We start from the raw sequence: 57,671 nt of genomic DNA on the forward strand, positions 1-57,671 counted from the left end.
AGATGCAATATAAACAGAGAATAATAAAAAACATGAAAAACCGAGCTAAACAATTTGGCCTGAAATTGGTGGAAGCAGCTGATGTGGCTGGGACTGATATTGCTGTGCCATCAACAATTTAATTTAAAGTTTATTGGGAGCATATCATTATTTTACTTTTTGTAAGCCCGGCATTAAACAAGCCCATAACTTTATAAATACAGTTACGGTTGATCCTAATTCCTTACCACCTGCTATTGACTTTGAATTTGTTGGTAACTGCAAATAAAAGACCTGCTAAGGCAGTACTGTTAAAAAAATTATTTATCTTCATCATAGAGATAGAAGAAAAATATGGAAAAGCTCCTATATTTTATATATTTAATAAAAACCACTTGCAAATATAGTGTAACATATTAAATTAACAATAATATCGCAAATAATCACTAAGGAGAAAAAATGTAAAAACATTTTACCCGAAATCGCTCACTTTCTTTTAAAAATATAATAACCTTCTTTGCAAACCTTAATAAAGGGTCCTAATAGAAATCGAACTGAAAGGGTTTTTCAAAACAAAAAACAATCAGCTTACAAAATTGATGCAATCTGATCTGGTATTACTGGATCGAGGATATCCGGCTGCGTGGCTTTTCAATTTAATCTTATCCATCAATGCTCATTTTTGTGCACGTGTTAAAGTATCCCAATGGAAAATCATCAAGAAGTTTTTCAATTCCGGCAAGAAGGAAAAAATTGTTAAACTGCCGCAGACATATCCTTCCATCAGAGTGTGCAAAGAAATGGGGCTTGATACAACAGATATCAGAGTTCTGCTAATTCGTATTGAATTGCCTTCCGGTAAAACTGAAATTCTTGTCACGTCTTTGCTCGATAAAGATCAATTCGATATACAGGCAACCCGCTTAATTCAACGGCATTGTCCCGTGCTTGCAGAGAATAGGCGGCAATCATGTCGATCCCCAAGCGTTGCATGGCCCTCCTAAACTGGGTAGGCTGCGTCTTGCTTACTTCGGCCTCCTGTCTCAGGAGTAAACCAGTAATGGCTTCCCCTATCGCTATAACGAGCACTGAATGAACCCCGCTTTACTGATTACATCCCATAGCCCCTTGCAAACTACTGAAAGTCCCCTCCTCATGGACAAAAAACATGGAATAGTGTTCACTTGTCGCATCTCTGTCCGTCTCATTCGTCACCTCCATTGGTGACCATTGTAAACCGGACAGATTACGTGCTACAATACAGGACAGTTTATGTGTTTCTGACACAAAATCTAATTTTCTTGCCTGATTTCCAAAAGTATGTTATATATATTTGTAGATTATAAATGGATAAATAAGAATTAGGTAAAATTTAGATTAATAATAAATAAAAATGGGCGATATGCAGAATATTTTTACTGGTATCAATTTCTTATATATTATCCTTTTTCTGAGTTTTCTGCATTTAATTTTTGACAATATTAAAATAGGACAACAGAGGTTAGTTATCATGCGAAGGTCTTGTAACGCGGTATCGGCAGCAACCGATACTAACGCAAAAATAAACGGTGGACGAGCTGGAGTACGCTTCATAAGAAAAGAAGTACGTGAATTTCATGTGGGTGACCTTGCTGTATATCCTGCACATGGAGTCGGGCGGATAGAAGCTATTGAAAATAAAATTATAAATGGCGAAAAGCACGATTTTTATATCATAAAAGTTCTTGAAAACGGAATGGTTATTATGATTCCGACATGGAACGTTGATTCGGTTGGGTTAAGGGACGTAATAAGTGAAGGAGAAGTTACTAAAATTTATGATTTTATGAAAAGCAAGAAAGAAACTCCTATCGATACCCAAACATGGAACCGAAGATACAGAGATTATATGGACAAAATCAAAACAGGTTCATTATATGATGTTGCAGAGGTTTTCAGGGATCTTTACCTTTTGAAATTAACAAAAGATCTTTCTTTCGGAGAGCGAAAACTTTTTGATACGGCTCAAACTCTTCTGGTAAAAGAGCTCTCAACCGCAAGACAAACCAGCGAGGACAAAATATTTTCTGAAATTGAATCTTTATTTACTGCTAAAGATAAGCCAAAGGATTAATTTCCGAAGAATAAAAGCGGAACAATAAGTATGTTCCCGAAAAAAGAGATTCATTTGATCCAAAATATGATCCAAGATGCCGCTGGCTCCTGTCGGCGGCATCCAAAATCTAATCAAAATAATAGTATTCAATCTTTATCTACAACCTGCATCACCCGTATATCTTCGGATGAGTTTACATTCCATGCAGACGAATCCGTTTCCGGAAAACGGCTTGATATTGTTGTATCATCTTCTGTTCCTTCCTGTTCACGATCAATTGCCGCTTCTCTTATAACCAAAGGGAAAATAACAGTTGAGGATCGTATAAAAAAACCAAGTTATAAAGTAAAATGCGGCGATAAAATCACAGGAACAATTCCTGACCCGGAACCGGTCTTATTTCTTCCCGAACCCATAGAATTAAATATTCTTTATGAAGATTCAGATATAATAGTTATAAACAAGCAACCAGGAATAGTGGTACATCCTGCACCGGGTCATTATTCGGGAACTCTGGTTAATGCTCTTTTATTTCATTGTCCCGATTTAACCGGGATAGGAGGTGAAATAAGACCAGGTATTGTTCACAGGCTTGATAAAGATACCTCAGGAGCTCTTGTAGTTGCAAAAAATGATATTTCCCATGCTAATATTAGTTTGCAGTTTAAGGAAAGAATGGTTAAAAAGAAATATATCGCTCTTGTTTACGGTAACATGGAGCCGGATTCCGGATCAATAAAACTTCCCATAGGAAGGCATCCTTCAGATAGAAAAAAAATGTCCGTTTTAACCCGCAAGCCTAAAATGGCAGAAACTTTATGGAAAGTTATTGAGCGTTTTAAAGTTGTAACACTCATTGAAATAGATCTTAAAACCGGACGCACCCACCAGATAAGGGTTCACTGTGCGGCAAAAAGACATCCAGTTGTAGGGGATCAGGTTTATGGCAATAAATCAAACCTATCTGTCAACTCAAATAACTCAAAAAAAAACCAAGAATTTTCTATACAGGTAAAAAGGCATATGCTTCATGCCTGGAAAATAAGATTTGTTCATCCTGTTACAAATAAAACAATGGAATTTGAAGCACCAATGCCTGAAGACATGAAAGAATTTATCAGTTCATTAAAAGAACTGTCATAAAAACTTGGTTTTGGTTTTCATAAAATATTTCTTTTATCATTAAACCTGTTCATTGCTTCTTCTATGCCGCTATAAAGAATCGTTACCGCAGCATCACAGGCCGTTTTAATTATGAGGTTTAACGTATCTTTTTCTTTGGCACTAAATTTATCGAGAACATAGTTTGAAACACTTGTACCGGATTCAGAACGTCCTATACCTATGCGAATCCTGGAAATATTATCGTTTCCAAAGGAATTTATTAAAGATATAATGCCCTTATGACCTCCAGATCCTCCCCTCGGATTTATTTTGATTCTTCCGAAAGCAAGATCTATATCATCATATATGATCAATATATCTTTTTGTAATATTTTATAAAAATTTGAAAGAGAATAAACCGGAAGTCCGCTTTTGTTCATAAAGGCAACAGGTTTTGTCAGTATAACATTTATGCCTTCTATAATCCCGCGTCCATATATTGTTTCAAACTTTTTTTTCTCAACCGGAATTGAAAAAATATCAGCTAATGCATCAATTACCATAAATCCGGCATTATGACGGGTTTTTGCATATGTATTGCCGGGATTACCTAAACCGGCAATAAGGCAAACTCTTTTTTCTGGCATAACCTATGTGCTTGTTAGTTTATTATTCTTTCTCTTCTGATTTCGTTTCCTGCTTGCCTGCTGTATCTTCTGCTACAACCTCATCCACTTCTTCTTCAACTTCTTTTTCTTCGGACTTGGTAGAAAGAACCGTAACTACCGTATAATTTACATCATCCGGAAATTCAACTCCTTCTGGCATAACTATATCTTTAACATGTATGGAATCGCCAATGTCAAGCTCGGTAATGTCAACTTCAATTGATTCCGGAATTCCAACGGGTAAACATAATACTTCTAGTTCCCTCTTGATTACCTGAAGCATTCCGCCCGAATCTATCCCTTTTGCAATACCCTTGGTAACAACAGGAATCTTTACCTTGATTTTCCTATCCATTGCAATTTCATAAAAATCAACATGCAGTAGCTTTCTGGATAACGGATGAGTTTGCAATTCCTTAATCATTGCTGTTCTGGCATGTGAGGAGCCGTTTTGTATCTCAATGTTTAAAAGCGCCTGTTTAATATTTCCTTTTTTTAGTATATCTTCAAGGTCTTTATTTGAAATAGATAATAAAACCGTATCTTTCCCCGGGCCGTATATTACAGCCGGAACTTCACCCATACGCCTTAATGCTCTTGCCGGACTGTTGCCGGTAGATTCTCTTAATTTTGCTTTAATTTTTAATAACTCCAATAGATTTTCCTCCTTATTGTTCATGGATTCATATTGAAAAAATCAACCATTTTCCAAAATAAAAAATCCATATGCTTAATCAACATTGCATCTGGAGCTTTTGGTTTTACAATTTTAATATGATTTTTCAGGTTAATTAGCCATAGAGTACACAGATAAAACGTGAGAGAATCATTATAATACTAAATTCTTAATAGAAATACAATACCCGTATGTTTTATGTTTCTGGAACTCATATTATTTAAATAAACAGCGATGTTACCGAATCTCCGTTATAACTTCGGATTATGGCCTCACCAACAAGCTTATATGATGATAATACCTTTATTTTATTGCATGCTAAAGCTTCTTTATTCAGAGGTATCGTATCCGTAACGACAAGGCTTTTAAGAGGCGAATCAGTAATACGCGAAATTGCCAGACCTGATAAAACCGGATGCGAGCAACAGGCATGAATTTCTTTTGCTCCGTTTTTAATAATTGCTACTGCAGCCTCCGTGAGAGTACCGGCTGTATCGACCATATCGTCTATAATTATCGCAATCTTTTCTCTGACGTCGCCTATTACCGACATACCTTTTACTTTGTTTGGCACCTCTCTGCGTTTATCTATCACAGCCAGATCGCAATTAAGGCGCTTCGCATATGCTCTTGCCCTTTCAGCACCACCGGCATCCGGAGATACAATAACAAGGTTGTTTTCAAAATTAGATTTAATATAATCTATAATTACAGGAGCCGCAAACAAATTATCCACAGGAATATTAAAAAAACCCTGAATCTGACCTGCATGTAAATCCATGGTAATAAGCCTGTTTGTTCCTGCTACAGTAAGCAGATCTGCAACCAGCTTAGCGCTTATAGGAACACGAGGAGCTACTTTTTTGTCCTGCCTTGCATAACCGTAATAAGGTATAACAGCGGTTATTCTCCTTGCTGAAGAACGTTTTAGCGCATCTACCATCAAAAGCAACTCAATAAGATTATCATTAACCGGTGCACATGTTGATTGAACAACAAAAACATCTTTTGATCTTACATTTTCATTTATTTCAATCTGTATCTCACCGTCACTAAAGGTTTTAACTTTGGCATCGCCAAGATCAACTTTAAGATAATCACATATTTTATTAGACAAATCAATGCTTGAGTTGCCGGAAAAGATTACATAATCACTCATTACTTATTCCAATATTTCATTAATGATACTTTTGTAATAATTAAAAAAATTCAACTACTTACTATTCTTCTTTCATCTGTTTCGATATAAAAAATAATGGTTGGGGTGGGAGGATTCGAACCTCCGAATGCAGGAACCAAAGTCCTGTGTCTTACCGCTTGACGACACCCCAGAGACAAGATAAAAAACACATTAAGGCCGTAATACCAACTATCCAAAGGTACCGTTTCAATTTATTGAATCCACAACAAATATACGCCACCCTCTATTTTGCGAAAGAACAGTAACCGCGTTTGCTGCACTGTTGCTATCGGGAAAAAGACCGAATACTGAAGATCCGCTTCCAGACATAAGAACACCCGAAGCTTTTTGCTTTAATAAAGCCTCTTTTATTGTATTTATTTCAGGATACATTGAAGCAGTAACATACTCAAGATCATTACAAAGAAGCTGCGCATCAAATTCCTGTTTAAGGGATAAGCTCTTAAATTTTTTTTTACAATTTGTCAATCCTAAATTAAGATTTTTATAAACATCTGCAGTTGAAACGCTAAACCCGGGGTAAACAATCAAGATCTTATAGGCCAATTTCAAAGCATATTCTTCAAGCTTTTCACCTATACCGGTTGCCAAAGCAGGTTTATTAAATAAAAAAAAGGGGACATCCGCACCAATTTCAAGTCCCATTGACATTATTTCTTCTATTGAAAACGGATGGCCGAAGTGAATGTTTAATGCTGATAATACAGATGCGGCATTGCTGCTTCCTCCCCCAAGCCCTGCACCTGAAGGAATTTTTTTTTCTATATGTATCTTAACCGCTATATTTTTTTTTAATTTCCCCGAAAAAAGATTAACAGCTTTTATGGCATGATTTTTTTCATCACATGGAATTTCCTGATCGGTACATGTAAGGGAAGTAGCGCCATTAGTAAAATTAATATGCATTATATCATATAAACTCACACAACACATTAATGTTTCAATTTCATGATAGCCATCGGGTCTTTTTCCTAATACATGCAAAAACAGATTGACTTTCGCTGGAGAAAAGATTTTCAATTAATGCCACCTGTTATATTGTAAAACTCTTGAAAAAAAATGCTCGGTGGGGAAATATTTCCTTTCCCCACCAGCAATCATTGTAACTTCTTTTGGTAACTTATTTTGAAATTTTTACTAAAATATAGCCGACTTTATTTCTTCGCAAAAGAATATTTAAAGATTTATCCTTTTTGATTTTGTTTAGTTCTTCAGCATATTCTCTTACAGATTTTATAGGCTGATGATTTATTTCTTTGATAATATCGCCGGGTACTATACCGGCTTCGGCAGCTAAGCCATCGGGATCAATTGCAACCACAACAGCACCCTCATTATCAGAAATATTAAAATTTCTTGCTATATCAGGAGTAAGATCGGCAACACGAATACCTATATCATCATCTGACTGCCCTCTTGAGGAATCCCTGGCTGAAGCTATTTTCTCATCCAATCTTTTGGCAATTTCAACATTAACTATCTTTTCCTTGCCATTTCGCAACACCTTGATTTTAGCACTTTTGCCTACACTCATTGCAGCTACTATTTTAAGAAGAGTTCTGCTTGAGTCAATTTTTTGATCGTTAATCTCAGTAATAATGTCCTTTGACCTTATTCCCGCCTTATCGGCAGGATCTCCGGGAATAACATCTGAAACAAGAACACCTTTTCCATCTTCAATACCTAAATATTCAGATATATCGGCAGGCAAATCCTGGATAGTGACACCAAGCCATCCTCTGGTTACGTCACCATATTTTTTCAACTGATCAACGATTCCCCCAGCAAGATTTATAGGTATCGCAAACCCGATGCCCTGTCCGCCTGCAATGATAATCGTATTTATACCTATAACCTCACCGTTCATATTCAACAAAGGCCCGCCGCTGTTGCCGGGATTGATTGAAGCATCAGTCTGGATATAATCATCATAAGGGCCGGAACCTATTACCCGACCTTTTGCGCTGACTATTCCGGCCGTCACTGTGTGCTCCAAACCAAACGGACTACCTATTGCTACAACCCACTGGCCGACTTTCAATGCATCGGAATTGCCAAGTTTCAAAACCGGAAGATTGTTTTTATCTTTTATTTTAATAAGCGCAAGATCAGTATTTGGATCACGACCAATGATTTCGGCATTATATTCTTTCTCATTTTTTAATATAACTTTTATTTTATCAGAGTCTTGCACTACATGATTATTTGTAACTATATATCCTTCTTTATCAATTATAAACCCTGAGCCAAGGCTGCGCTGTTTAAATTCTCTTTGCTGGTTAGGGCCGAAGAATTTGTTGAAAAAATCTTCCATAGGGTCATCATCTCCGGATGGCCCTCTGCGAAACTGGCGGAACATATTTTTTGTTTTCGCAGTTCTTACTGTCTGGATATTTACTACTGCCGGACTGGCCATTTCTGCAAGATCACTAAAACTTTCCGGAATCATCCTTGTTTCAGGCGGATTTATTTCTTTATCGAAACCCGACGCATCCGTAATTGCTTTTTGGCCTACAGCAGGTTGTGCGTTACTGTCTGACAAAGAGTTAAAACATGAAAACACCAAAACAATTGTTGCTATAGCCAAAACAATAAAAACTGCCTTTTGCCCCTTAATTGCTGCAAATTTATCAAGCCACATTAGCGCCTCCTTTGATATCGGAACTTTATTTTTTTTCTTTCACATAAATAATTCTTAAATCATAAAGTATGCTTTTTAGCATTCCTTCTTCATCTTTTGATAAATTACCTCTGGTTTTTTCTTCCAGCATACTTAAAATATCTATTGTCTGTTTGGCAATGGTAAGATTGGTTTCTTTATTTCCGGTTGCCGGATTTTCAACAATCCCAAGGTTTACAAGTGCAGATGCATTTAGAGACATAATAAAGGTTGGAAAATTAATTTCAGGCAAACATGCTTGAGCATCATTATTATCCGGTCTTTTATCTGAAGGCTCATTTTTGCTTTTCTTTTGTTTTGTTGAGTCCTCAACTTTTGTTTCATCTGCTTTTTCTTTTTCATCAATACTTTCATCTTCCTGGGAAAAAATTCTTCGGTCTTTTACTGTAAAATTTGGTTTATTTTCTTCAGGCATAGCTATTCTCCTTATATTTCCAAAAACTCGGATTGCAAGCAAAGAATATATTTGAACCGCTTGAGCCACTTTCAAAACGTTTCAGTTTGGTCAAGCTCAAGGCGGGAGAAAATTTCAACCACAGGAATACCTTTAGTATTTCGAGGATTGAAATTTGAGCCCAACGCAGAGATCGGCCAAAATGGGGCGTTTTGAAACTGGCTTGCTTGTACAGTTTTTCTGAGATACTACTATCCCATTTATATTAAAGCTCAAGAAGCGTAATAGTCTTAACCAGCGGCAATGCTCTTAATTCTTCAAGCACGGATTCGGGAATCGGCAAATCGGTTTTAAGCAATATGATATTTCTCTCTCCTTCCTCCTCCTGCCCCACTTGCATTCTTCCTATATTAATACTGTTCTTGCCAAGAACGGTTCCAATACTTCCGATTGCGCCGGGTTTGTCAAGATTTTGGACTAAGGCAAGATGTCCGCTTGGATGCATCTCAAGTCTGAAATTATTTATTCTTACAATTCTCGGATCTTTTTTACCGAAAATGGTACCCGCAACAACGTAAGTTTTATCTGAAGTAATACCTTTTATTGTAATAAGATTAATAAAATCTTCGGAATCGGCTGCTACGGTTTCAGTAACTTTTATACCTCTTTCCTTTGCAATAAAATTGGCATTAACAAAATTAACATCATCTTTTACAATAGGTACGAGCAAACCTCTTAAAACGGCTGTTGAAACAGGAGACATGTCAAGATCATCGAAATGGCCTGTATATTCGATGACAATTTCCTTAAAAGGGCCTTTCGAAAGTTGGGTAAGCAAGCTTCCCATTTTATCAGCAAGCAATAAAAACGGTCCGATTTTTTTCAACAGTTCTCCGGTAACAGAAGGAACATTAACCGCATTTGCAATTGTGCCGTTTTTTAAATAGTCAATTATCTGGCCTGCAACAGCTGTAGCAACATTCACCTGGGCTTCCTGTGTGGAAGCTCCAAGATGCGGTGTGCATATAACCCTATCCAGCTCAAAGAGAGGAGATGCGCCGGGAGGCTCTTTTTCAAAAACATCCAATGCTGTTCCAGCAACCTTGCCTGATTTTATTGCATTATACAGATCATCTTCATTAATTATTCCGCCCCTGGCACAGTTAATTATCATCACGCCGTTTTTCATCTTATCAAAAGCATCTTTGTTAAGCAGATTCAGCGTATCTTTCAGTTTAGGAACATGAACTGTAATATAATCTGCTTTGGCATATAAATCATCGAGAGTAACATATGTGTATCCGGCTTTTTCAATTTGTTCCGGAGTAACAAAAGGATCATAAACAACAACCTGCATTTTAAGGCCACGCGCACGGTCGGCAACAATGGACCCGATCTTTCCAAAGCCGATTATACCCAGGATTTTATTGTATAGTTCGCGGCCTTCAAGATTTTTCTTTTCCCATTTTCCAGCTTTAAGAGAAGCAGTTCCCCATGGAATGTTTCTTGTCATGGCCATCATCATTGCAATTGCATGTTCTGCGGTTGTAATAACATTTCCACCCGGAGTGTTCATTACAATCACACCATGTTTGGTAGCAGCAGGGATATCAACATTATCAAGACCGATTCCGGCTCTGCCGACAACCTTAAGTTGCTTTGCTGCGCTTAAAAGATCGGCCGTAACTTTTGTGGCGCTTCTTATGGCAAGACCATCATAATCACCTATAATTTCCTTGAGATCTTCGGGAGACAAACCGGGTTTGAAATCAACTTCTATTCCATCTTCATCCTGAAACATCCGGATTCCTATAGGATCCAGATTATCGCTTACAAGTACTTTCATTATTTTTCCTCTCAATATTCTTTATAGAATAATAAACACGTAGTAGCCAAATATCTAAATGACCAGTTTTTTTATCCTTTACTATGACACATAACCCATTTTTAATTTTAAAATATAAGATAAGCGTGGGCTATTGTCAAATTATCATAATTGAGCTGTAGCAATTCTCGGTGAATGTAATGCTTGATAATCAGATGTTTCATGTCAAAACAGATAATGATGCATGTTACTATCTGATAATAATCGGTTTTTTATCTTTTGATTCAAAAGCTTTCTATATCTTTTTTGTCCGGATAAAATTTTCCCTGCCGTGAATTTCTGTTTTCAAGTATGTCTTTAATTAGAAAGAGCGTTTCCGGCTTTTCCAGAGACCAAAGCGGTGCTAAAAGTTCTTTAGGGTGAGGATCTCCTGTCAGGCGATGGATAACCACATTTTCAGGGAGAAGCTCTATAAAATCACATACAAGCTGTGCATATTCATCCTGTTCAAGGCATCTGTAGTTGCCACTTAAATAAAGATCCTCCATTTTTGTGCCTTTAACAACATATAAAAGATGAAGCTTAATCCCGTCTATTTTAAGCTTTGCCAAAGCTTTTGCCGTTTTTAGCATATGTGTTTTTTCTTCTCCGGGAAGACCTAAAATAACATGAGCACAGATTTTTATGCCCCTGCCTTTGGTCATATTTACAGCGTTTACAAAACAATTAAAATCATGCCCTCTGTTGATCAGCAAAAGTGTTTCATCGTGGATGGATTGTAATCCATATTCAACCCATATATGATAATTTTTTGCATAATTTTCAAGAAGCTTAAGCACAGAATCATTAATGCAATCCGGCCTTGTTCCAATTGCAAGGCCTGCAATATTTTCAACAGACAATGCTTCATCATAAAAGCTTTTTAGCTTTTCGTAAGAAGCATAGGTATTAGAAAATGCCTGGAAGTAGGCTATGAAATTTTTTGTTTTAAACCTTTTTGAAACAGCGGCTTTTCCCGCTATAAGCTGTTGGGTTATAGAAAGCCCTTTAGCGTGAGCGCCTGTACCGGAACCCCGTGCATTGCAGTAAATACAGCCTCCGTTTGAGATTGTACCGTCCCTGTTAGGGCAATCAAATCCTGCATCAACTGTGATTTTATGTGTCCTGCACCCAAATATATTTCTAAAATAAGAATTTAAATCATAATATCTGTTTTTCAAAATATATATCCTGTCTTGATTTGATTTGAATACGATTATATATAGTACTTATAAATAAAATAAAAGGATTAAAGGTTAAGATACAAGTGCGGTTAGCTCAATTCCTTGAATCCTAACACTATCGGTTTTGAACAATAGCAATATAATTCAACTAAACATGAAATAAAATGAGCTTTTATCAAAAAAAATATGACATTATCGTAGTTGGTGCAGGACATGCCGGATGTGAAGCAGCACTTGCCGCAGCAAGAATGGGTTGCAGTGTTCTTCTTGTTGCAATAGATATTGACAAGCTCGCGGCTATGCCGTGCAGCCCTTCTATCGGAGGAATGGCTAAAGGGCAGCTTGTAAAAGAAATAGATGCTCTTGGCGGGGAAATGGCACGAGTTGCTGATAAGAGCGCAATACAGTACAGAACACTAAACACCAGAAAAGGACCTGCTGTTCATTCATCAAGAACCCAGAATGATAAATTGCGATATCACATAGCCATGAAAGCTGTTGTTGAAAAACAAGCAAATCTGGATCTAAAGCAGGTGTTTGTAGAACGTCTTATTGTTGAAAACGGAAAGATAGCGGGTATTATGGATTATACAGGTTTTTGTTATATGGCAAAAACCGTAGTTCTTGCTACCGGAACTTTTTTAAGCGGGCTTATTCATATTGGTTCTAAATCCATGAAAGCAGGAAGAGCCGGAGAATTTGCCTCTTACAGCCTTGCACAAAATCTGAAAGAGCTTGGGTTTAACCTTGGGCGAATGAAAACCGGAACTCCTCCGAGATTAAAGAAATCAAGCATTGATTTTACCGCTTTTACAAGACAGGATTCGGAGTGTAATCCAACTCCTTTTTCGGTTTTCACAAAAGACATTTTACTGCCTCAGACACCAAGCTACATGGGCCATACAAGCACAAGAAGCCGTGAAATAGTATTGAATAACCTTAAGTATTCTGCACTATATGGCGGCATAATCAAAGGTGTTTCGGCAAGATATTGCCCTTCTTTTGAAGACAAGATTGTAAAATTTCCGGAAAGAGAAACTCATCATGTAATACTTGAGCCGGAAGGGCTTGATACTGAAGAAATATATGCAAGCGGTCTTGGCAACAGTCTTCCTGTCGAAGTGCAAATTCAGCTTGTAAGATCTGTTAAAGGACTCGAAGAGGCACAAATAATAAGGCCTGCTTATGCCATTGAATATGATTATATAAACCCTGTTCAGCTCAAACAAACGCTTGAAACAAAGCTGATCTCGGGACTTTTTCTGGCCGGTCAGATTAACGGTACTTCAGGTTATGAAGAAGCAGCAGCCCAGGGTTTATGGTCAGGAATAAATGCCGCCTGCATTGTTCAAAAAAGGCCTCCTTTTATTCCGGACAGATCCCAGGCTTATATGGCTGTAATGGTTGATGACCTTGTTACAAAAGGTACCTGTGAGCCTTACCGGATGTTTACGTCAAGAGCTGAATACAGGCTGATGTTGCGTGAGGATAATGCCGATCTAAGGCTTATGGAGTCAGGATATGAGCTGGGATTAATTGATGATGATACCATTATGAAATTGCATGAACACAAAAAGCAAATTGAAGCTGAATTAAAAAGAATTAAGAGCATAGTCATAAAGCCATCTAAAGAAGTAAATGATTATTTAGAAGGCAAGGGTACCAATCCTATAACTAATGGCATATATCTGGAGCAGCTTTTAAAAAGAACACAGCTTGATTATAGTGCTGTTTGTATTCTTGCGGGTGATTGCCAAAATTTAGACGCAAGAGTAACTAAGCAGGTTGAAATAGGAATCAAATATGAAGGCTATATTGAAAGACAGCGAAAAGAAATTGAAAAGTTTAAAAATCTGGAAAAAATAAAAATTCCTGCCGGGTTTGATTTTTCAAATGTTCATGGATTATCAAATGAACTTAAAGAAAAACTTACTGAAATAAAACCCGCTTCCCTTGGCCAGGCTTCACGTATTGACGGTATGACTCCGGCTGCTGTTTCAGTGCTTATGATAGCAATAAAAGCTTTCGAACGCAGACAGCAAGTACCTGATAAAAAACTTAATTTTTGATAGATTATTGCATGATTCTTGACAGGTTTTGGCTTTAACCTTATTATAATTATTTAAAATTGTTATTTGATTATTTAAACAAAATAATTATATTAAGAATAATAGTAATTATTTAAAGTTCATCGAACAATAATAAAAGGGAATTTATATGGCCGAGACCACTTATTATAAAGAGCTTGGTGTCGAAAAAACTGCTACTGATGATGAGATTAAAAAGGCATACAGAAAACTTGCTATGAAATATCACCCTGACCATGCAAAGGATGATAAAAGTTCCGAAGAAAAATTTAAAAAAATCAGTGAAGCTTATGCAGTTTTAAGCGATAAAGAAAAACGAAAGCAATATGACGAATTCGGATCAACAGCTTTTAATCAAAAATATTCACAGGAAGATATTTTCAGAGGCTTTGATTTCAGTGATATTTTAAGAGAGTTTGGTATTGGTGGTGGTGCTTTTTCCGGCAGAGGCGGCGGTAGGCGGCCTACATGCGGAACAGGTTCACCTTTTGGAAATTTTTCCGCTTACCAGCAACAGGCTCATGGACAGGATCTTGTTTACGAGCTTCCTTTGACATTGGAAGAGGTTGCAAATGGTACTACAAAAGTTATCAGTTTCAGGCATGACAAACGTTCGGAGAAACTTACCGTTAAAATACCAAAAGGAATGCTATCGGGCAAGAAACTACGTCTTGCGGGCAAGGGAGAACCCGGCCCATATGGCACAGAACCCGGCGACCTTTATATCCAGGCAAAGGTTTTGGATAATCCTTTATACACTGTAAAGGAACATAACCTTTATATTGAAAAAAGCATTAAGCTTACCGAAGCTGTTATTGGAACAAAAATATCTATTCCCACAATTGAGGGCAAGGAACTAAACCTTAAAATACCTCCTGCTACAAAACATGGAACCAAAATGCGTCTTGCCGGTCATGGACTTCCTCAAATGAATGTTAAAAATAAAGGCGATCTATATGTTTCCATCAATATCACTATACCAAAAAGCCTGACTTCGGAACAGAAGGAATTGATAGAAAAACTTGCTGCAACAGGCATATAACGAATTAAATTAATTGACAGGAAGCATAGTTAAATGTATTAAAAAGTTTAAAAAGATAATTAAATAATACTTTGTTATTCGCATCAATTTTTTGTGTTTTCGCTAAAAGTCGTTTTGGACTTACATATGCATGAACTTATTCCTCTTTTAAAAAAAGATGTTATATATATGAGAGTTGCTGAGGTTGCCCGCAAAATTTCAGCCGATTATAAAGATTCAGAACTTGTTCTTGTGGGGATTTTAAAAGGTGCTTTTGTTTTCATGTCCGATCTTATGAGATGCCTTACAATTCCTGTTGAGGTTGATTTTATAGGTACTTCAAGTTATGGTTCCGATACCAACAGTTCCGGTAAGATAAATTTAACCAAACAACTTGATATTAATATAAAAAATAAAAATGTCCTGATTATTGAAGATATAGTTGATACGGGCAGTACTTTAGTTTATCTTATTAACTATTTAAAATCTTTTGCTCCAAAAAGTATAAAAATTTGTGCTTTGCTGGATAAGCATGAACGCCGAAAAGCAGATATTAAAGTAGACTATTCATGCTATGTAATTGAAAGTGGATTTCTTGTTGGGTATGGTCTTGATTACGCCGAAAAGTACAGAAATCTGCCGGAAATTTACCAGCTCAAACTTTAAGCAGGGGGTATGCCATGATAGTTACCTGTAAGGGTTGCAGTACCAGTTTTAATTTGGAAGATGAACGAGTAAAAAAACCGGGATCAAAAGTTAGGTGTTCAATATGCAAAATTATTTTTATGGTATATCCGCCTGTTGCCACAGAAGAACAGGATCTCCCGGAAAGTATTGAAAAACAAGAGTTAGGAGTACCTCCGGTAAAGGCAGAAAATTACTCTTTTTCTGATTCGGAAGCTAGTGAAGCTATAGAAGAAGAAGTAAAACCAGAGGCTGAAGAAGTTGCGCAAGATGAAGAAGAACATGACTTTGCAGATTTAAGCGAAAGCCTTGAGAAACAAGAAGTTGTTACAACTGATGTTTCAGCTGACAGCAGCGATGAAAAACTTGAACTTTCCGATCCCGAAGACCTTAATATCTCAGAGTTTGAAGAAGCCTTAGGAAAAGAAGAAGCAAAGCCGGAGGCCGAAGAAGCTGTACAAGAGGAGGAAGAACTTGATTTTGCAGACTTAAGCGAAAGCCTTGAAATGGGGGACGTTGCTTCAACTGCTGACAGCAGGGAAAAGCCCGAAACTTCAGATTCCGAAGAAATAGATTTTTCTGAACTTGAAAAAATGCTTGAAAACGGTGAAATCAGTTTTGATAATCTTCTGTCTGAAGATAATGCTAATAAAGATGAATTAAAATTTAGTGACACAGAGGAGATTGATCTTTCTGAGATAGATGCAGCAATTGATAATTTCGAAGATTCGGATATAGAGGAAATAGATGAGATAGAGGATGATACAAAAGAATTAAAATTAGAATTTGAAAACGACCTGGACTCTCAGATTATAAAAAGCAACGGTGTGGAAGAACTGGATTTTTCCGATTTGGAAAGTATGCCTGATGTTGAAGAAATTTCAGATTCCACAGAAGATGACAATAAAACAGCCAACGACCTTACCCTCAGCTTAGATATAGAACCAGAGTCTTTTGCACAAACGACTGAGGCAGAGCCTGATGAGCTTGATTTTTCCGATTTGGAAAAAATGCTCGATAATGAAACAGGCACAGAGGAATCGGTTGTCAATCCTGCCGAAGAAACTGCCGAATTAATTTTAGAAATGGATATTCCTTCAGATAGCAATCAAGATCTTAATTTTGACGATACAGTCGCTTTGGATGAGGATACCCTTGATTTTTTAGATCTGGAAAAAATGCTCGATAATGAAACAATTGCAGATGAGCCAGTCAAAGAACTTTCAGATGAAACACTTGAAGTATCTATAGAGACTGATGTATCATCAGATAAGCAAGCTGATTATCTGGCAACAACTGTCGCTATAGATGATATGAAGCACTATTCCCGGCCAGACAGATCTGAGCCTGGAGATATGCATAAGCATGCGGCAGAGGATACAGTTATCGTAGGAGCGAAAAAACCATCCGGAACAGTGGTACCCCCTCCAATAAAAAAGAAGTCTTCAGGTAAGCTTTTATTGATTTTAGCCCTTATTGTGGTTTTGCTTCTGGGAGCTGCTGCATTCATTTTTTTCAAGCCTTTTGGTATTGAGGTCCCTTATGTCAGTGAATATATTGAATCCAAAATTGATAAAAACGGTAATTTAAAAATAACACCTATACGTCCTTCAATTAAGGGAGATTTTGTTGATACAAAATCCGGGACTCTTTTTGTAATTACTGGCAAAGTAAAAAATGATTACAGGCATCCGAGAAGTAACATTAAAGTTATTGGGGAAGTTTTTATTAAGGGAAAGCTTTACAAAGCCGAATCGGTTTATTGTGGCAATATTATATCCGAAGAAGATTTGTTGCAGATTGATCCTGCTATAATCCAAAAAAAATTACAAAACAGGTTTGGGGATAAGAAATCAAATATAAGCGTTAAGCCTGGAAGCATAATTCCTTTTATGGTTATATTTAAAAATCCTTCATCCGATCTGGATGAATTTAACATAAATGTTGAAAGCTCCATTAAAGGATAAAAAAAAAGAAAGCGATTTCAGCTTGACTTAGGCAATGTGAGCTGGTAGAAGGCCATTTCAAATTATGGCGATGTAGCTCAGTTGGTCAGAGCATGCGGCTCATATCCGCAGGGTCCGGGGTTCAAATCCCTGCATCGCCACCATTTCATAATCCATCTATATCCAATATAGTGCCAAACCCGTTAGAAATAGCGGGTTTTTTTATTTTCCAGTATAAAGTTCAAAATGACATTTTTTTCTAATTGTGACAAAGTCTCCGGATCCGGTTACCCTGAAAGTTAAAGTTATCTTTATTGACTGCAATCCGGGCGATATGCTATGAAAACCTGCTTGATAAGGAAAAAATGAAAATATTTCTCATTATATTAATTGAGTTACATTTACGGATTAATTTAGAAAACTTTCAGGAAATTAATTAAATATTACAAAGAGCAGATTAAATCATGTTGGATGGTTTCTATAAAATTGTTGAAGAAAGAATATTAAATGCCCAGCGCAAGGGAGAATTTGATAATCTTCCAGGCGCAGGAAAGCCTCTTATTCTTGAGGAAACCTGTATGGTTCCTGAAGATCTTCGTATTGCGTATAAAATATTAAAAAATGCAGATTATATTCCACCTGAAATTGAGCTTAAAAAAGAGATTGTCAAAACTGAAGAATTGCTTGCCGACATGGAAGAAACAGCTGAAAAATATCAGACGATAAAGAAGCTGAACTTTATGAAAATGAAACTAAATCTAATGAGAAACACTACTGTATTGTTTGAAGAAACCGAAATCTACGCTGAAAAATTAGTCAACCGGTTTGCTAAAAAATAATTGCTGTAAAAAGGATTTTATAATTGTGCAAAAGCTTACAATAGCACTTATCTCGGGAGGGATATCCGTTGAGCGGGAGGTATCCATAAATAGTGGGAATCAGGTTTATGAAGCCCTGGATAAAACAAAATATGATGTTATTCGTTATGATCCCAAATCAGACCTCTTGCGTCTCGTATCGGACTCATCAAATATAGATTTTGCACTTATTATACTTCACGGATATTATGGTGAAGACGGTACAATTCAGGGTCTGCTGGATCTTCTTGACATTCCTTACCAGGGGTCAGGTGTTCTGGGAAGTGCAGTGGCCATGAACAAGTTTGCTTCAAAACAGCTTTACGAACAATCGGGCATTCCGACTCCTCCTTATATAATAATCAAAAAAGGCGACCAGGTTGAATATAAAACCTGTGTAAAACGGCTTGGTACACCACTTATTGTAAAGCCTGTTTCAGGCGGTTCCAGCATTGGCATTTCAATTGTAAAATCGGATGAAGCGTATAAAAATGCTGTTCAAGCGGCTTTTTCCTGCGATGATACTGTGTTGGTAGAAACAGTTATAGAAGGTATCGAAATTACCGGCGGAGTTATAGGAAATAATGACCTTAAAACTTTGCCAATTGTTGAAATAATACCTGATAAAAGTTTTAATTTTTTTGATTACACCGCAAAATACACAAAAGGGGCAACCAAAGAGATTTGTCCTGCAAGGATTGATGATGATATGGCGCAAAAAGCACAAACCTATGCGAAGATGGCCCACAAAGCGCTTTTTTGCAGAGGCTACAGCAGGACGGATATGATGCTTGCCGGAAAAGAAATTTATGTTTTGGAAACAAACACTATTCCCGGTATGACTGCAACCAGTCTTTTGCCTTTAGCAGCAAAGGCCGCCGGTATATCTTTTGCTAAACTTCTCGATAAGCTTATTGAGTTTGGTATAGAAGAGCATAGAAAAATAAAAGATAGAAAAGGTGGCAAGTGATAATATCAAGTATTAAAGAATTAATGAATAATTATGAAGATGTCGGATCTGGAGATGTATTTAACGGAATAATCGGCTCCGACAGGATTAAGCAGGTTTTGATGATCGATCTTATTGAAAGAGGTGTGCTTTGTGTTCCTTCTCCTCTTTCGCAGACCATAAGCGGTTCTAAAGTTGTACAGGCTCTTTTTTTGAATAAGTGGATGGTCCCTCATACTCGTGCCATTTTAAGAAGAAGGGATCTTATAGACGCTGTCAGCTGTTACAACAGGCATAAAATAGACGTTGTTGTTACGAAAGAAGACCGCATGCACTGCGGATTTGGCATAAGGAAATGGGATTCGGTTGAGACTCTTTACAGCTTTATGTCAATGTCGGACTCATCTTATCCTTTTATATTGCAGCCATTGATAGAAGATTTTACGGATATTCGAGTGATAATTGCCGAAGATTATATTGAATCGTATACAAGATATAATCCGGATAATTTCAGGATGAATATGGCCGCAGGCGGATCAAGCACCCCCTTTACCCTTGACGAAGAAAAGAGGATTTTCTGTAAAACCGTTATGCAGCGGGGCAAGTTTCCTTTTGCACACATAGACATTATGGTAACTGCCGACAACAAATGTTATCTTTCCGAAATATCATTAGGCGGTGGTTTAAAAGGAGCTATTATCAACAGAGAAGAGCTTGATGCAAAAAAAAAGGCGATTGCAGATAAGATAATAAAAGAAAAGAGCATCGTTTAGATCAGGTGTTACTTGAAAAAATCTTTAGCGGAGGTTTTATGAAAATACTGGTAATCGGAAGCGGAGGAAGAGAACATGCGCTTGCATGGAAAATAGCACAAAGCCCAAAAGTAAAAAAAATCTTTTGCGCGCCGGGAAATGCGGGTATTGCAAATATTGCCGAATGTATTCCTATTAGTTCCGATGATATAACCAGTCTTTTGGAATTTGCTAAAAAGGAAAAAATCGCACTTACAATTGTCGGACCGGAGGCTCCTCTATCAAATGGAATAACAGACTTGTTTGAAAAAGCCGGGTTGAAAATTTTCGGATCTTCCATGAGAGCTTCCGAACTGGAATATAGCAAATGTTTTTCCAAAGAGCTGATGATAAAATATAAGATACCAACAGCTGCCGGTCAAATATTTTCAAATTATAAAAAAGCTGTAAGCTATATCCGCAAAACCAAAACTCCATGTGTTGTCAAGGCAGACGGACTTGCCGCCGGAAAGGGAGTCATCATATGCTCAACTGAAAAGCAGGCGATAGAAGCACTTGACGATATAATGATAAAACGCTCTTTCGGCAATGCTGGCAAAAGAGTTGTTATAGAAGAACTGCTTGCAGGAGAAGAAGCCTCGTTTCTTGCATTTACGGATGGGAAAACCGTTCTTCCTCTGCCGTCTTCACAGGATCACAAACCGATTTTTGATAAAGATAAAGGCCCGAATACTGGCGGTATGGGGGCTTATTCGCCTGCCCCGGTTGTTGATAAATATATTCATAAAAAAATCATGGAAGAGGTAATGATCCCCACTGTCCGGGCTATGGCTGCCGAGGGCAGACCCTACAAAGGTATTTTATATGCCGGACTTATGATTGATAAAGACAAAATCAGGGTTCTAGAGTTTAATTGCAGGTTTGGTGATCCCGAAGCCCAGGCTCTTTTAATTCGTATAAAAAGCGACTTAATTGAGATAATGGAGGCTGTAATAGAAGAAAGGCTTAATAATTGTACTATAGAAATTGATGATAGGGTATCAGTTTGTGTTGTGATGGCCTCAGGCGGTTATCCGGGCGCTTACAAAAAGGGGATCACTATAAATGGGCTTGAAGATGCAGCACGGATAAAAGATTCTATTGTATTTCATGCAGGCACTGCTATAAAAGCCGGTTCTGTGGTTGCAAATGGCGGGCGGGTTTTAGGCGTTACAGCGCTTGGCGATACCGTATCTGCTGCAATTGATAAAGCATACCGGGCTGTACTGAAAATCAACTGGAATGGTGTTCAGTTTAGAACAGATATAGGGCAAAAGGCTGTAAAACGGCTTAAAGCACATCCTTTGGTTTCGGTTATAATGGGAAGTGATTCAGATTATTCAGTGATGGAAGAAACAGTTGCCATATTGAAAAAATTCGATATCACCTTTGAAATCACTGTAGCATCAGCCCACAGAACTCCGGAAAAAGCAGCCAGGCTTGCTTTGAGCGCAAGAGAGCGTGGAGTAAAAGTAATAATTGCCGGTGCCGGCCATGCGGCACATCTTGCAGGAGTACTTGCAGCACATACTTCTCTTCCGGTGATTGGGGTTCCTATAGATTCGTCGTGTCTTTCAGGACTTGATTCCTTGTTGTCTACCGTTCAGATGCCACCAGGTGTGCCTGTGGCTACTGTTGCTATAGGTAAATCAGGGGCAAGAAATGCAGGAATACTGGCTGCCCAGATTCTTGCGCTTTCAGATCCGGCGCTTTGTACCATGCTTGATGAATTTAAAAAAGATATGGCAGCTCAGGTTGAAAAGAAAGCAAAAAAACTTGAATTATTTTGATAAAATTATAAAAATAGACCCGGATAAACCTGATCCGGAATTAATTAAAAAATCGGCATCGGTTATAAGAAGCGGTGGAGTAGTAGTATTTCCTGCCAGATGTCTTTACGGTCTTGCTGTTGATGCTTATAATGAAACAGCGGTTGAGAGGGTTTTTGAAATAAAGGGCCGTACGGAGAAAAAACCATTATTGGTCCTTGCGGACAGCCATCTGATGATATCCTGCGTTGTAAAAAATATTACTCCAATGGCTCAAAAGATCATGAAAAGCTTCTGGCCCGGATTAATTACTGTCATACTCGAGGCCAATACCAGTCTTCCGGCAAACCTTACTGCAGGAAGCGGTAAAATAGGTATCAGAAAACCGGGTCATCCTGTTGCTATGGCTCTGGTAAAAGCTGTAGGAGCACCGATAACCGGAACAAGCGCAAATATGTCGGGAGCCTCCGGCTGTTTTAGTATCCGGGATTTAGATCCTGAAATAGCTGAAAAAGCTGATCTTATAATTGACGCCGGAACGCTTAAGGGTGGTATAGGCTCAACAGTAGTTGATGTAACGGGAGAGCTTCCGGTTATTGTAAGAGAAGGCGAAGTATCCCGGGATGAAATATTGACGGCTATAGGAGTTTCATACCCCGCCACTTGTGCTATAAATAAAGTTGGAGTAAAAGTGTCGGCAATATTTAACGACAGTAAACTGATTTACAAAGGCAGGGTATTTAGCTTTTATTCAGACAATGTTACCCTGCCAAACGGACTTACGACAAACATTGATATAATCCGCCATCCCGGTGCATCTGCTATAGTACCCTTAACGGCTGAAAACGAGATAATATTGATCAAACAATACCGCTATGCAGCCGGAGACTTTATATGGGAAATCCCGGCCGGTGTTTTGGAACCTGATGAAACGCCGCTTGAATGCGCAAAAAGAGAACTTATCGAAGAAACCGGTTATAGTTCGAACAAAATGGAAAAATTAATCGAAATTTTACCTGTTCCCGGTTATTCTGACGAACGCATACATATCTTTCTTGCCACAGATCTTGTTGAATCAAAGCAAAATCTTGATAAGGATGAAATACTAAAAGTACACAAATTAAAATTAGATGATGTTATGGATATGATATCAAAAGGTGAGATTACAGACAGCAAAACAATATCAGGGCTTTGTCTTGCATTACGTTTTATGGTTCAAAGATAGAATAATAAAAAGCCTAAACTTGTTGACAATATCGTGAAATATTGATTATAAACCCAAAACGTGCCGGAGTGGTGAAACTGGTAGACGCAGAGGACTCAAAATCCTCCGAGGGCAACTTCGTGTCGGTTCAATTCCGACCTCCGGCACCATATTTTATTTAAGTATCTTACAGTTCATAGAACTATCGGCCATTTTTGCTTTGATCCCATGGCCCCAATAAACCCCTTACCTTACTTTCAACCCCTCATCAAGATATCGTATAATTGGGAAAAGGAAGAACTCTATTACCCGCCGTTTGCCTACATTAATCTCAGCAGTAACTGACATTCCGGGCTTCAGGGAATATACTGCGCCATTTTTGGTTTTAAGCTCTTTTGCTAAAAGTTTAAAACGAACCGGGTAGCCTCCGATTTCGCTCTTTTTTTCTTTTTCTTCATTATTATCTTTGCCGGCTTCCAGGCTATACGGGTTGATAGTTTCAACCAAGCCTTCGATTGTGCCGTATTTCTGAAAGTCGAAAGTTTCCACTTTAATTACACAGCGCTGCCCCTCATTTACAAAACCAATATCTTTGTTCATAACAACGGCATTAACCACCAAAGGAATGTTTTCGGGTACAAGGCTGACTACTGGCTGAGCTGTCGTAACAATACCACCAATTGTTTTCACAGTTAAAATATGGACAATACCATCTACCGGAGATATGATAAACCTTTTTCCCTGCTTAAATCTTATGCTGCTGACTTCAGCTTCAAGAGTATTTTTATTCTGCATATTTGCTGAAAACTCCGAAAGGAGCTTATCTTCAAAATTACTTTTGAAAGTTTCTATTTCATCCCTGATCCTGTTAAGCATTATAGCTGTTTGTTCCGATTGACCGGTCTTGACGCCCAAATCTTTCTCCAGATTCATTCTCTCTTTCATTTTTTCCCGGTATCGATTATCGGCAAGTGCTCCTATCTCTACTAGTGCCTTTTGTCGTTTTTCATCCTCTCTGGTAATCGCAATCAAACCGTTTATATTTTTCATTTCATTTTTAAGACTATAAAGCGCACTTTGAGTTTCTGCATACTCCTTTTCTTTTTCCTTAAGGGTTGATACGTATATATTTTTCTGAGCCTCATACTGGGCAATCTGTGCACTAACGGTTTCTTCCTGCGTTTCATTACTTGCCGGTAAAAAGTCTTTTCCGGTTAAAACTGCATCGATACGCTCCATAGCAAGCTTTGAAGATTCCAGATTTCTTTCCTTGCCTTCAAGATCGGCAGTATCAACTGATGGATCTATTTCCAGCAGAATGTCGCCCTTTTTTACGTAATCTCCTTCTTTAATATGAATGGCAGTCACAACTCCTGTTTCCAAAGGCTGCATTACCTTAACATCACCCAGAGGAACAATTTTGCCTTGCGCGGTTACGACCACATCAACTTTTACAAAGTACAAACCAAGTATAACAACAACCATTAGTGAGATTATCGTCCAGAGAAAATATGTTCCTATAGGATTAACGGGGCGGTCCTCAATTTCTGCTATTATGGGTTTAAAATCGTGGTAATCGTTGTTTTTCACAGGCGGTTTTCCTCCTGTTGTTTATAGAGATAAGCATATAGCCCGTTTTGACGCATCAGCGATTCCTGATTTCCGGTTTCCACAATCTTTCCCTTGTCTAATACAATAATCAATTCACAATCCCGCATGACCGAAAGCCTGTGAGCAATAAAGATAACCGTTCTGCCTTTTCTGATCATGTTCAGATTTTTATGGATAATCCGCTCCGATTCGTAATCCAGAGCGCTTGTTGCCTCGTCAAAAATAAGTATGTTCGGGTTTGTAATAAGCGCTCTTGCAATGGCAATCCGCTGCTTCTGGCCGCCCGACAAGGATGTTCCACGCTCTTCAACATAGGTATCGTAGCCTGTGGGCATTTCCGATATAAAATCGTGGGCTCCTGCGGCCCGGGCTGCCTGGATTATACGTTCCATATCCGCATCAGGCGATGCCATAGCTATATTTTCTTTAATTGTTCCGCTAAACAAAAAACATTCCTGCAATACTATTCCTGTTCTGTACCTTAAAAAAAGCGGATCAAGATGTTTTATATCAACGCCATCAATCAAAATCGAACCTTCCACAGGCAGATAAAGTCTTTGAATAAGCTTTGCAATCGTACTTTTACCGGAGCCGCTTCGGCCCACAATGCCTACCATCATGCCTGGATTGATATTAAAATTTATTCGATCAAGTACAAGCGGACCATCTGTTGCATAACGAAAGGATACTTCCTTTGCAGTAATGCCTCCTTTTAGCTGCTTGACCGTAATCGCTCCGCCCACAACTTCCGGGGGCGTATTTATAATATCCCCGATTCTGTCCAGCGAAAGCTTTGCTTGCTGAAAGTCCTGCCACATCTGAACAAGACGCAGTATCGGTCCGCTCAACTGCGATCCGAACATCTGAAAAGCAATAAGCTGACCCACGCTGAGTCTGCCGTCAAAGACCAGGCCAACTCCGAAATAGATTACAGCCAGTGTCATCGTCTTTTGAAGCATCTGCGAAAGAGTAACTGCGACATTACCCACATTGGAAAGTTTAAATGCCGAGAATATATAATCGCCCAGTTTGTTTTCCCAGTCCTTTATCATTTTGCCTTCAATCGCCAAAGACTTTATGGTCTGGACGCCGGTGATCGATTCAACCAGAAAAGACTGTGAGGCAGCGCCTTTCTGGAATTTATCTTCAAGTTTTGCCTTGATCATCGGAGTTGCTATAATGGAGATCAGAGCAATGGCAGCTACAAACGAAAGTACGATTAAAGTCAGATAGACGCTGTAGATAGCCATGATTACGACAAACAAGACTGAAAAAACGGTATCAAGGAGTACTGTAAGCGATATATTCGTCATAAACTGTCTTAAATTCTCAAGCTCACGAACCCTGGCTATTATATTTCCAACTTTTCTAACCTCAAAATATCGAAACGGCAAAGATAAAAGGTGCCGGTATACTTTTGCTCCTAGACTTGCATCGATTTTATTTGCCGTGTGGTATAAAAGATAATTTCGCATTAGGTTTAATATGGTATCGAACAAAAGAATAATCATAAAAGCGCCGGCCACAACTTTTAAAGTAGTCAAAGCGTGATGGGCAAGTACTTTATCGATGATAACCTGAATAAAAAGCGGGGTAACAAGGCCAAATGTCTGTATAAATAAGGATGAAAGAATAACAGCTGAAAAAACGGGCCGGTGCTTGAAAAACTCCTTGAAAAGCCATTTGATATTAAGATAAAATTCGGTTTTGGTAAATCTAGGATATACTACGATTGCTTCATTGTTCCAGAAAGAATCGAAGTCTTCAGCATTCATCTCCTTCATTTTTTTCTCAACGCAGTCAAAAACGAAAAACTTATCATCTTTTTTGCCCGCAAGGACATGGTAATTTCCATCCTGTGAAATAATTATAGATGGTGTTGGGTACTTTAAAAGCTCATCGGTGGATTTAAGTTTTTTATACCTTGCACGTATACTGTGATCTTTTAGTATCCTCAATATTTCTTCAGGCTTCAGCTCTTCTTCAACAAAATAGCGCCTTTTTACAGCCTGCATATCGATTACTACAGAATGAATTTTCGATACTACTTCAATACTTGTAAGCCCGGTTTCCATAATACTCACTAATAAATTGTTTATAATCCGTTTCCAGTGCAAGCCGCTTTTCATATATGGCAACAGCATGTTGTGCAATCTTCAAATCACGCAAAACTGCAAGAGCATCTTTTTCCACTTCCATGATATCTATCATGCTTCTTTCCCCAAAACCGTTTGCCATTTTAGTGATATCTAAAATTTTACTATACCTGTCATATAGTTTCTTGTAATGCTCCAGGGATTTTGACAGTTCTACATACCCGGCATACAGCGTTTTGATATCCCGGCCCTTTTCCTCAATAACCGCTTTAATGGTTTCTTCCTGTCTTCTTAGTTCAAAAATGCTTTTCTTGCGCTCCCAGTTTCTCACACCACCGTCAAAAAGTGGAAGGCTAATCAGGATTCCTGCCGAATATGAAGTTTCCCGGATATCCCGCATAGAGCCTTCAAGATTATCCGGGTCGTTGCCATAATAGTCATAGCGCCCGTAAAGTGAAATATCAGGCAAGTAATTGTTCGCATCTGCTTTCTCTTTAAGTCTTAAGGCTTCAAGCTCAACCATGCGTGCCTTGTATTCCGGTGTATTTTCAATAAGCTTAGTAAATGATACAATCTGCATTCTGCTATCAGAAGCCAGTAATTCAAATTCCAGTTCATTACTGTAATCCATACCAATATAGCTTCTCAAACGCTCAAGATTCTCATTTAGTTCCTTCTTCAGAGAAGATATTTGCCGTTTTGTATCAGCAATTTCCGCTTCCGCCTTCAGGACATCTTCGTAAGCTGTCTGACCACCGGCAAAGGCATTTTCCTTTAAGTTCAGAATACTTTGCAAAAGCTTTAAGGTCTTTTCAGCATAACCTATTTTGATCTTTCCTTCAGCTGCTGCACTATAAGCATCAGTCAGCTCTAAAAGCAGCTTTTTGGTTTCTATATCGCAATCATAATAACTCGCATCTTTTAATTTTTCATAATAACCAACTTCAAATCTCTTTTTGTACCAATGCGAAAGATAGTACTGACCCCACAGGTACATGCTTGATCTCCATGCGTTTGTTTCACCGCCGATTATTTCGTTTGAGATGGATTTGATTCCCTGATTATTATTCTTATCGAGATTTTCGTATTTTTCAAAGCGGCTGTTTGCAGTAATTTCCGGATACAAGCCTGCAAAGTTCTGGCGGTATGTTGCGTTCGAAATATTAATTTCTTCAATCTTAACTCTGATACGTGCAGAATTGTTCAAGGTATTTTTAACGGCATCATGATAGGTAAGCATTTCTGCTCTTGATAAGGAAATATTTGATATAATCAGCAGCAAAGCCGGTAGTAAATAACGAACAAAAAAAAAGACCTTTAAAGGACGAGCGAATTTGACCAATTATTTCCCCCACAACCCAAATATCAAAAAGTAGGGCAGCATTTCACATGCCGCCACGATATGGCACAATATATTGTTTAAACTTCATCTTTCGTTACGCCACAAACATCATTCGGCGGGGTATAAAACCCCGCCCTACGTTTCATTCTCCCGTAGGGCGGGGTTTTATACCCCGCCAATCCCACCTGTAGGGCGGTATTTTATATGCCGCCACGCATATCCTATAAATTAAATTCCAATGATCCTGCATATGGATAATTGCCAAACCTTATTTCTATTCCTGCCCTCACCGGATTCCCAATTATATACTTTGTAACCGTATAAACATCTTCATCCGATCTAAGAATATGATCATAAAAACTTTTCTGAAATTTAATCCCTTTTCCTTTTTTACGGCAATGCGATATAAATCTCCCTTTCAGATGTTTTACAAATTCAATGACATTTAAATTATCGGATGGTTCCGTCAGGATATGTACATGGTCCGGCATAATACAATAAGCATATAAAGGATTGTTTCCCTGTCTTGCCACTTCAATCATTAGGTTACATAATTCTCTTGCCATATCAGCATCATGAAAATATGGGCATCTTTTATGAGTGCCAATAATAATATGGACAACATTACCTTTCGCAGAATAGAGATCCTGATTTTTTAAACGGGGATGTTTACGATCTCTAAATTGCATGATTCATATTTGCCTCCGGCGGGGTATAAAACCCCGCATCTCCCGTAGGGCGGTATTTCACATGCCGCCACGTTTTGGCACCATCCGTAATTTTACTACCATTTTGTATTACACCGCCGTCATCATCCGGCGGGGTATAAAACCCCGCCCTACGTCTCAATCCCTCGTAGGGCGGTATTTCACATGCCGCCGTGTTTTGGCACCATCCGTTATTTAACTACCATTTTGCATTGCACCGCCACCATCTTTCGGCGGGGTATAAAACCCCGCCCTACGTTTCATTCTCCCGTAGGGCGGTATTTTACATGCCGCCATGGCATTCCCTCTGTGCCCTCTGTTAACTGTCAACTGTGAACCGGCAACCGTGAACCGTTCTTCTATCCCTGCTGCCAGCTCTGAGAAAGAATATTAATATATGTCTGGTCGTTTTGCATGGCGTTATATTTCTGTATTATATCCATTCCGGCATCGTTATTGATTGCGCTCATTGTGTTTACGATATTATCTATGTCCTGCCGGGTGATATACTGCCCGTCCGTTACTTCAAGGCGTTCTATACCGTTTGTGTAAAACCAGGATGTATTTTCAAACTGATCTGTAATCTTCATATAGTTGTTTTCATCTACGAACAGATAAAGGTCATCATCTTGTTTTACTATCACAGGTTCGGTTGAAGATATTCCGTCCGTCATCTTGATAATATCATTATCAAAATTAAAAAAGTAACCGGCGGGTTCGTTTATGATGTCCTTGCCATCCGTCCTGCTAAAGAGATAAGTATCACTGCCATACTCTCCGTTAAGTATGTCGTTGCCAGCGCCACCCCTGATGTTGTCTGAGCCACTGCCACCGTTTATTGTATCGTTTCCAGATCCTCCGTAAAGCGTATCGTTTCCTGATTCACCATAAAGCAAGTCTTCACCGTTTCCGCCTATAAGATTGTCATTGCCGGAGTTTCCATAAAGAATATCATTACCGTTGCCTCCGTCCATAGTGTCGGAAAATAAGGATCCGTAAATGGTATCATTGCCATCTTCGCCAAATAGTGCCCCTTGACCCATACCGCCATAAATCGTGTCATTACCTGATCCGGAATGGATTGTATCAGAACCCATAAAACCGTATATTGTATCGTCATGCCGTCCTGTCTGTATATTGTCGTTAAATATTGTTCCCCAGGTAACCTTCGATTCAATAACAAAATCGTTTATATCTATTTCCGGTTCGCCAGAAAAGGATACGTTCTCAATAGGCATTGTTCCATCAGGGTTTAATACTATATCAATTCCCTGATCCGTCTCGTTTCCTTCTTCGTCAAGAACCCGAAGATGTGCATATGTATCATCTTTTCTGATTACAGTATGGTCGAAATCAAGCCCTGTACCTAAGATTATCGTATCGCTTCCAGCGCTGTCATAAATACTATCAAGGCCGTCTCCGGTGTTATAAATATATTGATCGTTTCCATCTCCTCCGTATAAAATATCATTTCCGATTCCGCCGGTCAGTATATCATCACCGTCTCCTGCTTCAATTGTATCATTTCCTCCCAATCCGTATATCAAGTTGCTATGCATTGTTCCGATCAGGTTATCGTCATTTTCAGTACCCACAATGACATTAATTTGTACATCTATATTAAAAGAACTGGATACACTTACTCCGGCGCTATCCGTTGCGGTTACCTCTATAGATTTTGTACCAATACCAACCGCTGTGCCGCTGAAAGTCATTGTTTCCGCATCAAATGTCAGCCAGGATGGAAGTGGGGTTCCATCAGAAAGAGTTGCACTGTAAGTCAGGCTGTCGCCTAAATCGATGTCAGCAAAGGTGTTGCCGGGAACTGTAAAGCTAAAGACGGTATCCTCCATTGTTGTCTGATCAGTAATCGGATATACAACAACCGGTGCATCGTTAACATTCTCTATTGTAAGATTGAATTCATCCGATACACTCTCACCAGCTGTATCAGTAGCCGTTATTTTAAGCGGCAGTATTCCGACATTGTCGTTGACTGGTGTGCCGCTGAAGGTTATTGTTTCCGCATCAAAAGTCAGCCAGGACGGAAGTGGGGTTCCATCGGCAAGTGTGGCACTGTATGTCAGACTGTCTCCTGCATCGATATCCGAAAAAGTGTTGCCCGGAACTGTAAAACTAAAAGCGGCATCCTCCATTGTTATCTGATCAGTAATCGGATTTTCAATAATCGGCGGTTGATTGAAAAAATCTGTAAGATTCTTTTGACTGCCATCGGCAAATTGCAAAGTTCGGACAACAAGGGAACCGGCAATTTCGTCTATATCAAAGTTCAGCAAATTAATAGCATCGCCATTACTGCCGACATTTATCAACAAGCTCCCGTTATTGTCTATAAGTGTGAGGTCGCTTGCTGTAATTCCCTCGCCGAAAAGGATTGTATTGCCTTCAGCAAGCGTGGAGGTATCCTCGATTGTATCAAAACCATCACCAATATTGAAAATATAGGTATCATTGCCCGCACCGCCTGAAAGCAGGTCAACACCTTCTCCGCCTGAAAGTATATCGGCTCCACCCTCTCCGTAAATTGAGTCATCTCCGGCATTGCCACTTAGAGTATCTGCTCCGTCCCCGCCATTCAAAATATTTGCGGCGGCGTTTCCGGTAATATTATTATCCAAATCATTACCTGTACCATCTATAGTATCTGAGCCTGAAAGAATAAGATTTTCAACATTTTCGGGAAGGCTGTAACTTATAGAAGTATTTACGCTGTCATCTCCTTCGTTTAATGATTCGATAACGCTGTCGCCTGTATTATCCACAAAATAGCTGTCATTGCCCAAACCGCCTGTCATAACATCAGCTCCGGTTCCGCCGTTTATAATATCGTTTCCGGCAAGACCCGAAATATTGTCATAAGCACTAGTTCCTGTTATATTGTCATCACCATCAGTTCCAGTGATATGAATGCCGTATTGTTGTATAAAATCAGCAAATGCTATTTCAGTAAAATTCTCAAACTCAAAAGTTTCTACTACTTTGGCAGTAGCTGCATCGTTTGGATCAAAACCGGGAAGAAGAATTCCGTCTCCACTGTTTCCAACATTTATCTTCAAAGTGGTGTTTTCAAAGGTAAGTGTTATATCAACCGGGGCAATACCTGGTCCGAATACTATCCTGTTTCCTTCTCCCGGAGCAGATATGTCATTTATTGTATCAAGCCCGTCGCCAAGATTATAAATATATGTATCATTATGCGCACCTCCGCTTAATATATCGTTTCCGGTTCCGCCGGTAATAGTATCACTGCCTTCTCCCGTCGTAATAATATCATTTCCGCCCTTGCCGTTTATTGTATCATCGCCTGAGCCGGTGGTAATAATATCGTCTCCTTCTGTGCCGAGAAGATCGGTAACATTCATAGTGGTTCCGTCAAAAAACTCTATTGTGCGCACGGTAAGAGAACCGCTTGTTTCTGAAGGATCAAAATTCATTAATTTTATGGAATCTTCCCCCGTACCCACATTAATGGTCAGGATACCGTCTTCACGGGCAATCGACAGGTCTTCACTTGAAATCCCTTCTCCGAAATAAATAAGGTTTCCTTCTCCAGCCGATGCAACATCGTAAATGGTATCTGCTCCATCACCAATGTTGAATACATATGTGTCATCACCCGTTCCACCGTAAAGGGTATCATCCTGTGTACCACCTGTAAGCGTATCATCGCCAGAATTTCCGTTTAAAATATCCGAACCTTCATATCCATACAGCCTGTCTGTAACATTTGTTCCGCTGAGATTGTCATCCCCACTGCCGCCCTGTACAATGAAAGTATTTTGAACCAGTTGTTCGTAGTTTATAATCGTTCCATCCGCAAACTGGAAATTATCGACAGCATGGGTTCCGTAATCCGCTTCATCGGGATCAAAACCTGTAAGATGAACTTCATTTCCGGTTTCTCCTATTCGGATGATCAGCTTGCCATCACTAAAACTGATGCTTCTGTTCATATCTTCAAGAGTAATGCCTTCCCCGAAAACAAGGGTGTTGCCTTCCGAAGCATCAGCTATATCATCTATTATATCTATTCCATCGCCCTGGTTGAAAATATAAGTATCGTCACCTTCGCCACCTGTTAGAATATCATTTCCCATACCGCCGGCTAAAGTATCGTTTCCGGAATTTCCATAAATTCTGTCGACTGCCGCAGTTCCTGATAATATATCGTCCTCATTTGCACCGATAATATCAAAACCGCGATCAATAAGCTCACCATATGTAAGTATCTGACCACCCTCAAACTGGAAGTACTCTATGGCATGCGAGCCATATGGATCATTTGCATCAAAGCCGGTAATGCTTATTGAATCGCCACTATTTCCGGGAGTAATAATCAGAATGTTTAAATCAGGATCATGGCTTAAACGGATATCATCAGGTATTATTCCTGCACCGAATATTAAAGTGTTGGGCGCTTCAAGCGTTGATTCGTCATTAATAATATCTGCACCGTCCCCCGTATTAAAGTAATAGCTGTCATTACCTGTACCTCCGTAAATATCATCGTTTCCTGTGCCTGGAATGAAGGTGTCGTCTGCGCTCGTTCCGCTAAGTTCATCACTTCCGCTTGTTCCCGTAAAAGTAAATCCAAGTCCGAGAATATCGGCGTAAGTAAAAACCGACCCATCACTAAACTTGAATTCTTCAACCGCATGTACTCCGTATGCATCATCAGGGTTGAATCCTTCCAGACGAAGTGCATCGCCGTTTTGGCCAACTTCTATAACAAGCGCATTATCTTCAACCTTCAAATTTAAGTCAGATATCGAAATTCCTGCGCCGAATTCAACCATGTTTCCGGCATTTTGTGCTGTGGCGTCTATTATGGTATCTATGCCATCTCCCAGATTGAATATGTATGTATCGTTTCCGCTGCCACCATCAATAGTGTCGTTTCCCTGTCCGGCGTTAATAATATCATCTCCGCCAAAGGTCGTAATGGTATCATTCGTATTGGTGCCGGATATCAAATCATCAGTTTCGGTTCCGCTAATTTCAAAACCTTTGGCAATCAATTGCTCATATGTAAGAACTTCTCCCGAATCAAATTCATAGCTGTTTACAGCTCTTGTTCCATAAACGTCGGCAGGGTTAAAGCTATTCAGTGTTATGGAATCACCCTGATCTCCTACCATGATTGTAAATGAGTCCTGTCCTGCAATCAGTTTAAGATCATCGGGTATTATGTTTTCGCCTAATATGATTCGGTTACCGCCTGTGACATCGGCAAGGTCATTTATAGTAAGATTGCCTTCCCCCAAATTAAAAAAGTAAGTATCGTCACCTGAGCCGCCACTAATGATATCGTTTCCGCCAAGTCCTTCAATTGTGTCATCACCTTCACCGGCTTCAATAATATCCGTATCTGCGCCTACGATAATCCAGTCATTTCCCGCTCCGGTGCTTATGTTATTCTGCCCGCCTTCATCATAAATAAAGTCATCACCACTTCCGGAAGTAATCCGGTCATCACCGGACCCGGTAATAATATTGTTATCGCCGTCTCCTGCATTTACTATGTTATTTCCTCCTCCTGCATCAATAGTGTCATCACCGGCTCTGGCGTTTATTATATCATCCGAATCTCCCATAATATAAGTTTCCGGTTGTGCAAAAAGATCCCCCGTTTGAGCGTATGCAACCGCATAATCTCCTCCAGCCATATCAACAGTACCTGTGATTTCAAAAACATTTGTTGCTTCCGTAAATAATGGGATGGGATCTTCATCATTATCGTATGCCTGAATCAGATCATTTTTGAGCGACTCGATAATTCCGGTCAGATCGAATATTCGTGCATTTCCATTTGCATCTATAAACTGCACACGGCTTATGCTGCTTTCATCAGGTGGAAGATTAGTATCATAATAAAAATCAGTCCAGATTTCATCCGTACTTTCCCCAACACGAAGCATAAGATCTCCGTACTCATCGATATATCCCTTAATGTCTTCCGGGCTTATATCTGCGCCAAAAGATATTGTATCCACATCACCGGCATTCCAGTCATAACTATTATCTATATAATCCAGGCCGTCTCCGCGATTAAACGCATAAACATCATTGCCAGCTCCTCCTTCTATATAGTCTTCACCCGGACCCCCGGCTATTACATCATCACCAGCTTCCCCAAAGAGGTCATCATTGCCGAAACCTCCTGCAACCACATCGTTACCGCTTCCGGCAGATACATTATCGTTTTGACCCAAAGCTTCAATTCTGTCATTGCCTTCATAGCCATATATGTTGTCGTTCGCAACGCTGCCGCGCAAAAAATCATTGCCCTCCCAGCCATACTGATCGCCGATTACACCGTTGTCGGCCCTTGTAATAATATCTTGCAGTGTAAGCTCCTGACCATCGGCAAAAACAAATTTCTTTATTGCAAGATCCGTAGCTTCAAAACCTCCCAATTCATCAGATGCATTGATAAGCATCCCCTCGTTGTTACCTATACCGATTGCAAGTTTAACCTGTATACCTCCTCCGGGGATAATACCCATAACACTCATTACTGGCTCTTCACTTGCCGAATAAAATACGCCTCCCTGCTCCTCAACACTCAACTGAATTGAAAGATCATCGGGTGTTATTCCTGGACCGAATTTTATGGTGTCATAGGATTCTGGGCTATCAACGAAACGGGACCAAACAGTATCAAAACCATCTCCGCGTCCGAACGAGATAGTATTTTCACCCTGTTCCGTTATGATTACATCATCACCGGGACCTCCCTCAATAGTATTTGTTCCGGAGCCTGCATCAAGATAGTAATCGTTGCCTGCCCCTCCGTAAATACTGTCATTACCTTCTCCACCGTATATTTCATCATTGCCATCTCCACCAAACAGTGTGTCGTTTTCCTCAAGCCCGTAGATATTGTCATTCCCACCTCCGCCGTCAATAACGTCGCTATATACGGTACCTATTATAGTATCATCAAGCTCACTCGGAGTGTTTGACATGGCCTCAATATCATCTCTGGTCCAGATTGTTGCATCCGATTCAAAAACAATTTGATCGATTCCGTTTCTTTCGCCTAAAAACCAGTCTTTGATCTCAAGACGGTCGTTTGTATCGTTTATCACAATACAAAGATCATAACCGCTGGCTTTTAGTTCTACTTCGGAAGGCAGTATATCCTTTATTAAAACAGTATCAAAACCGGCCGATAGATCGTCTGCTTCATAAATTATATCTTTTCCGTAACCGGGAGCAAACACATAGGTGTCATTGCCTGTTTTTCCGGTAAGCACATCATCGCCTTCTTTTCCGTCCATTATATCATCAGAGCTATAGCCTGTTAAGACCTCGGCTTCGGAAGTACCCTCAAGAGCAAGCTGCTTAAGCATTGCAATATCCCAAACCGTTCCGTCTGCAAACCGGATTTCATCAATCCTTTCAGATTCATTTCCTTCATCAGCAAACCAGTTTTCGACTGTCATGCTGTCGCCGGTATCCTTCTTGGTTACAACAAGGTCATCTTCATTTCTGCGAATTTGAATTGAATCAGTTGTAATGCCTTCATCAATCAGAATCGTATCAATGCTTGAAACTTCGCTGTCAGAACCTCTTATTACATCCTGCCCCGAACCGGCCTTAAAAATAAATGTATCGCTGCCTTCGTTTCCTTCAAGAAAATCATCGCCTTCATCCCCGGATATTATGTCGTTTCCTGTACCGCCATGTAGATAATCAACCCCGGTTCCTCCATTGATAATGTCGTCTCCGTCTCCTCCGTAAATTACATCAATATCCTCATTGCCGGACAGAGTATCACTGCCTGCTTCACCGTAAATCCAGTCATTACCGGCTCCACCAGAGATAGTATCATCGCCCTTCCGTCCGTAAAGAAAATCAGTCCCATTAAATCCGCTTATAATATCATCCGTGTTATATCCGATAAGTATATCGTTCGCATCTGTTCCAAGAAGTACTTTCGCCTTAATTGCATTAACATCCCAAACCGTACCGTCAGCAAACTGTATATGCTCTATCTGCCATTCGGCGCTTTCATCAAAGAACCAGTTTAAAACCGTAAGTTTGTCTCCAGTATCTTTTATGGTTAATACCAGGTCGTTTTTCTTGTGCTGTATTAAAATATCATCAGGCACAATATCGGAACCAAGTAAAATAGTATCAATATTGCCCGGTGTTTTATCACGATCAACTACTGTATCATTCCCGTATCCCCTTCCGAACAAATAGATGTCATCACCGTTCGCGCTGTTATATGTATACGGCATTGGCCCATAGTAATTCCATCCATTTGAGTTGCTTCCATATAGAATATCGTCCCCCTGACCGCCGTCATAAATATCATTGCCTGATTCACCATATAACGTATCATCGCCTTCACCGCCTGTAAGGATATCGTTCCCGCTGTGGCTGTAAATTCTATCGTTGCCCGAACCGCCTTCAATTGTGTCATCACCGCCCAATCCATACAAATAATCATTGCCACCCAAGCCTTGAATATAATCCTGATCGGAAAATCCGGCGATTGACTCGCTATCGTCTGTTCCGGTTAAAAACAGAATTTCTTTAATGGTATCGGAGCTCCAGACAGTACCATCAGCAAACTTGAATTGCTCTATTACTTTACGAAATTCACTGTCATGGTTTAAAACGCAATCCTTTATTAAAAGAGAATCCTGCGTATCGATAATGCTTAGTTTAATATCATAGTTTCCGGAACGTTCTATCTTGATATCGGATGGAGCAATATCTTCCCCGAATTCAACAATGTCAATATTGCCTGCTGTCATATCCGTTTCATCAATTATATCCTGTCCACTGCCTCTGTTAAAAATATACGTATCATTTCCGGCACCTCCGTAAAGAGTATCGTTTCCTGAATCACCGTAAATTAAGTCATTGCCGGCTGTACCATATATTGTATCGTTTCCTCCAAGCCCGTGTAGTGTATCATCACCCGATGTGCCGTAAATAATATCATCCGTTTCCGAGGGCACTAAGATCAAGTCGGATATTGCATCCACATCCCATATTGTACCATCCATGAACTGAATTTGTTCCACTCTGTTTAATGGGCTGTCGTTTTTGAAGAAGTCCTGCACTGTCATTGTGTCGGTAGTATTATTGATCTTTACTACCAGGTTATTACCCACCCGTCTTAACGTGATATCATCGGGCGTAAGATTACTTCCTATCCAGATTGTGTCCGTATTTCCTTCCGTGGAATCTGTATCTATTATTTTATCCTGTCCCGAACCCAAACGGAATATATAAGTATCATTGCCGCCTTCGCCTTTGAGTTGATCATTGCCTATTCCGCCGTCCAGTATATCATCACCGTCTCCTGCCCAGATACGGTCATTGCCTGCCCCGGCTACAAGAATAGAGTCTCCGATTCGATTAATAAGAGTTTCGTTACGTGATGTGCCGTATATTGCATCTGATCCAGCAAGGCCGTTTATATATCCGTCTCCTTCTGTAAGGCTTCCTATAACTGCATCGGCATTATTTGTTCCTTCGATATGTGGTGACCATGTTCGCTGACCTTCACCCTTTTCATCATAAACGGGCAATCCTCCGCTATCTATCACCCAGTCAAGAGACGGGTCTTGTGAGATGAAGGTCTCACGGAAGGAGAGATAGTCAACCATATCTTGTGCGCCAAGGCCTCGAAGTATTCTGCTGAATTCTGAGAGAAGGGTTTTACCCTGATCATAATTGTCAGATAGAGCAGCTTGAATATCGGTTGTTATTGCACTCATGTCTGCTTTTACCTTTAGTGTGGTATCATCACATGTGTAGTATATTTTACTGTATAGGTCTTTGAGATGTGTCTGAACCATGAGTTGAGCATAAAACATCTCTGAAAGCCTTCGGAATGACTCGTTAAGAGGAATAGCCGCCGCAGAGGTTGGATTTGAGCCGTTGGCTCCGACAAATTCTTGCCCAAAGAATTTCTCAAGAGTTGCAAGTTTTTTGGCATCAACATTTGCACCTCTACTGTTTACTGCAATACCATCGGTTCCAGCCCATCTGAAGATGATCTGATTCATTATGTTCTTTCTGGTATTGACATCGGTTGTAGCAATGAATTGTTCTACTATTGCTTTCAACTGCCCGCTTGAATCTCTTACAATTGCTTGTTGGAGTTCGTAAATATTGTTAGACGCCTGTAAGTTTGGCAGAGCAGCAATATCCTCCGGCACTTCAAGCCAAACTTCCGCTATCGTATAAGTTGTGTTTCTTTGGAGATTATAGCCTCCTATCTCACCAATATTACCGCCTGTTTTTTCAAAACTGCCAATTCTTGCCTGGATATTACCTTCGGAATCGATTTCCCCGGTAGGTGTTGAATCTATGTTTATAGATTGAATCCCAACTTCTTCTAATGTATGCAGTTCATCTGGGGCCGAAAGGCCATCCCCATCAAAATCCTGCCATATTTTCAAATCACTCCAAACAGCATCATTGGAATCAATCTTTCCGTCTCCGTTATCATCTAAATCAGCCAATGCCTGAAAGCCATTTACAGCATTGCTTCCGTTCTTCAATATAGTCTGATCTCCAAACAGCTCTTTACCACTGTCTATAGTTCCATTTTTATTCACGTCTCTCACAAGTAGCCCATCACCCGGTGCGGCCCAGCCTGTCTGCTCCGCGAAACCGTCGCCGTCATGGTCAAAATAAGTCCCGCCTTCAACATCGGTGGTCTGTATTCCATCGCCATCAAGATCAAGGATAAGAGGATCTATGAGGTTTGGTAGCGTTGCTAAAGTTGCGGATTCGAAAAGCAAAATATATTCCTTCATAAGTTCTTCATAATTAAAAAAAATAATTGATACGGAAACAACCAGTATGTTTCAGGATCTATATACTGGCCCTTCGGTCCCAAAATTTTATAGTCAATATGTGGGAGGTATTCATTTGCTCCATAAATACCATCACCATTTTGGTCACCGCGTCCACCCATTTGACCTATTGTTTGACCTGCTTCAACGATATCACCCTTTTTCACATTCCAACTGTCAAGGTGACATATGCGATGCCTGTTCCCATTTGCGTCAGTAATCTCAACTATACCCCAATTGTTATTTACATCGGTTATTTTGCCTTTTACAGGTGAATCGACAAAAGGGTGCGAATCATTAATAAATGGAGCCCTGTTGCCATTTGCATCTCTATAGTTAAAATCTACACCATTGTGTTTACGGCCACCTTTCCTCGGAGCATTTACATCTTGCCTAACCCCACCATCATAAAATATATCTGGATAATATGTTGTCCCATTAATATCTGTATATGGTTTTAAAATTTGATTTTTAACCTCTTCAAATGCCATGGCAATCCTCCCTTTTAATTTATTTGACTACATATCAGCGCAGAGCGGTAAATACTTATCCAGCCAGATGAATCATGCTGAAAAATTTCTATCCTCTTTCCATTGATATCATCTTCTACATACGGACCACAGCTTCTTTGAACAATTACCTCTTGAACTCCATTTTGATCAATATCAATGACCCCACCAAGACTGAAGGCAGGTGAGCTTTCCTCTCCATATAAAATCTTCTCAATTTTTCCCGACCCCCATAAAACAAAAAGAATTTCATTAAAAGCTATTCCTGCTCTCTCATTCTCTGAGACAGTCTTATTCGATACATACAACGTATATACACCAACGTAATCTTGGTTTCCGCTGTTATCAAGATCAAGCATCTTAATAAAATCAAGTCGGCTTTCGTCTTCATTTAATATTATTCTATTTTCGTTTATGAGTCGTTTTTCAATAGGTTTCATAGCTTCTGCAATAAGATATTTCTTTACCTCTTTTACTGCTTTTGTTGTATCATTTTCAGTTACTGTTAATGCTTCCATTTTATTTGATTTATTAAAAAGGGATGGCACTGCCACCGCTTTGACAGTGGCTGAATTTAAAATTAAATCATCTTTTTTGATTGCATAAACAGAGTTATTCTCATATCTCCCCGGCAGAAGTTTGCCTTCATATATTCCTGTGCCTTCAATATCAAATAGTAATGTTCCAGAAGGACAAGTGTTAGTATCAAATAACTTGATCTTTACATTGCTCAATCTCCCAATCATTTCCGTTCCAACATAGACATTGAAGGATTTTTCTGTAACATATTCTTTCATAAATTTTTTGATTCCTATTTTTTTTGCTATTAAATAAGGATCAAGCAATTTCCCTTTCTTAATTATAAATAAAGGGCTAAACACATCATTCTTATTTTCAGTTCTGTGTTTATACATTTGTATGATTTTGGGCTGAAATAGATAAAGCCCATCTGGCAACTTTACCTGTATAGTCTGTTGGGTCTTATATGTAGTTGATGCCTTTGTGTCTGCTGCATTGCCTACCAAATATTCTAAAACAAATATAAGCAGTAGAAATACTAAAATCAAACCTTTTTTGGTGGTATTTAAATGGGGTAGTTTGAGTTCATATCTTGAATTGTGAATTATATTTTTCATATTCTATTGTTCCTTTCCTGTTCACTTTGATTTGTAAGCTATATTGGAAAATATTGAATCAATGAATGTTGACAAAATATCTTTTAAGGCAGGTATGCTTGATGACCGCATTATTGATCCGCCTTCCCCCGAAAGCTTTTTAAACTCTTCTGACAGGATTTACAGGATTAACATGATTATTTTCAGACCGTTCAGGAAGATCGGCCCGAAATACATATCTGCTACTTGCTGCCTTTGCTCTGTTTTGCAATAGTTCCGTTTGACATCAACGCCTGATAAGCCAAATGTGTTTCCGCCACATGCGATGACTTATTGCTTCTGGCTTCCGGCCGGTAACTATCCTGTGCTTCCTGTTAATCCTGTCTGATAAAAAAATAAAAACGAAAATCTATATTTATAGTTAAAAAGTCTACTACTTTACTTTAACACTAAAAAATCTAAATCCGGTAGTACTGAAAAGAGATACTTGAACGAAAAGAATAAAACTGAAATAATATGTGACAAATTTTTGGATGTATAAATATTATTAATTTGAATTTCAAGAATATAATATTTCATTAAACTTTATATTTTCATTCCAATAATATATGTTTTACGCTTTTAATATCGTTCAGTTGAAATCTTCTTTTCCCTTAAACTTTTAACGGTTTATGGATAGGAGGTTTTATTTTTATTCTCAAAATTATAAATTTGAAAAGATATAATACAGAACAACCCACAAATAACATACAGATTGACAAAAAAATGAACTTTTTCTCATATAAAGCTTCTTTATGACAATAATATGTGATGCATATTAGAATTTTGTGAATTATTCATGATGTGTGGAAGAACTACCAGGTTGTTTCCGACCTGGTCTAATGTGATATCATCGGGTGTAACTTCGAAGTCCCACTCAATATAAGCTCCTGAACTGTCGTAGTCTTCATAAATAACATCCTGCCCGTAGCCGCGACCAAAGATATAGGTGTCATTGCCTGCTTTTCCGGTAAGCACATCATCGCCTTCTTTTCCGTCCATTATATCATCAGAGCTATAGCCTGTTAAGACCTCGGCTTCGGAAGTACCCTCAAGAGCAAGCTGCTTAAGCATTGCAACATCCCAAACCGTTCCGTCTGCAAACCGGATTTCATCAATCTTTTCAGATTCGTTGCCTTCATCTGCAAACCAGTTTTCAACCGTCATGCTGTCGCCGGTATCCTTCTTGGTTACAACAAGGTCATCTTCATTTCTGCGAATTTGAATTGATTCAGTTGTAATGCCTTCATCAATCAGAATCGTATCAATGCTTGAAACTTCGCTGTCAGAACCTCTTATTACATCCTGCCCCGAACCGGCCTTAAAAATAAAGGTATCGCTGCCTTCGTTTCCTTCAAGAAAATCATCGCCTTCATCACCGGATATTGTGTCGTTTCCTGTACCGCCATGTAGATAATCAACCCCGGTTCCTCCATTAATAATGTCGTCTCCGTTTCCTCCGTAAATTACATCAATATCTTCATTGCCGGAAAGCGTATCATTGCCTGCTTCACCATAAATCCAGTCATTTCCGTCTCCACCGGAGATAGTATCATTGCCCTTCCGTCCGTAAAGAAAATCAGTTCCATTAAATCCGCTTATAATATCATCCGTGTTATATCCGATAAGTATATCGTTCGCATCTGTTCCAAGAAGTACTTTCGCCTTAATTGCATCAACATCCCAAACCGTACCGTCAGCAAACTGTATATGCTCTATCTGCCATTCGGAGCTTTCATCAAAGAACCAGTTTGAAACCGTAAGTTTGTCTCCGGTATCTTTTATGGTTAATACCAGATCGTTTTTCTTGTGCTGTATTAAAATATCATCAGGCACAATATCGGAACCAAGTAAAATAGTATCAATGTTGCCCGGTGTCCTGTCCCGGTCAACTACGGTGTCATAACCGTCTCCCCTTCCGAACAAATAGGTATCGTCACCATTTGCACCATTGTATGTATATGGCATTGATTCATAGTAGTTCCATCCATTGGCAACGCTTCCGTATATAATGTCGTCTCCAGGCCCGCCGTCATAAATGTCATTGCCAGAATTTCCGTATAATATGTCATCACCTTCCCCGCCTATAAGTGTATCATTTCCGTCATTACCGGATATTTTATCGTCTCCTGAACCGCCTTCGATAGTGTCGTCGCCGCCCCATCCATTCAAATAATCATTGCCGCCCAATCCATAGATATTATCCTGACCGGAAAATCCACCTATAAGATCGGTTTTGTCCGTTCCGGTCAGAATAATGTCTTTAATAGTATCGGCGCTCCATACAGTATCGTCTGCAAACCTGAATTGTTCTATCACAGTCTGATAATGCCAGTCTCCATTGCTGTAGAAAAAACAATTTTTAAGCAAAATAGAATCCAGGGTGCCGATTATGCTTAATTTGATATCGTAGTTGCCTGAGCGTTCCACCTTAATATCGGTTGATAAAATATCTTCCCCGAATATAATGGTATCAATATTTCCCGGTGTCGTATCCGCATCGTTTATTACATCCTGCCCGCTTCCTATATTAAAAACATATGTATCATTCCCGGTTCCGCCATCCAGAGTATCTGCGCCTTCACCCCCATCAAGTATATCTTCTCCGGCATTCCCATAAATTTTATCATTTCCAATGTCTCCATAAAGTTCGTCATTACCTGAAGCTCCGTATATGGTGTCATTGCCTCCTATCCCGTGCAGAATATCATCACCGGGTGTTCCATAAATAATGTCATCTGTTTCTGACGGAACTGAGACTATACCGGCTATAGCATCCGTATCCCATATAGTGCCGTCCATAAACTGGATTTGTTCTACTCTGTTTAACGGACTGTCGTTTTTAAAATAGTCCTGTACTGTAACCTTATCAGCGGTATTATTAACTTCAACTATCAGATTATTGCCGCTTCGTCTTAAAGAAATGTCATCGGGTGAAATATTGCTGCCCAGAAACAATGTGTCCGTATTCCCTTCTGTAGGATCAGTATCGTTAATAGTTTCCCAACCCGACCCAAGCCGGAATATATATGTGTCATTGCCTCCTTCACCCAAAAGAAGGTCCTTTCCTTCTCCGCCATCCAGTATATCGTCACCCGCCCCGGCCCAAATGCTATCATTGCCACCACCTCCAACAAGCACAGCATCTCCTGAATTGTTTTGAAGAATATCGTTCAGAGTAGAGCCGTATATAACATCATCTCCATTACCTCCCGATATACGGCTATCCGTTTCGTCGGTTCTGATTATAGCCTCAGATCTGTTTGTTCCAACGGTTGAATCAATTTTTGGCAACCCTCCAGTATCTATCACCCAGCCCAAAGACTCATCCTGGATTATAAATTCTTCTCTAAAATTCAAATACCCTATGGCGTTTGTGTCATCGGTTGCTCTGTATGTTCGTGCGAACTCAGACAGAAGTTCTTTCCCTTTTTCAGGATCATCGGCAAGTTCGTTCACAATTGTTGCGGATACTGATGATAGATCAACGAGTTTAGTGCTATACCAGTCATATTCAATTTGTCCAAAAAGAAACGCAAGGTGTGATTGTTGCATGAGCATTGCATAACATGTCTCGCTTATGCGATGGTATATACCATCAAGTATGTCGCCTGCAGCGCTATTAGGATTAGGCCCGTTTGCGCCTGTGAATGGTTTTCCCATATATGCTTCAATTATGGCAAGTTTTCTTCCGTCGAAGAATGCGCCCCGTGAATTTTGCGCAACTGAATCAGTTTCAGTCCACTTAAAAAGGATTTGTTCCATTAAGGCATTGCGTGTATCAACACCTTCAGCCGAGATAAATTGTTCAACCAGCGATTTCAAGTTTCCGCTTGCGTCTTTTACCATTGCCTGATGCAAATCGGATACTTTCCCTGAACCTTCAAGGTCAGGAAGTACAGCAATTTCATCCGGAATATCAACAAGGTTGACGTCCCTGGTGTGTGTGACATTCGTTTTAAGCCCATATTCAGCTATAGTATTTTCGCTATCATCTGTGCGAACAAAAGTTCCCTCTCTTGTGATTGTGTTGCCTTCGCCATCAGGCAGGTTGACTACCTCAGAGTCGAGTTTGATTGCTTTAATGCCAAGGCTGTTTAAATCATGAAGTTCATCAGCAGAACTAACACAGTCTTTATTTATATCCTGCCATACACGAAGCTTTTCAAACATAGAATCATTGGCATCAATTATACCGTCATTATTTTCGTCAAGTTCGCTTAAAGCCTCAAACCCGTTTGCCGCTTTTATGCCTGTCTCAAGATTTGTATTATCGCCAAACAGTTCTGAGCCATCATTGATTATGCCATCATTATTAATATCTCTTACAAGCAAACCGTCATCTTTATCCACCCATCCGGTTCTTTCCGCAAATCCGTCGCCATCGTGATCAAAATGGGTTGAAGTACTTATCCTCGTGCTTTCAATTCCGTCGCCGTCAAGGTCGAGTATCAATGGGTCTCTTCTTCTTGGAGGTAATGCTGTTCCGGCATTATTATAATCAACCTCCATTGAGTTTAAAGTACTGGCTATGAACTCATCAAGCCCCATTATTGTTCTTCCGGCCATTCCGCTTATGTCAATATCCAGATTAGTACCATCCGGCTTAGTTGTATGAATCTTCATAGAACCGAAAATACCTGCTCTTGATCCTAATTCAATATATCTATTAAGCCTACCCCCTTTATATTTGTAACTTATATCATCTGTCGTAATATTGGGGTTGTTATCATTTCCCTGAATAACAATTTTATTGTGCTCCGAATCATTGTAGAAATTATCATTAACATGGACATTTTTACCGGATTCCGGATTATAAATATAAGTATCATCCCCATCTTCACCATCCATTATGACATCGCCTGATCCGTAAATATTTTCGTAAAGCAATGTATCATTTCCGCTTCCGCCGAAAAGAATATCAAAACCGTTACCCCCGGACAGGATATCATCTCCTTCTTCACCATATAAAATGTCATTACCAGCTCCGCCATACAGAATGTCATTATCTTCCCCGCCGTAGATCGTGTCATTACCGCTTAAGCCAAAGATAATATCGTCGCCGGTTTCTCCGAAAATAATATCATTTCCGTCATTGCCCTGGAGTTCATCATTACCTCCGCCTCCATAGATTTCATCATTGCCTGTGCCGCCCAAAATAATATCCGCACCATCACCGCCCTGAACAAAATCGTCATCAGCTCCGGCATCAATAGTGTCAATACTGTAATCTTCTCCTGTATAACTGCCAATGGCATTACCGAAAATCCAGTCTTTGCCTGAGCCACCGGCTATCGTATCTGCTCCCAAGCCGCCATCAATATAATCATCACCATCATCACCCTGCAGCCAGTCATCCCCTTCTCCACCATAAATCCAGTCATTGCCGCCATAACCGAGAATTACATCATTTCCATCACCGCCATCAATAAAATCACCGCCTGAATTCAGGATATTATAATCGCCCTGTATATAATCATTGCCATCACCACCAATCAAGGTATCGGACTTTCCACCGCCATAAATCTCATCATTTCCGCTACCGCCATCGATATAATCCTCTCCTTGCTCACTATCCGGCACACCGTCATTCTCACCCAGCAAAATGTCATTGCCGGTTCCGCCAAAAATCGTATCATCCCCGGCATCGCCTACGATGAAATCATTATCCGATCCTCCATAAATCAGATCGTCGCCTCCGCCGCCAACAACTATATCGTCTCCGCTGCCGCCATATATCTCGTCATCGCCCTGAAAATAAGTCGGGTTTGTATTTACATTCGTAAAGGAAACAACCTTATCCGGTGTAACTTCGAAGTCCCAGTCAATGTAGGCTCCTGAACTGTTATAGTCACCATAAATGACATCATTTCCCCCGCCACCGGCAAGTAGATCGTGCCCTTCGCCACCCAGGAGAGCATCATTACTGTTTGAGCCATAAAGCTGGTCATCGCCTTCATTGCCGACAATAAGGTCTCCTGTTTGGTTTATGCTTGTTGCATTTTCGCCTGCTGATATTAAATCAGACATCGAACCGGCGTTTTCTCCAAATATCTGGTCATTTCCCTCCTCGCCGAAAAGTATATCCGAACCTGTGCCTCCTTCCAAAACATCATTACCTTCACCGGCGGAAATTGCGTCCCGGCCGGTGCCACCTAAAAGCATATCATCACCTTGCAAAGAAGAAATCGTATCATCACCATCTCGTCCCTCGATACGGTCATTGCCGGTGGTACCTGTTAAAACGTCTTCCAGATCCTCAGGGTACTGATCGCCGAGAATGGTTTTGGTTGTATTCGGAACTTGTGGCGCTTCCTTCAGTTGTATTCCGAAATCTCCGGGTTGAAAGTCCTCGCCAAGCGTAATTGTTCCGCCGTCAGGAAGGACTATTTTATAAGGAGAATGTTTGTTGACTTCCACAGTTCCGTCAGGTGATTTCCATTCCGCATCTCCTGACTTATAGAAGGTCTTCATCAAATGCGGTATGCCGTTGCTGTCGGTCCAGAATATTCTGTTTTCACCGTCCGTATCTGTTATCGTATCGTTGCCGTCTCCGCTTTGAAAGTAATAATCATCATTGCCAAGACCTCCCTCCAAAATATCATTACCTTTACCACCTTCAAGAACGTCATTACCATCTCCACCTATCAATATGTCTTCACCGTCACCGCCATTTAAATCGTCTTTGCCATCACCACCGTAAATGACATCATCTCCAGTACTGCCATCTATAATATCTGAGCCTTTTTCTCCGAAGATAAGATCATTTTTATTTGTGCCTATAATAATGTCTGCCCAGTTTTTTTCTATATAATCGTATGAATCAAGTCCTCTTCCAACAATCACCCAACCGTCAATAGTCTTTCCCTTGGCCAAATTTAAGACTAGATAATCACTAGCTGCTTTTATTGAGTCATTTATATTCTGGATTCCTGATGGTGGTGGATATTTAGAAGGTAATTCATATGCACTAAGCTTTATACTGCCCAATCCTTCATATTCATAACGGGTGTACATCCGCATGATTTCTTTGGTTTGATCCGCGGTCAAAACTCCGTCATCGTATAGGCCAAACTCATTAGCCTCTATATATCTCCGGTTCGTATGGCCGCCCCCTTTATTTGAGCCATATCTGATCTCATACCAAGCCTCCGCACGATTTTCATTATTGATAGCGGCCAATGTTGCTGGTATCTTATTTCTTATGCCAGCAACGCTAGGTATTGTCATAGTATAGAGAAGAGATAGAATTGCGGTCTTCTCTTTTGATTTTGCCAAACAATAGCCAAGAGCGGTATCCAAAGCTGTTTCATATTCGTTCAACAAAATATTAAGAAGCTTCGCGGCATACGGTTCATCTGGCAATCTAAGTGAAAGTAGCTGTGAATTATTGTAAATCTGTTGTCGCAAAGAAGATATTTGTTGATTAATTATTATTAGTTGTTGTGGCGTTGCGGTTTTTGCTTGTAGCTCCAGAGACTTTATTTGGATAGCATATCCTCGTGCCTGTGACAGTAAAGGTGCATCGCTTCCCGGCAAACTTATTTGCTGATTGACTGGCAAGTTGAGTTTTGTATTTGTTGTGGTCAGATACTTATTTATATCTGAATCGGTTCGTACAAGAAGGTCAAATCCATATCCAATGGCAATACTGCCATCATAATAAGGCCGTGTTTTATTAGCAGTATTATTCTCTAGTGGTTTTACAAATGAGTCTCTCACAGTACCGTTAGGATCTGAATATGTATGTAATATTAAACTCATGGCTCACCTCCTTGGTTTGTTTTTTGGAATTTGGTTCTATTTTTCTTGAAATAACAAATGTCTTTTATCTGATTGCCAGGATTTAGCCTTAGAATAACCAGCCATTGATCTATCTGATGGGGTTCCCAATCCGTCATAGATACATAATAAACATTGTCGTAAATAAACGGATTGAAGTAGAACCAGCCGCCTAAGAAATTATAAACAGGCACATTTTTCTTATTCCCTAACATAGGAATTATCTGAGTTGGCGGGATTTCCTTTAGGGAATATCCGTTAGCTCGAAAAGGGCTGGTTTCTTCATTATACCCGATAATCCCTAATATTTTTTTATATAATTCCGTATTTCTCTTAATACCATCTTTAAATTTATTCTCCTCATGCTTGTCAAAAATAAAAATTTGATCTGATGGGATACCACGCAAGCCAAATTCATATGATTTTATGACTATCTCTATCTTGCCATCATTATTAATATCAAATTTGGAAAGAAGCATTGTTTCACGTAACGAGGAATAGTTATATTCGTCTTCCCCTTTATCATTTATTAGATATGCTCGTTTCTTCTCCCATTTGATGTTATTGAATTCCTCATGCTGGTCGTATTTAATCTCTCCATATTTTTTAAGATCATCATTATAAAGCTTTCGCATGTGGCTACACAAGGTATCGTCTTTACACATTATACTAACATACTCGTCAGCAAAACAAACTGAAGACAAAAAAATCAACATTAAAAAAATCAACATTCTTTTCTTCATGCCGCCCTCCTTAATATTATTTTTCTAGACACAAAGTCGTTTCCATCTTCGCTGGAGAGCATGTCCCCCTGCTCATTTATGCTCTGGGCTTGGCCTCCTTCCAAAACATCATTACCTTCACCGGCGGAAATTGCGTCCCGGCCGGTGCCACCCAAAAGCACATCATCACCTTGCAAAGAAGAAATCGTATCATCATCTTCTCGTCCCTCGATACGGTCATTGCCGGTGGTACCAAGCAGCGAATCATCCAGCTCCTGCGGATTCTGATCTCCGAGAATTGTGTTTGTGGTAGTCGGATTTTCTATCGAATCCTTCAGTTGTATTCCAAAATCTCCGGCTTGGAAGTCCTCGCCGAGTGTAATTGTTCCGCCGTCTTCTGTCGTTATCTGCCAGGGAGAGTGGTGCGTGATATTTACTTTTCCATCAGCAGATGTCCAAATATCAGCGCCTGTATTGTATAATTTTTCAACGGACTGGACGTTACCGTTAGCATCCTCATATACTATACGATTTTTACCTGAATCAATAATCGTGTCATCACCGTCGCCATGACTGTAGTAATAAATATCTTCACCTTCACCGCCAATAAGAATGTCATCACCCTTTCCGCCCTTAAGCGTGTCAGCTCCATCACCTCCAACAAGCACATCATTTGCGGTTCCGCCGGTTAGATCATCACTCTTGTTACCGCCAAGCATGAAGGCTCGCTCGGTTCCGGCAGTAGCATTCATAGCGCTGTAGCCAGCCTGGATATACCAGTCTGTGAGATTAGGAAGGTGGTAATTAATGTATGTCTTATCGTATACCGGCAGAGTATCTATGTAGTTCTGAAAATAGTTCGTGAAACCTTTTGTATCACTCAGCGCGGCAGCTACATCTCTGCGGTCGAATTGGAGACCGCCCGTAACTTTAGTGAAAAGTTCCTTGTTCGCATTTATGGCAACAGGCATTATATAATACATCTGCATGGCAAACAAAGTCATGGCGTTGGTGATATTGCTATTCGTCATGGTCAAGCCGCCAGCCTGGGCGATTTTATTCATATCTGCCGCAAAACGGTCAAGCATTTTATCAGGTGGCAATATTTCCAGTATTTGTACTGTTTGTCCTTGCTTTGTTGTTTCAAATATACCAAGTTGATGATTGAGCAGTTTTCGAAGTAAATCTTCATTGTCTATGTCTTTATTATCCGCAGCAAACAGATTCTGATCTAGAATTTGTGTTACCAAATCAGGCAGAATCTGAGCTGCTTTGAGAAAAGTCTTCGAAGCCTCCAAAGCGGTCATCAATGCTATTGAATGCCTGTTCCCACTTCCTGCTGTCGAAATTCCCAAAGAGTATGGTTTATCAAGCTCCATAAGGGTCAAAGCGGATAATCTGGTAGGTTTGAGCACCTCACCTTCAATATAGTAGTGATCCACGTTCGATTCCCTTGTTAGGGCACGAGCTCCCGCGCTAGCGGCAAAAAGAGCTAAATTTGCATCAAAAGTACCTGAAAGACCCATGGTTGCCATAGCCGCTATAATAACCGGTTGGCTTAATGCTGCTAGCTGGAAAGGTGCTTGGTCAAACACGGTTGCTTTTTTGTCAAAAAAGACCGCCATTAGTGAAGCCAGTCCACCGCCCAGGGAGTGTCCTGTAAAAGTTATATCAGCATTCGGATTGGCGGCCTTCACTTCAAAATAATAGGTCATCGCTTCAAAAATCTGGGGTACAGGAGCTCCCAGTCCTGCAGTCCAGCTAATAGGATCCGCAATAAATTCGTTTGTTCCTGTATAGGAAATTACAATCTCGTTGGTCAGGTCATTTATATATGCTCCGGCAGAAAAGCCGGTCCACCGGTCAGGCACCCAGTCAAGTTGTCTCCAGCCCTTGGGTATACTAATCTTGTTTATGTCTGATGCGTCATAAACACGCGTTGATAGCTGCAAGTATTCAAGTTTACTTGGCATGGTTTGTTCTCCTATTATGGTTTATTGTCGTTTAAATTAAGTGTATCAAACGCAAACCTTACGCATTGGCCCAACCTGTTTAACTGCTCGTCGAGTGCGAATATTTGAATACCACTTACGTTTTGTTTCCAAATCGACATATTTAGGCATGTCATTGTGTAGCCTAGCATATAGATTTGACATAAGTTCTTTAAATTTGTCGGGAAGCGCTTCTTCAATCCAAATGCCATTCCGATATATGTATTTTGAATAAACCTCACAACCAGCCGAAACACCAGCAAGTGAATAAATAATGGGGTGTCCCAATTCTATGTTAAGGATCAAAGGTATTTCTGGCCATGTCCCACTGGAAGACATTTTTGTCGAACTCCATTTGATCAATTTTCCTGATTCATCTGGATGGATAAATTGAATGCTATATTTCTTGGGTTTAGTTCCGCTGCGGTTAAATGCCAATTCATCACCGCCACGTTCACTTTGCATTTCCCGTTCAACAATTATGATCCGACCATCGCTCAACTGCACTTCTTCCTTCCATTTTTCTGAACAGCCAACGCCAAATAAAAATACCATAATTATAATGAGCAAAATAAATACTATCCTGGGTGAATTAGAGTAATATCTTGAAGTTTGAAATATGCTTTTCATATTCTATTGTTCCTTTCCTGTTCACTTTGATTTGTAAGCTATATTGGAAAATATTTAATCAATGATTACTGACCAAATATCTTTTAAGGCAGGTATGCTTGATGACCGCATTAGTGATCCGCCTTCCCCCGAAAGCTTTTTAAACTCTTCTGACAGGATTTACAGGATTAACATGATTATTTTCAGACCGTTCCGGAAGATCGGCCCGAAAAATACATATCTGCTAATTGCTGCCTTTGCTATGTTTTGCAATAGTTCCGTTTGATATCAACGCCTGATAAGCCAAATGTGTTTCCGCCGTATGCGATGACTTATTAACTATCCGGCTTCCGGCCGGTAACTATCCTGCGCTTCCTGTTAATCCTGTCTGATAAAAAAATAAAAACGCAAATCTATATTTATAGCTAAAAAGCATACTACTTTACTTTGACACTAAAAAATCTAAATTCGGTATTGCTAAAAAGACTTGTTTAAACGAAAAGAATAAAATCAAAATAGTATATGACAATAATAGCAGATGTATAAATATTATGATACTTAATGTCAAGAATAGAAATTATCTTTTCAGTTTCATCTTATTATAATTTCGAAATATCTGCTTCATGACAGATATTGTGTAGGACTTAAAATATTTCAGAAATTACAAAACTTTGACAAGATAGTACAGAACAACCTACAAATAGCATACAGATTGATAATAAAATGAACTTTTTCTCATATAAATCTTCTTTATGAAAATAATATGTGATGCATATTAGAATTTTGTGAATTATTCATGATGTGTGGAAGAACTACCAGGTTGGTTCCGATCTGGTCTAATGTGATATCATCGGGTGTAACTTCGAAGTCCCACTCAATATAAGCTCCTGAACTGTCGTAGTCTTCATAAATAACATCCTGCCCGTAGCCGCGACCGAAGATATAAGTGTCATTGCCGGCTTTTCCGGTAAGTACATCATCTCCTTCCTTACCGTCCATTATGTCATCAGTACTATATCCTGTCAGGCTATCGGTTTCAGAAGTACCAACAAGCGCAAGCTCTTTGAGCATTGCAACATCCCAGACTGTGCCGTCAGAAAACTGTACTTTATCAATTCGATTTCCTTCGTTTCCTTCATCTATAAACCAGTATTCGACTGTCATGCTGTCGCCGGTATCCTTATTTGTTACAACAAGGTTGTCCCAGTTTCTATGGATAAAGATCGCATCAGTTGTAATACCTTCATCAATCAGAATCGTATCAATGCTTGAAACTTCGCTGTCAGAACCTCTTATTACATCCTGCCCCGAACCGGCTTTAAAAATAAATGTGTCGCTTCCTTCGCCTCCCTCAAGGATATCGTATCCTTCATCACCGGATAATATGTCGTCACCGCTTCCACCATATAAACGATCATCCCCGGCTCCGCCATGAAGTACGTCATTTCCGGAACCACCTTCAAGATAATCATTTCCATCATCGCCAAAAAGTGTGTCATTGCCGGCTTCGCCCGAAAGTCTATCTTTTCCTGCTCCGCCTGATATAACATCATCTCCGGTTCGCCCAAAAAGGGTATCATTTCCATCGTACCCGCTTATAATATCGTCTGTGTCATAACCTCTAAGTTTATCATTCGCATCCGTTCCAAGAAGCACCTTTATCTTGATCGTATCCACATCCCAAACTGTTCCGTCTGCAAACTGAATACGCTCTACCTGCCATTCACCGCTTTCATCATAAAACCAATTCCTTACTTTTATTGTGTCATTGGTATCCTTGATTGAGAGTATCAGATCATCACTATATGCCAGGCGAATTAATTGAACATCATCCGGTAAAATGTCTGCCGCGAGAAGAATTGTATCCGAATTGCCTAAAGTTACATCGCGGTCATATATGACATCCTGTCCTGAACCACGGCCGAAAATATAAGTGTCATCACCGTTTGCTTTGTTTGAGTAATAGTTAGTTCCTCCATATAATGAGTCATTACCGGCTCCTCCATCCAGTATGTCATTCCCTTCCTTACTATACAGGCTGTCATTTCCGGCCATGCCTTGAATGGTATCCTGGCCTGAGAAACCTTGAATTGTATCATTAGCGTCTGTTCCGGTTAGAATAAAATCTTTAATGGTATCGCCATTCCACACAGTACCGTCAGTGAATTTGAATTGCTCTACTACCGTGCGGTAGTCTTTTTCGTTATTTAAAATACAATTCTTAACTAAAAGATAATCCTGTGTACCGATAATGCTTAATTTAATATCCTTACTCCCGTAACGTTCCACCTTTATATCGGATGGCGAAATATCTACTCCGAATATAACGGTGTCAATATTTCCGGATGTTGTATCCGTATCACTGATAGTGTCCTGTCCGCTTCCTCTGTTGAAAATATATGTATCATTTCCGGTGCTGCCATCAAGAAAATCTGTGCCTTCTCCGCCGTCAAGAGTGTCTTCTCCGGCTTCCCCATAAAGCATATCATTACCGATGTCTCCGAAAATAGTATCGTTGCCTGATCCACCATCCAGAGTATCCGCACCTTCACCGCCATCCAGTATATCATCTCCGGCATAACCATATAGTTTATCATTGTCTGCATCTCCAAAAAGAGTATCATTGCCTGAATATCCGTATATGGCGTCATTGCCTCCAAGCCCGTGAAGAGTATCATCTCCCGATGTTCCATAAATAATGTCATCGCCATTAGTTGGAAGCGATACCATGCTGCGCATTACATCCACATCCCATATAGTACCGTCCATAAACTGGATTTGTTCTACTCTGTTTAATGGGCTGTCGTTTTTGAAGAAGTCCTGCACTGTCATTATGTCGGTAGTATTATTGATCTTTACTACCAGGTTATTACCCACCCGTCTTAACGTGATATCATCGGGCGTAAGATTACTTCCTATCCAGATTGTGTCCGTATTTCCTTCCGTGGAATCTGTATCTATTATTTTGTCTTGCCCCGAACCCAAACGGAATATATACGTATCATTTCCCGCCTCGCCTTTGAGTTCGTCATTTCCCGTTCCTCCGTCCAGGATATCATTACCCGCTCCGGCCCAGATACGATCATTTCCAGCCCCTGCCACAAGAATTGAATCTCCCGTTTCATTAATAAGAGTCTCGTTACGTGATGTGCCGTATATTACATCCGATCCGGCAAGGCCGTTTATATATCCGTCACCCTCTGTCAGGCTTCCTTTGACTGCATCGGCGTTGTCGGTTCCTTCAATATGAGGAGACCAGGTGCGTTGTCCTTCGCCTTTTTGATCGTAAACTGTTAATCCACCACTATCTATCACCCAGCCTAAGGATTCGTCCTGCATTATAAATGTTTCTCTGAAGGAGAGATAATCCATCATATCCTGCGCGCCAAGGCCCCTAAGCGTTCTGGAGAATTCTGAAAGAAGTGTTTTGCCCTGTTCTGGGTTACTTGCCAAGGCTGTCTGAATATCTGTAATAACTGCGCTCATGTCGGCTTTTACACCATTTATCGTTTCATCCCAGTTATAGATAATTTCACCATAAAGATCTTTTAAATGTGTCTGCGCCATAAGTTGGGCGTAGAACATTTCGGAAAGGCCCCGGTATGACTCGTTAAGAGGAATAGCAGCAGCAGATGTTGGATTTGCGCCGTTTGTTCCAACAAATTCTTGCCCAAAAAATATCTCCAGAGTGGCAAGTTTTTTGGCATCAATATTTGTACCCCTACTGTTTGTATTTATGCTATCGGTTTTCGCCCATTTGAATATGATTTGATCAAGGAGGTTTTTTCTGGCATTGACATCAGTTGTGGCGGCAAAATGCTCCACCAGACTTTTCAACTGCCCGCTTGTATCCCTGATCATAGCTTGTTGAAGGTCATAAACATTGCCTGATCCCTGCAAGTCCGGGAGAGCTGCAATATCACCATGCACTTCTAACCATTCTTCTGCAATAGTGTTGGCTGTATCTCTTTGGAGATTATAACTTCCTATCTGGCCCGTAGTATTGTCTGTTTTTTGGAAACTGCCAATTCGGGTTTGGGTATTACCTTCTGGATCAGTTTCTCCGGTCGGTGTTGAATCAAGATTAATAGATTGAATACCTAATTCGTCTAAGGTATACAACTCTTCCGGCAATGATAATCCATCTCCATTCACATCCTGCCAAACTTTTAACTCACTCCAAACAGCATCATTTGCATCTATTTTCCCATCATAATTATCATCAAGATCAGCCAAAGCCGCAAAGCCGTTTGCTGCATTACTTCCATTCTCTGATATAGTTTGGTCGCCAAACAATTCTTTACCATTCTCTATTGTTCCATTACCGTTTATATCTCTAACAAGTAGTCCATCATCCGGAGCAGCCCAGCCGGTCTGCTCGGCAAAACCGTTGCCGTCATGATCGAAGTAAGCTCCAGATTTAAGATTAGTAGTTTCTATTCCGTCACCGTCAAGATCAACGATTAGAGGATCTTTACGCGAGGGTGTTGCTGCAGATCCAGCATTTTTGAAAAAATCATAAATTTTGCTAAATGGGGATTCCATATTCACTAATGGCATTATAAAATTAATAAAAAATCCCATACTATTATTCACTACTTGACGTGCAATTGTACTCCAGATTAAGTTGAATAAATCTTTAGCCGCATTCTTTATTGCCTCTGTAGCTGTCGATGGGATATCAACTTTCGCAATTTTTTCAGTAAAAGCAAAGGCAACCAAGCACGTATATAATTGCTCTTGCCCATCCATTTGATCTGAACTTATCTGACTTATGGCTTTAAGCAATTCAAAATCTGCTTGAAATATGAGCTCAGCCTCATTTGCTTGTCCTTCTGCAGCAGCATAATCAAAATCATGTTGTTTACATGCTGCATCAACCTGGCTTGGCTGGTTAAAAGCATTTAGTGCTGGTGGCATACCCCAGTTTGGATTATCAGTTCGTTGACCACCTGACCATCCAGGACCACCCCAGTTGCCTCCTGTCGGTATCCATGAATCAGAATTAGAATAAGTAAATCCTTCCCAACCAACTTTGAAACCATTATTTGCCATGGCACATCCCCCTTGTTGAATGCTTAGTTTTAATAATACAAAGCTATATACTGCCTATTATTTAAGTCGATTTATTATGCGTGACGGGTA

General features: G+C 39.7%; 35 protein-coding genes, 3 tRNA genes and 2 pseudogenes. 18 read left to right on the forward strand and 22 right to left on the reverse strand.

The features are described 5' to 3' along the window. Positions 1 to 133: 133 nt before the first annotated feature. Together KKC46_03850 and KKC46_03855 are read left to right on the forward strand one after the other, a co-directional pair. Positions 134 to 268 (forward strand): annotated as a pseudogene (locus tag KKC46_03850) (lysozyme). A gap of 310 nt (positions 269 to 578) precedes the next feature. After that, positions 579 to 983, forward strand: a complete 405-nt coding sequence (locus tag KKC46_03855; protein ID MBU1052951.1) for a hypothetical protein — start codon at positions 579 to 581, stop codon at positions 981 to 983. A gap of 100 nt (positions 984 to 1,083) precedes the next feature. Here KKC46_03855 and KKC46_03860 read toward each other — a convergent pair whose 3' ends face one another. After that, positions 1,084 to 1,266, reverse strand: a complete 183-nt coding sequence (locus KKC46_03860; protein MBU1052952.1) for a hypothetical protein — start codon at positions 1,264 to 1,266, stop codon at positions 1,084 to 1,086. A 223-nt stretch (positions 1,267 to 1,489) separates the two neighbouring features. On the opposite strand from KKC46_03860, the gene KKC46_03865 reads away from it, so the two are divergent. Beyond that, complete coding sequence (locus KKC46_03865) at positions 1,490 to 2,092, forward strand: CarD family transcriptional regulator (protein MBU1052953.1); 603 nt, start codon at positions 1,490 to 1,492, stop codon at positions 2,090 to 2,092. 66 nt (positions 2,093 to 2,158) lie between these two features. Further along, the gene (locus KKC46_03870; protein ID MBU1052954.1) at positions 2,159 to 3,217 is read left to right on the forward strand and encodes an RluA family pseudouridine synthase; all 1,059 of its coding nucleotides are present in this window, start codon (positions 2,159 to 2,161) and stop codon (positions 3,215 to 3,217) included. Between the two features lie 17 nt (positions 3,218 to 3,234). Here the strand turns inward: KKC46_03870 and pth are convergent, their stop codons facing one another. The 9 genes from pth to KKC46_03915 all read right to left on the reverse strand — a co-directional run bounded on the left by pth (position 3,235) and on the right by KKC46_03915 (position 11,845). Then, entirely contained in the window at positions 3,235 to 3,825 is a 591-nt protein-coding gene (gene pth, locus KKC46_03875) for an aminoacyl-tRNA hydrolase (GenBank protein MBU1052955.1), read from the reverse strand. A 22-nt stretch (positions 3,826 to 3,847) separates the two neighbouring features. Beyond that, a complete protein-coding gene (locus KKC46_03880) occupies positions 3,848 to 4,501 on the reverse strand; it encodes a 50S ribosomal protein L25/general stress protein Ctc (protein ID MBU1052956.1) in 654 nt (217 codons plus the stop codon). Between the two features lie 241 nt (positions 4,502 to 4,742). Then, a complete protein-coding gene (locus tag KKC46_03885) occupies positions 4,743 to 5,681 on the reverse strand; it encodes a ribose-phosphate pyrophosphokinase (GenBank protein ID MBU1052957.1) in 939 nt (312 codons plus the stop codon). 97 nt (positions 5,682 to 5,778) lie between these two features. Continuing rightward, positions 5,779 to 5,853: transfer RNA gene (locus KKC46_03890), tRNA-Gln, on the reverse strand. A gap of 56 nt (positions 5,854 to 5,909) precedes the next feature. Next, positions 5,910 to 6,743 carry a 4-(cytidine 5'-diphospho)-2-C-methyl-D-erythritol kinase gene (ispE, locus tag KKC46_03895; protein ID MBU1052958.1) on the reverse strand — a complete coding sequence of 278 codons (834 nt, stop codon included), beginning with the start codon at positions 6,741 to 6,743 and terminating at the stop codon, positions 5,910 to 5,912. A gap of 100 nt (positions 6,744 to 6,843) precedes the next feature. Beyond that, positions 6,844 to 8,364, reverse strand: a complete 1,521-nt coding sequence (locus tag KKC46_03900; GenBank protein ID MBU1052959.1) for a DegQ family serine endoprotease — start codon at positions 8,362 to 8,364, stop codon at positions 6,844 to 6,846. Positions 8,365 to 8,389: 25 nt separating this feature from the next. Continuing rightward, the gene (locus tag KKC46_03905; protein ID MBU1052960.1) at positions 8,390 to 8,818 is read right to left on the reverse strand and encodes a DUF1844 domain-containing protein; all 429 of its coding nucleotides are present in this window, start codon (positions 8,816 to 8,818) and stop codon (positions 8,390 to 8,392) included. A 244-nt stretch (positions 8,819 to 9,062) separates the two neighbouring features. Continuing rightward, positions 9,063 to 10,643: a phosphoglycerate dehydrogenase gene (gene serA, locus KKC46_03910; protein ID MBU1052961.1), complete on the reverse strand. Its 1,581-nt coding sequence runs from the start codon at positions 10,641 to 10,643 to the stop codon at positions 9,063 to 9,065. A 263-nt stretch (positions 10,644 to 10,906) separates the two neighbouring features. Beyond that, complete coding sequence (locus KKC46_03915) at positions 10,907 to 11,845, reverse strand: TIGR01212 family radical SAM protein (protein MBU1052962.1); 939 nt, start codon at positions 11,843 to 11,845, stop codon at positions 10,907 to 10,909. Between the two features lie 164 nt (positions 11,846 to 12,009). On the opposite strand from KKC46_03915, the gene mnmG reads away from it, so the two are divergent. The 12 genes and pseudogenes from mnmG (at position 12,010) to KKC46_03975 (ending at position 23,323) form a co-directional block, all read left to right on the forward strand. Next, positions 12,010 to 13,914, forward strand: a complete 1,905-nt coding sequence (gene mnmG / locus KKC46_03920) for a tRNA uridine-5-carboxymethylaminomethyl(34) synthesis enzyme MnmG (GenBank protein MBU1052963.1) — start codon at positions 12,010 to 12,012, stop codon at positions 13,912 to 13,914. A 148-nt stretch (positions 13,915 to 14,062) separates the two neighbouring features. Continuing rightward, the gene (locus tag KKC46_03925) at positions 14,063 to 14,974 is read left to right on the forward strand and encodes a DnaJ domain-containing protein (protein MBU1052964.1); all 912 of its coding nucleotides are present in this window, start codon (positions 14,063 to 14,065) and stop codon (positions 14,972 to 14,974) included. 126 nt (positions 14,975 to 15,100) lie between these two features. Then, positions 15,101 to 15,619, forward strand: coding sequence for a hypoxanthine phosphoribosyltransferase (hpt, locus tag KKC46_03930; protein ID MBU1052965.1), 519 nt, complete (start codon positions 15,101 to 15,103; stop codon positions 15,617 to 15,619). 14 nt (positions 15,620 to 15,633) lie between these two features. Then, the gene (locus tag KKC46_03935; protein ID MBU1052966.1) at positions 15,634 to 17,604 is read left to right on the forward strand and encodes a zinc-ribbon domain-containing protein; all 1,971 of its coding nucleotides are present in this window, start codon (positions 15,634 to 15,636) and stop codon (positions 17,602 to 17,604) included. 66 nt (positions 17,605 to 17,670) lie between these two features. Next, positions 17,671 to 17,747: transfer RNA gene (locus KKC46_03940), tRNA-Met, on the forward strand. A 300-nt stretch (positions 17,748 to 18,047) separates the two neighbouring features. Then, the gene (locus KKC46_03945; protein ID MBU1052967.1) at positions 18,048 to 18,422 is read left to right on the forward strand and encodes a DUF1992 domain-containing protein; all 375 of its coding nucleotides are present in this window, start codon (positions 18,048 to 18,050) and stop codon (positions 18,420 to 18,422) included. A 25-nt stretch (positions 18,423 to 18,447) separates the two neighbouring features. Further along, complete coding sequence (locus KKC46_03950; protein MBU1052968.1) at positions 18,448 to 19,410, forward strand: D-alanine--D-alanine ligase; 963 nt, start codon at positions 18,448 to 18,450, stop codon at positions 19,408 to 19,410. Beyond that, a complete protein-coding gene (locus KKC46_03955) occupies positions 19,407 to 20,162 on the forward strand; it encodes a hypothetical protein (GenBank protein MBU1052969.1) in 756 nt (251 codons plus the stop codon). The genes KKC46_03950 and KKC46_03955 overlap by 4 nt, the downstream gene beginning before the upstream one ends. Before the next feature lie 38 nt (positions 20,163 to 20,200). After that, on the forward strand, positions 20,201 to 21,970 hold the full coding sequence (gene purD / locus KKC46_03960; protein ID MBU1052970.1) for a phosphoribosylamine--glycine ligase: 1,770 nt from the start codon (positions 20,201 to 20,203) through the stop codon (positions 21,968 to 21,970). Beyond that, positions 21,906 to 22,586: pseudogene (locus KKC46_03965) on the forward strand (threonylcarbamoyl-AMP synthase). Before purD ends, KKC46_03965 begins: the two are co-directional and overlap by 65 nt. Positions 22,587 to 22,640: 54 nt before the next feature. Then, positions 22,641 to 23,174 (forward strand): NUDIX hydrolase, encoded by a 534-nt coding sequence (locus KKC46_03970; protein ID MBU1052971.1) that lies wholly within the window; start codon positions 22,641 to 22,643, stop codon positions 23,172 to 23,174. Between the two features lie 62 nt (positions 23,175 to 23,236). After that, a tRNA-Leu gene (locus KKC46_03975) sits at positions 23,237 to 23,323 on the forward strand. A 76-nt stretch (positions 23,324 to 23,399) separates the two neighbouring features. On the opposite strand, the gene KKC46_03980 is transcribed toward KKC46_03975, so the two are convergent. The 7 genes from KKC46_03980 to KKC46_04010 all read right to left on the reverse strand — a co-directional run bounded on the left by KKC46_03980 (position 23,400) and on the right by KKC46_04010 (position 41,404). After that, positions 23,400 to 24,743 carry an HlyD family type I secretion periplasmic adaptor subunit gene (locus tag KKC46_03980; protein ID MBU1052972.1) on the reverse strand — a complete coding sequence of 448 codons (1,344 nt, stop codon included), beginning with the start codon at positions 24,741 to 24,743 and terminating at the stop codon, positions 23,400 to 23,402. Beyond that, positions 24,740 to 26,839 carry a type I secretion system permease/ATPase gene (locus tag KKC46_03985; protein MBU1052973.1) on the reverse strand — a complete coding sequence of 700 codons (2,100 nt, stop codon included), beginning with the start codon at positions 26,837 to 26,839 and terminating at the stop codon, positions 24,740 to 24,742. Before KKC46_03985 ends, KKC46_03980 begins: the two co-directional genes overlap by 4 nt. After that, complete coding sequence (locus KKC46_03990) at positions 26,814 to 28,202, reverse strand: TolC family protein (GenBank protein ID MBU1052974.1); 1,389 nt, start codon at positions 28,200 to 28,202, stop codon at positions 26,814 to 26,816. The genes KKC46_03985 and KKC46_03990 overlap by 26 nt, the downstream gene beginning before the upstream one ends. A gap of 221 nt (positions 28,203 to 28,423) precedes the next feature. Then, positions 28,424 to 28,891, reverse strand: a complete 468-nt coding sequence (locus tag KKC46_03995; GenBank protein MBU1052975.1) for a transposase — start codon at positions 28,889 to 28,891, stop codon at positions 28,424 to 28,426. 377 nt (positions 28,892 to 29,268) lie between these two features. Next, positions 29,269 to 39,720 (reverse strand): putative Ig domain-containing protein, encoded by a 10,452-nt coding sequence (locus tag KKC46_04000; GenBank protein MBU1052976.1) that lies wholly within the window; start codon positions 39,718 to 39,720, stop codon positions 29,269 to 29,271. Beyond that, a complete protein-coding gene (locus KKC46_04005) occupies positions 39,717 to 40,250 on the reverse strand; it encodes a M23 family metallopeptidase (protein MBU1052977.1) in 534 nt (177 codons plus the stop codon). The genes KKC46_04000 and KKC46_04005 overlap by 4 nt, the downstream gene beginning before the upstream one ends. Positions 40,251 to 40,264: 14 nt before the next feature. Further along, complete coding sequence (locus tag KKC46_04010) at positions 40,265 to 41,404, reverse strand: hypothetical protein (protein MBU1052978.1); 1,140 nt, start codon at positions 41,402 to 41,404, stop codon at positions 40,265 to 40,267. A gap of 61 nt (positions 41,405 to 41,465) precedes the next feature. Here KKC46_04010 and KKC46_04015 point away from each other — a divergent pair, with 61 nt between their 5' ends. Continuing rightward, a complete protein-coding gene (locus tag KKC46_04015; protein MBU1052979.1) occupies positions 41,466 to 41,657 on the forward strand; it encodes a hypothetical protein in 192 nt (63 codons plus the stop codon). A 518-nt stretch (positions 41,658 to 42,175) separates the two neighbouring features. Here the strand turns inward: KKC46_04015 and KKC46_04020 are convergent. The 4 genes from KKC46_04020 to KKC46_04035 are packed head-to-tail and all read right to left on the reverse strand — an operon-like array spanning position 42,176 to position 52,547. Further along, positions 42,176 to 49,186, reverse strand: a complete 7,011-nt coding sequence (locus tag KKC46_04020) for a hypothetical protein (GenBank protein MBU1052980.1) — start codon at positions 49,184 to 49,186, stop codon at positions 42,176 to 42,178. Continuing rightward, complete coding sequence (locus KKC46_04025) at positions 49,183 to 49,947, reverse strand: hypothetical protein (protein ID MBU1052981.1); 765 nt, start codon at positions 49,945 to 49,947, stop codon at positions 49,183 to 49,185. The genes KKC46_04020 and KKC46_04025 overlap by 4 nt, the downstream gene beginning before the upstream one ends. Further along, entirely contained in the window at positions 49,944 to 51,899 is a 1,956-nt protein-coding gene (locus KKC46_04030; GenBank protein MBU1052982.1) for a hypothetical protein, read from the reverse strand. Before KKC46_04030 ends, KKC46_04025 begins: the two co-directional genes overlap by 4 nt. A 45-nt stretch (positions 51,900 to 51,944) precedes the next feature. Further along, entirely contained in the window at positions 51,945 to 52,547 is a 603-nt protein-coding gene (locus tag KKC46_04035) for a hypothetical protein (protein ID MBU1052983.1), read from the reverse strand. Positions 52,548 to 52,608: 61 nt separating this feature from the next. Here KKC46_04035 and KKC46_04040 point away from each other — a divergent pair, with 61 nt between their 5' ends. After that, entirely contained in the window at positions 52,609 to 52,812 is a 204-nt protein-coding gene (locus KKC46_04040) for a lysine N(6)-hydroxylase/L-ornithine N(5)-oxygenase family protein (protein MBU1052984.1), read from the forward strand. A 464-nt stretch (positions 52,813 to 53,276) separates the two neighbouring features. Here KKC46_04040 and KKC46_04045 read toward each other — a convergent pair whose 3' ends face one another. Then, positions 53,277 to 57,581, reverse strand: coding sequence for a hypothetical protein (locus KKC46_04045; GenBank protein MBU1052985.1), 4,305 nt, complete (start codon positions 57,579 to 57,581; stop codon positions 53,277 to 53,279). Positions 57,582 to 57,671 lie beyond the last annotated feature (90 nt).

This window comes from Pseudomonadota bacterium (genome assembly GCA_018817425.1).
Classification (GTDB): domain Bacteria; phylum Desulfobacterota; class Desulfobacteria; order Desulfobacterales; family RPRI01; genus RPRI01.

Coding starts and splice junctions, on each gene's coding strand:
- KKC46_03855 (MBU1052951.1), top strand. CDS start 579: ATGCAATCTGATCTGGTATTACTGGATCGAGGATATCCGGCTGCGTGG.
- KKC46_03865 (MBU1052953.1), top strand. CDS start 1,490: ATGCGAAGGTCTTGTAACGCGGTATCGGCAGCAACCGATACTAACGCA.
- KKC46_03870 (MBU1052954.1), top strand. CDS start 2,159: ATGATCCAAGATGCCGCTGGCTCCTGTCGGCGGCATCCAAAATCTAAT.
- pth (MBU1052955.1), bottom strand. CDS start 3,825: ATGCCAGAAAAAAGAGTTTGCCTTATTGCCGGTTTAGGTAATCCCGGC.
- KKC46_03885 (MBU1052957.1), bottom strand. CDS start 5,681: ATGAGTGATTATGTAATCTTTTCCGGCAACTCAAGCATTGATTTGTCT.
- KKC46_03900 (MBU1052959.1), bottom strand. CDS start 8,364: ATGTGGCTTGATAAATTTGCAGCAATTAAGGGGCAAAAGGCAGTTTTT.
- KKC46_03905 (MBU1052960.1), bottom strand. CDS start 8,818: ATGCCTGAAGAAAATAAACCAAATTTTACAGTAAAAGACCGAAGAATT.
- serA (MBU1052961.1), bottom strand. CDS start 10,643: ATGAAAGTACTTGTAAGCGATAATCTGGATCCTATAGGAATCCGGATG.
- mnmG (MBU1052963.1), top strand. CDS start 12,010: ATGAGCTTTTATCAAAAAAAATATGACATTATCGTAGTTGGTGCAGGA.
- KKC46_03925 (MBU1052964.1), top strand. CDS start 14,063: ATGGCCGAGACCACTTATTATAAAGAGCTTGGTGTCGAAAAAACTGCT.
- hpt (MBU1052965.1), top strand. CDS start 15,101: ATGCATGAACTTATTCCTCTTTTAAAAAAAGATGTTATATATATGAGA.
- KKC46_03935 (MBU1052966.1), top strand. CDS start 15,634: ATGATAGTTACCTGTAAGGGTTGCAGTACCAGTTTTAATTTGGAAGAT.
- KKC46_03945 (MBU1052967.1), top strand. CDS start 18,048: ATGTTGGATGGTTTCTATAAAATTGTTGAAGAAAGAATATTAAATGCC.
- purD (MBU1052970.1), top strand. CDS start 20,201: ATGAAAATACTGGTAATCGGAAGCGGAGGAAGAGAACATGCGCTTGCA.
- KKC46_03985 (MBU1052973.1), bottom strand. CDS start 26,839: ATGGAAACCGGGCTTACAAGTATTGAAGTAGTATCGAAAATTCATTCT.
- KKC46_03995 (MBU1052975.1), bottom strand. CDS start 28,891: ATGCAATTTAGAGATCGTAAACATCCCCGTTTAAAAAATCAGGATCTC.
- KKC46_04000 (MBU1052976.1), bottom strand. CDS start 39,720: ATGAAGGAATATATTTTGCTTTTCGAATCCGCAACTTTAGCAACGCTA.
- KKC46_04005 (MBU1052977.1), bottom strand. CDS start 40,250: ATGGCATTTGAAGAGGTTAAAAATCAAATTTTAAAACCATATACAGAT.
- KKC46_04010 (MBU1052978.1), bottom strand. CDS start 41,404: ATGAAAAATATAATTCACAATTCAAGATATGAACTCAAACTACCCCAT.
- KKC46_04015 (MBU1052979.1), top strand. CDS start 41,466: ATGAATGTTGACAAAATATCTTTTAAGGCAGGTATGCTTGATGACCGC.
- KKC46_04020 (MBU1052980.1), bottom strand. CDS start 49,186: ATGAGTTTAATATTACATACATATTCAGATCCTAACGGTACTGTGAGA.
- KKC46_04025 (MBU1052981.1), bottom strand. CDS start 49,947: ATGAAGAAAAGAATGTTGATTTTTTTAATGTTGATTTTTTTGTCTTCA.
- KKC46_04030 (MBU1052982.1), bottom strand. CDS start 51,899: ATGCCAAGTAAACTTGAATACTTGCAGCTATCAACGCGTGTTTATGAC.
- KKC46_04035 (MBU1052983.1), bottom strand. CDS start 52,547: ATGAAAAGCATATTTCAAACTTCAAGATATTACTCTAATTCACCCAGG.
- KKC46_04040 (MBU1052984.1), top strand. CDS start 52,609: ATGATTACTGACCAAATATCTTTTAAGGCAGGTATGCTTGATGACCGC.
- KKC46_04045 (MBU1052985.1), bottom strand. CDS start 57,581: ATGGCAAATAATGGTTTCAAAGTTGGTTGGGAAGGATTTACTTATTCT.